General features: G+C 56.2%; 54 protein-coding genes and 1 tRNA gene (2 of these 55 only partly in view). 20 read left to right on the top strand and 35 right to left on the bottom strand.

The features are described from left to right. Both ACH518_RS11305 and ACH518_RS11310 read right to left on the bottom strand, forming a co-directional pair. On the bottom strand, positions 1-1343 hold the 5' portion of the coding sequence (locus ACH518_RS11305) for a type I restriction-modification system subunit M (RefSeq protein WP_445370138.1). 1111 nt of this gene lie to the left of the window's left edge; only the first 1343 of its 2454 coding nucleotides appear in the window; it begins with the start codon at positions 1341-1343; the stop codon falls past the left edge of the window. 392 nt (positions 1344-1735) lie between these two features. Then, on the bottom strand, positions 1736-2065 hold the full coding sequence (locus ACH518_RS11310; protein WP_445370139.1) for a hypothetical protein: 330 nt from the start codon (positions 2063-2065) through the stop codon (positions 1736-1738). 205 nt (positions 2066-2270) lie between these two features. Between ACH518_RS11310 and ACH518_RS11315 the strand changes: the two genes are divergently transcribed. Further along, positions 2271-3500, top strand: coding sequence for a dicarboxylate/amino acid:cation symporter (locus tag ACH518_RS11315; RefSeq protein WP_445370140.1), 1230 nt, complete (start codon positions 2271-2273; stop codon positions 3498-3500). 20 nt (positions 3501-3520) lie between these two features. Here the strand turns inward: ACH518_RS11315 and ACH518_RS11320 are convergent, their stop codons facing one another. After that, a complete protein-coding gene (locus ACH518_RS11320) occupies positions 3521-4558 on the bottom strand; it encodes a GGDEF domain-containing protein (RefSeq protein WP_445370141.1) in 1038 nt (345 codons plus the stop codon). Positions 4559-4839: 281 nt separating this feature from the next. Between ACH518_RS11320 and ACH518_RS11325 the strand changes: the two genes are divergently transcribed. Then, a tRNA-Val gene (locus ACH518_RS11325) sits at positions 4840-4915 on the top strand. 141 nt (positions 4916-5056) lie between these two features. On the opposite strand, the gene ACH518_RS11330 is transcribed toward ACH518_RS11325, so the two are convergent. Both ACH518_RS11330 and ACH518_RS11335 read right to left on the bottom strand, forming a co-directional pair. Then, on the bottom strand, positions 5057-5866 hold the full coding sequence (locus ACH518_RS11330) for an arylamine N-acetyltransferase family protein (RefSeq protein ID WP_445370142.1): 810 nt from the start codon (positions 5864-5866) through the stop codon (positions 5057-5059). 109 nt (positions 5867-5975) lie between these two features. Then, positions 5976-6437: a metallophosphoesterase family protein gene (locus tag ACH518_RS11335; protein ID WP_445370143.1), complete on the bottom strand. Its 462-nt coding sequence runs from the start codon at positions 6435-6437 to the stop codon at positions 5976-5978. Positions 6438-6971: 534 nt separating this feature from the next. Between ACH518_RS11335 and ACH518_RS11340 the strand changes: the two genes are divergently transcribed. From ACH518_RS11340 to ACH518_RS11355, 4 genes are all read left to right on the top strand, one after another. After that, complete coding sequence (locus tag ACH518_RS11340; RefSeq protein WP_445372993.1) at positions 6972-7532, top strand: PEP-CTERM sorting domain-containing protein; 561 nt, start codon at positions 6972-6974, stop codon at positions 7530-7532. Between the two features lie 91 nt (positions 7533-7623). Further along, positions 7624-7806: a hypothetical protein gene (locus ACH518_RS11345; RefSeq protein WP_445370144.1), complete on the top strand. Its 183-nt coding sequence runs from the start codon at positions 7624-7626 to the stop codon at positions 7804-7806. Between the two features lie 431 nt (positions 7807-8237). After that, complete coding sequence (locus ACH518_RS11350; protein ID WP_445370145.1) at positions 8238-8819, top strand: PEP-CTERM sorting domain-containing protein; 582 nt, start codon at positions 8238-8240, stop codon at positions 8817-8819. Positions 8820-9562: 743 nt separating this feature from the next. Beyond that, entirely contained in the window at positions 9563-10159 is a 597-nt protein-coding gene (locus tag ACH518_RS11355; protein ID WP_445370146.1) for a PEP-CTERM sorting domain-containing protein, read from the top strand. A gap of 410 nt (positions 10160-10569) precedes the next feature. Here the strand turns inward: ACH518_RS11355 and ACH518_RS11360 are convergent, their stop codons facing one another. From ACH518_RS11360 to ACH518_RS11380, 5 genes are all read right to left on the bottom strand, one after another. Further along, entirely contained in the window at positions 10570-11058 is a 489-nt protein-coding gene (locus ACH518_RS11360; protein WP_445370147.1) for a hypothetical protein, read from the bottom strand. A gap of 565 nt (positions 11059-11623) precedes the next feature. Next, entirely contained in the window at positions 11624-12085 is a 462-nt protein-coding gene (locus ACH518_RS11365; protein ID WP_445370148.1) for a Uma2 family endonuclease, read from the bottom strand. A 72-nt stretch (positions 12086-12157) separates the two neighbouring features. Continuing rightward, positions 12158-14974 carry an excinuclease ABC subunit UvrA gene (gene uvrA / locus ACH518_RS11370; RefSeq protein WP_445370149.1) on the bottom strand — a complete coding sequence of 939 codons (2817 nt, stop codon included), beginning with the start codon at positions 14972-14974 and terminating at the stop codon, positions 12158-12160. 167 nt (positions 14975-15141) lie between these two features. Further along, positions 15142-17019, bottom strand: coding sequence for a hypothetical protein (locus ACH518_RS11375; protein ID WP_445370150.1), 1878 nt, complete (start codon positions 17017-17019; stop codon positions 15142-15144). 12 nt (positions 17020-17031) lie between these two features. After that, the gene (locus tag ACH518_RS11380) at positions 17032-17472 is read right to left on the bottom strand and encodes a putative lipoprotein (protein WP_445370151.1); all 441 of its coding nucleotides are present in this window, start codon (positions 17470-17472) and stop codon (positions 17032-17034) included. 253 nt (positions 17473-17725) lie between these two features. Between ACH518_RS11380 and ACH518_RS11385 the strand changes: the two genes are divergently transcribed. Together ACH518_RS11385 and ACH518_RS11390 are read left to right on the top strand one after the other, a co-directional pair. Beyond that, positions 17726-19111 carry an MFS transporter gene (locus ACH518_RS11385; RefSeq protein ID WP_445370152.1) on the top strand — a complete coding sequence of 462 codons (1386 nt, stop codon included), beginning with the start codon at positions 17726-17728 and terminating at the stop codon, positions 19109-19111. 30 nt (positions 19112-19141) lie between these two features. Next, positions 19142-19609: a single-stranded DNA-binding protein gene (locus ACH518_RS11390; RefSeq protein ID WP_140912330.1), complete on the top strand. Its 468-nt coding sequence runs from the start codon at positions 19142-19144 to the stop codon at positions 19607-19609. Between the two features lie 103 nt (positions 19610-19712). On the opposite strand, the gene ACH518_RS11395 is transcribed toward ACH518_RS11390, so the two are convergent. After that, on the bottom strand, positions 19713-22520 hold the full coding sequence (locus ACH518_RS11395; protein WP_445370153.1) for a CHAT domain-containing protein: 2808 nt from the start codon (positions 22518-22520) through the stop codon (positions 19713-19715). A gap of 17 nt (positions 22521-22537) precedes the next feature. Beyond that, positions 22538-23488 carry a CFI-box-CTERM domain-containing protein gene (locus ACH518_RS11400; protein ID WP_445370154.1) on the bottom strand — a complete coding sequence of 317 codons (951 nt, stop codon included), beginning with the start codon at positions 23486-23488 and terminating at the stop codon, positions 22538-22540. Positions 23489-23811: 323 nt separating this feature from the next. On the opposite strand from ACH518_RS11400, the gene ACH518_RS11405 reads away from it, so the two are divergent. Beyond that, complete coding sequence (locus ACH518_RS11405) at positions 23812-24087, top strand: hypothetical protein (RefSeq protein WP_445370155.1); 276 nt, start codon at positions 23812-23814, stop codon at positions 24085-24087. A gap of 185 nt (positions 24088-24272) precedes the next feature. Here the strand turns inward: ACH518_RS11405 and ACH518_RS11410 are convergent, their stop codons facing one another. From ACH518_RS11410 to ACH518_RS11425, 4 genes are all read right to left on the bottom strand, one after another. Then, a complete protein-coding gene (locus ACH518_RS11410; protein WP_445370156.1) occupies positions 24273-24899 on the bottom strand; it encodes a hypothetical protein in 627 nt (208 codons plus the stop codon). A gap of 324 nt (positions 24900-25223) precedes the next feature. After that, positions 25224-26258 (bottom strand): IS30 family transposase, encoded by a 1035-nt coding sequence (locus tag ACH518_RS11415; protein WP_445370157.1) that lies wholly within the window; start codon positions 26256-26258, stop codon positions 25224-25226. A 9-nt stretch (positions 26259-26267) separates the two neighbouring features. Continuing rightward, positions 26268-26618: a hypothetical protein gene (locus ACH518_RS11420; protein WP_445370158.1), complete on the bottom strand. Its 351-nt coding sequence runs from the start codon at positions 26616-26618 to the stop codon at positions 26268-26270. A 21-nt stretch (positions 26619-26639) separates the two neighbouring features. Further along, positions 26640-26909, bottom strand: coding sequence for a hypothetical protein (locus ACH518_RS11425; RefSeq protein ID WP_445370159.1), 270 nt, complete (start codon positions 26907-26909; stop codon positions 26640-26642). Between the two features lie 1213 nt (positions 26910-28122). On the opposite strand from ACH518_RS11425, the gene ACH518_RS11430 reads away from it, so the two are divergent. Continuing rightward, positions 28123-28653: a YgjV family protein gene (locus tag ACH518_RS11430; RefSeq protein ID WP_445370160.1), complete on the top strand. Its 531-nt coding sequence runs from the start codon at positions 28123-28125 to the stop codon at positions 28651-28653. Here the strand turns inward: ACH518_RS11430 and ACH518_RS11435 are convergent. After that, entirely contained in the window at positions 28650-29609 is a 960-nt protein-coding gene (locus ACH518_RS11435) for an alcohol dehydrogenase catalytic domain-containing protein (protein WP_445370161.1), read from the bottom strand. The genes ACH518_RS11430 and ACH518_RS11435 overlap by 4 nt on opposite strands. Positions 29610-29839: 230 nt before the next feature. Here ACH518_RS11435 and ACH518_RS11440 point away from each other — a divergent pair, with 230 nt between their 5' ends. The 3 genes from ACH518_RS11440 (at position 29840) to ACH518_RS11450 (ending at position 33793) form a co-directional block, all read left to right on the top strand. Further along, positions 29840-31345: a phenylacetate--CoA ligase family protein gene (locus ACH518_RS11440; protein WP_445370162.1), complete on the top strand. Its 1506-nt coding sequence runs from the start codon at positions 29840-29842 to the stop codon at positions 31343-31345. Positions 31346-31490: 145 nt separating this feature from the next. Continuing rightward, positions 31491-33038 (top strand): alpha-isopropylmalate synthase regulatory domain-containing protein, encoded by a 1548-nt coding sequence (locus tag ACH518_RS11445; protein ID WP_445370163.1) that lies wholly within the window; start codon positions 31491-31493, stop codon positions 33036-33038. 32 nt (positions 33039-33070) lie between these two features. Continuing rightward, the gene (locus ACH518_RS11450) at positions 33071-33793 is read left to right on the top strand and encodes a pseudouridine synthase (protein WP_445370164.1); all 723 of its coding nucleotides are present in this window, start codon (positions 33071-33073) and stop codon (positions 33791-33793) included. Positions 33794-33813: 20 nt separating this feature from the next. Here ACH518_RS11450 and ACH518_RS11455 read toward each other — a convergent pair whose 3' ends face one another. The 8 genes from ACH518_RS11455 to ACH518_RS11490 all read right to left on the bottom strand — a co-directional run bounded on the left by ACH518_RS11455 (position 33814) and on the right by ACH518_RS11490 (position 41060). Further along, positions 33814-34410 carry a Uma2 family endonuclease gene (locus ACH518_RS11455; protein WP_445370165.1) on the bottom strand — a complete coding sequence of 199 codons (597 nt, stop codon included), beginning with the start codon at positions 34408-34410 and terminating at the stop codon, positions 33814-33816. 282 nt (positions 34411-34692) lie between these two features. Continuing rightward, on the bottom strand, positions 34693-35148 hold the full coding sequence (mscL, locus tag ACH518_RS11460; protein WP_222101894.1) for a large conductance mechanosensitive channel protein MscL: 456 nt from the start codon (positions 35146-35148) through the stop codon (positions 34693-34695). Positions 35149-35686: 538 nt separating this feature from the next. After that, positions 35687-36283: an IS630 family transposase gene (locus ACH518_RS11465; protein WP_445370166.1), complete on the bottom strand. Its 597-nt coding sequence runs from the start codon at positions 36281-36283 to the stop codon at positions 35687-35689. Next, positions 36202-36684: a helix-turn-helix domain-containing protein gene (locus ACH518_RS11470; protein WP_445370167.1), complete on the bottom strand. Its 483-nt coding sequence runs from the start codon at positions 36682-36684 to the stop codon at positions 36202-36204. The genes ACH518_RS11465 and ACH518_RS11470 overlap by 82 nt, the downstream gene beginning before the upstream one ends. Before the next feature lie 30 nt (positions 36685-36714). After that, complete coding sequence (locus tag ACH518_RS11475; protein ID WP_445370168.1) at positions 36715-37386, bottom strand: hypothetical protein; 672 nt, start codon at positions 37384-37386, stop codon at positions 36715-36717. A 2-nt stretch (positions 37387-37388) separates the two neighbouring features. Beyond that, a complete protein-coding gene (locus tag ACH518_RS11480) occupies positions 37389-37778 on the bottom strand; it encodes a response regulator (protein WP_445370169.1) in 390 nt (129 codons plus the stop codon). A 12-nt stretch (positions 37779-37790) separates the two neighbouring features. Next, complete coding sequence (locus ACH518_RS11485; protein WP_445370170.1) at positions 37791-39809, bottom strand: GAF domain-containing sensor histidine kinase; 2019 nt, start codon at positions 39807-39809, stop codon at positions 37791-37793. Positions 39810-40331: 522 nt separating this feature from the next. Then, positions 40332-41060, bottom strand: coding sequence for a glycerol kinase (locus tag ACH518_RS11490; RefSeq protein ID WP_445370171.1), 729 nt, complete (start codon positions 41058-41060; stop codon positions 40332-40334). A 188-nt stretch (positions 41061-41248) separates the two neighbouring features. Here ACH518_RS11490 and leuB point away from each other — a divergent pair, with 188 nt between their 5' ends. Continuing rightward, positions 41249-42355 carry a 3-isopropylmalate dehydrogenase gene (gene leuB, locus ACH518_RS11495; protein WP_445370172.1) on the top strand — a complete coding sequence of 369 codons (1107 nt, stop codon included), beginning with the start codon at positions 41249-41251 and terminating at the stop codon, positions 42353-42355. A 93-nt stretch (positions 42356-42448) separates the two neighbouring features. Here the strand turns inward: leuB and ACH518_RS11500 are convergent, their stop codons facing one another. After that, positions 42449-43702, bottom strand: a complete 1254-nt coding sequence (locus ACH518_RS11500) for a hypothetical protein (protein ID WP_445370173.1) — start codon at positions 43700-43702, stop codon at positions 42449-42451. 53 nt (positions 43703-43755) lie between these two features. After that, entirely contained in the window at positions 43756-44040 is a 285-nt protein-coding gene (locus ACH518_RS11505) for a type II toxin-antitoxin system HicA family toxin (protein ID WP_140912316.1), read from the bottom strand. A gap of 210 nt (positions 44041-44250) precedes the next feature. On the opposite strand from ACH518_RS11505, the gene ACH518_RS11510 reads away from it, so the two are divergent. Continuing rightward, a complete protein-coding gene (locus ACH518_RS11510; RefSeq protein WP_186289564.1) occupies positions 44251-44406 on the top strand; it encodes a hypothetical protein in 156 nt (51 codons plus the stop codon). Positions 44407-44503: 97 nt separating this feature from the next. Here the strand turns inward: ACH518_RS11510 and ACH518_RS11515 are convergent, their stop codons facing one another. Beyond that, a complete protein-coding gene (locus tag ACH518_RS11515; protein ID WP_445370174.1) occupies positions 44504-44815 on the bottom strand; it encodes a hypothetical protein in 312 nt (103 codons plus the stop codon). Next, positions 44809-45483: a glutathione S-transferase gene (locus ACH518_RS11520; protein ID WP_445370175.1), complete on the bottom strand. Its 675-nt coding sequence runs from the start codon at positions 45481-45483 to the stop codon at positions 44809-44811. The genes ACH518_RS11515 and ACH518_RS11520 overlap by 7 nt, the downstream gene beginning before the upstream one ends. Before the next feature lie 205 nt (positions 45484-45688). Here ACH518_RS11520 and ACH518_RS11525 point away from each other — a divergent pair, with 205 nt between their 5' ends. After that, positions 45689-47281 carry an ABC-F family ATPase gene (locus ACH518_RS11525; RefSeq protein WP_140912313.1) on the top strand — a complete coding sequence of 531 codons (1593 nt, stop codon included), beginning with the start codon at positions 45689-45691 and terminating at the stop codon, positions 47279-47281. Positions 47282-47288: 7 nt separating this feature from the next. Here ACH518_RS11525 and ACH518_RS11530 read toward each other — a convergent pair whose 3' ends face one another. Both ACH518_RS11530 and ACH518_RS11535 read right to left on the bottom strand, forming a co-directional pair. Continuing rightward, complete coding sequence (locus ACH518_RS11530) at positions 47289-48128, bottom strand: cupin domain-containing protein (RefSeq protein WP_445370176.1); 840 nt, start codon at positions 48126-48128, stop codon at positions 47289-47291. After that, the gene (locus tag ACH518_RS11535) at positions 48121-48759 is read right to left on the bottom strand and encodes a sigma-70 family RNA polymerase sigma factor (RefSeq protein WP_445370177.1); all 639 of its coding nucleotides are present in this window, start codon (positions 48757-48759) and stop codon (positions 48121-48123) included. The genes ACH518_RS11530 and ACH518_RS11535 overlap by 8 nt, the downstream gene beginning before the upstream one ends. 428 nt (positions 48760-49187) lie before the next feature. Here ACH518_RS11535 and ACH518_RS11540 point away from each other — a divergent pair, with 428 nt between their 5' ends. The 4 genes from ACH518_RS11540 to ACH518_RS11555 are packed head-to-tail and all read left to right on the top strand — an operon-like array spanning position 49188 to position 53950. Further along, complete coding sequence (locus ACH518_RS11540; protein ID WP_445370178.1) at positions 49188-49919, top strand: DVUA0089 family protein; 732 nt, start codon at positions 49188-49190, stop codon at positions 49917-49919. A 43-nt stretch (positions 49920-49962) separates the two neighbouring features. After that, a complete protein-coding gene (locus ACH518_RS11545; protein WP_445370179.1) occupies positions 49963-51594 on the top strand; it encodes a DUF4331 domain-containing protein in 1632 nt (543 codons plus the stop codon). A 59-nt stretch (positions 51595-51653) separates the two neighbouring features. Beyond that, positions 51654-52838 (top strand): hypothetical protein, encoded by a 1185-nt coding sequence (locus ACH518_RS11550; RefSeq protein ID WP_445370180.1) that lies wholly within the window; start codon positions 51654-51656, stop codon positions 52836-52838. Further along, on the top strand, positions 52835-53950 hold the full coding sequence (locus ACH518_RS11555) for a HupE/UreJ family protein (RefSeq protein WP_445370181.1): 1116 nt from the start codon (positions 52835-52837) through the stop codon (positions 53948-53950). The genes ACH518_RS11550 and ACH518_RS11555 overlap by 4 nt, the downstream gene beginning before the upstream one ends. Before the next feature lie 83 nt (positions 53951-54033). Here the strand turns inward: ACH518_RS11555 and ACH518_RS11560 are convergent, their stop codons facing one another. The 4 genes from ACH518_RS11560 to ACH518_RS11575 form a co-directional block, all read right to left on the bottom strand. After that, on the bottom strand, positions 54034-54528 hold the full coding sequence (locus tag ACH518_RS11560) for a GFA family protein (RefSeq protein ID WP_445370182.1): 495 nt from the start codon (positions 54526-54528) through the stop codon (positions 54034-54036). Between the two features lie 317 nt (positions 54529-54845). Then, complete coding sequence (locus ACH518_RS11565) at positions 54846-55463, bottom strand: hypothetical protein (protein WP_445370183.1); 618 nt, start codon at positions 55461-55463, stop codon at positions 54846-54848. 90 nt (positions 55464-55553) lie between these two features. Beyond that, positions 55554-55898 carry a DUF4870 family protein gene (locus tag ACH518_RS11570; protein WP_140912304.1) on the bottom strand — a complete coding sequence of 115 codons (345 nt, stop codon included), beginning with the start codon at positions 55896-55898 and terminating at the stop codon, positions 55554-55556. 1514 nt (positions 55899-57412) lie between these two features. Beyond that, positions 57413-57421, bottom strand: the end of a protein-coding gene (locus ACH518_RS11575) for a DUF3144 domain-containing protein (protein ID WP_222101912.1). 285 nt of this gene lie beyond the right edge of the window; the window shows 9 of its 294 coding nt (coding positions 286-294); its start codon lies off the right edge, out of view; it ends in the stop codon at positions 57413-57415.

Below are 57421 nucleotides of genomic sequence, written 5' to 3' on the forward strand. Positions count from 1 at the left end.
TCTTGCAGGTCTTCCGGCTCCTGGCTGTCGATGTAGCGCGGCAGGTTCAGGTTGTAATCGTTTTTCTCGATTTCCTCGAAACCGACCATGCGCGCGTATTTGGGCAGTTCCAGACCTTTATTGAAGACGTCGACGATCTTGTGAATGTCCATCGCCCGCAGCCGGTTTTTGTTGCCGTCTTTCATATAGCCGGCGCTGGCGTCGAGCATGAAAATGCCTTTGCGCGTGTGGGCGTCCTGCTTGTCGATGACGATGATGCAGGCCGGAATGCCGGTGCCGTAAAACAGGTTGGCCGGCAGGCCGATGATGCCTTTGATGTAACCTTTTTTGATCAGATTGCGGCGGATGTCGGCTTCGGCATTGCCGCGAAACAACACGCCGTGCGGCAGAATGCAGGCGCCTTTGCCGGTACTTTTTAGCGAGCGGACGATGTGCAGCAGGTAGGCGTAATCGCCTTGTTTGTCCGGCGGCGTGCCGAAGTGCTTGAAGCGCTCGAACGGGTCGTGTTCGGTATCGACGCCGTGGGTCCAGCGTTTGTCGCTGAACGGCGGATTGGCGACGACGAAGTCAAAGGTTTTCAGATTGCCGCCGTCGGTGAATTTGGGATCGGCCAGGGTGTTGCCTTGCACGATCATCGCGGTGGCGTGGTCGTGCAGAATCATGTTCATCCGCGCCAGGCCGCTGGTAGCCGAGTCTTTTTCCTGGCCGTATAAATTGACCTTGGTTTTGGCTTCGTCGCCGACTTTCAACAGCAACGAACCGGAACCGCAGGTGGGGTCGTAGACGGTGGTTTCGCTGCTGGTGTTGGCCTCGCGAATGCCGATGATTTGGGCGATGACGCGGCTAACTTCGGCCGGCGTGTAAAACTGGCCTTTGCTCTTGCCGCTGTCGATGGCAAAGTGCTGCATCAGATATTCGTAGGCGTCGCCGAGAATATCGTCGTGTTCGCCGCGGTTTTTGGAAAAATCCAGGGCCGGGTTTTCAAAAATGCCGATCAGGCTGGTGAGCTTGTCCACCATTTCCTTGCCGCTGCCGAGTTTGCCGGCGTCATTGAAATCCGGCATGTCGGTGAGTTTATTGGCGGCTTTTAGCGGGGCGATGATTTTCTTGTTGATCTGGTCGCCGATGTCCGGCTTGCCTTTTAAGGCCACCATGTCTTTAAAGCTGGCGCCTTCCGGAATGATCACCGGCGCATAGGGTTGGCCGGCAAATTTGTCGCTGATGTATTTGATGAACAGCATGACCAGCACATAGTCTTTGTACTGCGATGCATCCATGCCGCCGCGTAGTTCGTCGCAGCTGCTCCAGAGTGAGCTGTACAGCTCGGATTTTTTGATGGCCATTGAGCGGGAAGGGTTAGGTTTTGTTGTTGATTAAAGCGGGCTCATAGATACAGCAACTTTTCAATTTCGGCAAATCGGGCGTCGACCTTTTTCAGGGTTATTAGCATGCCGGCATAAGCTTGATTGGCGTAAGCCAGTTGTTTGTGCATTAAGCGGTGATAAGTCCGCCAGTGCATGCCTTTGGGTTTGTGCTGTCGTTATTGCCGGCAACCGGTACGCTGCCGTTCAGCTTGGATGTCATGCTTGTTCTGGAGCGCGGCGGTTTGGTTGTTCGGTACGGTTTTGGTCGGCGGCATCGGTTGGGCTAAACGCCGCGGCTAAGCCAAGCCGCAGGCAAACTCCATCGCGCCGAGCCGTCCGGCTTGGCGCTCTGCTTTGCCCGCTCGCCGCGCCTACCAAATATTCCCGGCGCCCGGGGTATAAGTCGCTGCCACGACATTATTCGCAATCAGCGTTTCGCATTGGATGATGTTGGCGGCCTTCACGTTGTTGGCATTGATGGTTACCAGACTCGCGTTGACTGCGACGTTCGCGGCAGCGCTGATCTGAAGCGATCCGTCGGACGCGATTTGAATGATTTGCTCCAGCGCCGCCAAGCGTTGTTCCAGCTCGGCGATTCGCTCCAACGCTTGGCGCAAGCGGCGCGCGTCGGCGCTAAAGCCGGTTTTGGGTTTCAGGCGCGTACCGGCTTTGCTTGCTGCGGGTTTGGGTCCGATCTTCATGGTTGTTCCTTTCGTTTTAGTGTTGTCGTTGCCGGCTGCAGCCAGCCAATCAGCCGCAACCAGTCCCCATTTTTCTGCAAAGTACTGCCGGCATCGGCCGCCGGTCAACGAATTTTGTTTTGGCAACGGGCCGAAGGCGACGTTCGATCGCTTTGTCGACGCCGGGGTTACAATCGGCATTACATGTTTGCATCAGGAGAACGCGGTGAAAATCGGATTGAACGGCCAAATTTTTCTCGGGGCGGCGCTGGGTATCGTGCTGGGCATCGGTTTCGCCGGATTGGGGCCGGAGGCGCCGCTTAGCCGGCAGGGGCTTTATCTGCTGGGTTTGGTCGGCACTTTGTTTGTCGATCTGTTGAAAATGGTACTGGTGCCGCTGGTGTTTACCTCGATCGCAGTCGGCGTTGCCAATTTGCGCTTGCACAGTCAGCTCCACCGGGTGTGGATCGCAACGCTGGGCTTTTTCGTGTTGTCGATGGCGTTGGCGATCCTGCTGGGGCTGGGCGCGGCGATTTGGTTCGAACCCGGCAAAGGTCTGAATTTGGAGCTGTTTCAGCACGCCGGCCAAGGTTTTAGTGCCAAACAGATGAGTTTCCCCGAATTTATCGCCAGTTTCCTGCACGGTCTGTTCCTCAACCCGTTTGCCGCGTTGGCGCAGGCCAACGTGCTGGCGATAGTGGTGTTTGCGCTGCTGTTGGGAATTGCGCTGGTGGTCGGCGGCGACCGTTACCGCAACATCCTGTTATTGTTGCAGGAAGGGCTTGAATTGATGTTGCGCCTGGTCGGCTGGATCATGCGGTTGGCGCCGTTCGGGATTTGCGCCTTGCTGGCGCAGTTGCTGGCGACGCAGAACATGGCTTTGTTGAGCAGTTTGGCCCAATTCGTCGCGGTCGTGATCGGTACCACCTTGCTGCACGGTTTCGTGGTGTTGCCGGGCTTATTATTCCTGGCGACCGGCGTCTCGCCGCTGAAATTTTTCCGCGGCGCGCGTGCCGCGCTGCTCACCGCCTTTGCCACCAGTTCCAGCTCGGCGACGCTGCCGGTAACCTTGCGTTGCGCCGAGCAGCAGCTACGCGTCAAGCCCAGTATTGCCGGTTTTGTAATCCCGCTTGGTGCCACCGTCAATATGGACGGCACTGCGCTGTACGAGGCGGCCGCGGCGTTGTTTGTCGCCAATCTGGCCGGGATCGAGTTGGATTTGGCGCAGCAACTGATCGTCTGTTTTACGACGATGGTGGCCGCCATCGGCGCGCCGGGCATACCCAGCGCCGGGATGGTGACCATGGTGATGGTGCTGCAAGCCGTCGGTTTGCCGGCCGAAGCGATCGCGATTTTATTGCCGCTGGATCGGGTGCTGGATACGGTCCGCACTATGGTCAATGTCGAGGGCGATATGGTGGGGTGCTTGATCGTCCAGCGCTTTGCCGAGGACTGAATCCCAGGCCGCATCCGGGCTTACGACGGCACGACCTTATTGCGGCCGCTTTGTTTGGCTTGATAGAGTGCTTTATCGGCCCTGACCAGAAAACTTTCCGAGTCGTCGCCCTGTTGCAAGCGGGCGACGCCGATCGAGAGTGTGATTTTGCCCAAGGGCTGGTTGTCGTTTTTGCGCTGCAGCTTGCTGGCTTCCATGGCGCTACGGATGTTCTCCGAGATTTGTATCGCCCGATCTGGGCTGGTATTCGGCATGATGATGGCAAGCTCTTCGCCGCCGTAGCGGGCGACGTGGTGATGGTCTTCGGCGTGTTTTTTCATCAGCGTGGCGACGTATTTGATCACGTTATCGCCGATGGTATGGCCGTAGGTATCGTTGATGCGTTTGAAATGGTCGATATCCAGCATCGACAGGCAGGCGGTTTCCGGCGCCGAGCGTTCGACGATCTCCGCCAAGGTCATATCGAAAGCGCGTCGGTTCAATAAACCGGTCAAGCCGTCGGTGGTGGCGATCTGTTTCACCTGGGCCAGCTCTTCCCGCAGTTGTTCCATTTCCCGGTTGGCTTCGGTTAACTTGGTCTGCATGGCCTGGCTGGTCAGTGCCAGCGATTTGGTTTCCTGGATGATTTCCTGCAGTACCGTTTTCAAGCCGTCGGATGCGGAAAAGTTTTCCAGAATCACCGACTTTTTCTGGAAGCTGTCGTTGGTTTCCTCCGCCTTGTTGTAAGTGTCGTTGATCGCGCTGGTAGCTTGTTCGATGACCTTGTGCAACTGGCGGTTGATCTGCTCGAACGATTCCAGCGAGGCGTTGCAGATATGGGTTTTATACAGCTCGACGCTGGTTTCGTAGTCGAACTTTTTCTGCTCGGAAATCAACGCATTGACCGCCCGGTTCAGGCTGGCATTGTTTTCGGCGACATAGTCGTACCAGATCGCGTAATTGATCGGATTGGCCGCGATATTGTGCCGAACCAGCAGCGGCAGAATCTGTTTCAGATAGTTGGCGTTTACGTTGGGAGAAAAATCGTAAATAGGCAGGAAAGGGGAGCTTTTACTCATGCGATTTTGTCGGTAAACGTAGGGTCGGGGGAAAGCTTATCAGACCGCAGGTTTTGTAGTCCATTGCTTACATCAGCCTAGGCTAAAATACGGATTTATCAAGCTCTGCGACGCGGCCGCGGTCGGTCTGCTCCGGAAGGCTTTAGAAACCGGCGCCGATCGGGACGGCGCACTGCCGGCATCGGCAGAATTTGCCGGCAAATCAGCCGGGTCGAGCGGAACCAACGACAAAAACAGTTTGCGCGCCGCGGCGATTTCGATAAAATGCGCGGCCTCGAGTCGGGTGCTTAGCTCAGCTGGGAGAGCATCGCCCTTACAAGGCGAGGGTCGGGGGTTCGAACCCCTCAGCACCCACCAGACTCGAAGTTTCAATATCGTTGCCGCCGGTTCCGGCCTGCACCTGATTCTGCTCTCGATCATTCGACTCGCAGAGTCAGCTCTCGATTTGGGTTGCCTGCCTCGGCATTTAATCGCGTCGCGACCTTGTCTTGTTCCGATTCAAGCTTCTGATAACCTCAGCCGCTCAGCCAGCCTGGCCAATTGCTCGTCTGCCAGCTCGATGTCGAAATGGCCGCCCAGCAAATCGCCTAAATGCGCCCGGCTGTTAACCGGCGTGCTGACCTGTTCTCCGGCATGGAATCGGGAAAAGTTGGTATTGAACAACTGCACCCAGCCCGAGGCGGTATTGCGGCAAATCAACAGATTTTGCGACAGCAGCGACTGATCCCAGGTCGTGCAGACCAGATTGGCCGCTTCCAGGTCGCAGCGCTGCACTCTGGAGCGGTCGAAACTGTACAGCGCAAACCATTCGCCGTCTTGCTGCCGTTCCAGCACGGTTTCCCCCGATGCCGCCTCCAAACGCAAGCGAAACCGGTTATGGTCCAGGGTTTGTTCCTGCGCGGTGCCCAGCCGCAACGGCCGGTAGTGGCTGGGGCCGCCGAAACCGACATCGACCAGCCAGGATTCGCCGTCGGCCTCGACGATAAAGGCCAAATGCAGCCGCGGCCCGCCCTCGCTGCGGCCCATCCGCACCCGCGCCATGATCGGCTGGTAGCTAAATCCCAGTTCGTTCAGCGCGTGCTCGAATAAGCCGTTCAGCTCGAAGCAATACCCGCCGCGCCGGCTGGCGACGATCTTGGCCATCAACGCCGCCGGTGCCAAATCGGGCAGCAAACCCAACAGCGGGTTGATGTTCTCGAACGGAATCGCGCCGAGTTGCGCCTGTTGCAAAGCGCTCAGGCCGGCCAGGGTGGGTTCGGGGCGGGCTATGCCGATGCGGTTAAGGTAAGCGTTGAAGTCGAAACTCATGGTCGTTGGTTTTGTCGCGGTTAAGCGGGTTGAGTAGGCGCAGTTTGCGCTTACGTGTTTAAGTTGCGGCCGCGGCGATCTTACCCGCCGGTCGTTAAAACAAAGTCTCTCAAACCTGTAGCGGGATGATTCTAGCCTGCACTCGGTCGGATATGATCAGTTCGGCGACGCTGATCGGCAATTTAAAGCGGCGCGGACCGGCGCTGCCGGGGTTTATGTGTAACACGCCGTCCCGTTCCGCAATCGCCGGCCGGTGGGAATGGCCGGAAATCACAACCCGAATCCCGGCTGCCGCCGGATCGAGGGCAAGTTCGGCCAGATCGTGGATCAGGTAAATGCCGGTTTGCGCCAGCGTCAAACGGGCGGATTCAGGTAATTCCTCGGCCCATGCGCCTTTATCGTTATTGCCGCGCACCGCCGTCACCGGCGCCAACTCCCTTAGTGCTTGCAACACCTCCGGCTTGCCGACGTCGCCGGCGTGCAAAATCCGCTCGCAACCGCCAAGCGCCGCCAGCGCTTCCGGGCGCAGCAGGCCGTGGGTGTCCGAGATGATGCCGAGGCGGTGGTTCACAGTGGGAACAGATAATCCGTTTTTTGGAGTTTTATGCAATAGAAGGGCAATCGAATCGGCATGCAAAGTCTATCGGCTGAAATATATGTTCAATGTTTTTCGACAGTTTTCGGCCGATTGCGGGCGGCCCTTTAAATTTTTGATCGTCCGGTTAAGTGTATTTAGCAGATGTAGCCTAATGCCGGTAGTCGTCGGGTTGCTGCAAAAGTTTGGATTACAGGGCGTGTTGCTGCCATTTTTAAGACTATCCGGAAGCCAATACCCAAAGCAGGTGGACTCGGGTGAGCCACAGCAGGGCTTGCAAGGTAACCTGACGGCAGATTTAGTTAGGCGGTGGCGTCATTAAGCCCCCCAACGGGTTTGCGTACAAACTTTCCACGTCGCCTGCCCGGTCATTCATTCGACTCATGATCGGTGACATAAAAGTTTCGACTGGCCCAGTTCATGCTTGCAAAATAGCCAGGCGATTTGCCTTTACTACATCCCCTTGGAGGACACATGCTACGCACCCTGACCGCAGTTTTATTTCTGTTGATGCTGCCCCTGCACAGTAGCAGCGCAGCTTCGTTCGTCACCGATGCTAACGGTATCTTGACTGGCGCACGCGGCATATTAGTCGGGGTAAACAAATACGATGTATTCTTCGGTGACGGCTCGTGCGTGGGATTGTTTAGCGGCTGTGATGAGCAGAGTGATTTCCCGTTTATAGCTACTGACGCTTATCTTGCGGTTGACGCATTGTTAGCGCTTTTAATATCCGATGCTCGTTTCGTCCAAGACCCGTCGAGGATTTCCGGTTGTGTGGCGTCTACATTCGGCAACTGTATATTACTAACCCCATACACCCCATCCATTTTCCAACGAAACGTCGTCGACATATATGGACTAGTACTCCCAACTGATAGACAACCTTTCATTGGGTATACAGAAAACATAAGCAATAGTGACACATCCCGTGCGTCCGGCCGCACGTATGCGATCTGGACAAAAAGCCAACCGGCGACCGTCCCCGAACCTAGCACCCTGATGCTGCTCGGGGTCGGTCTGTTAAGTCAACGATGGTTGCGTACTCGGGGCAAAAGGGTTCCTGTTTAACAATCTCGTCCAATCCGGCCTTACACCAGCGCCGCCAACGCTGAACGTACTGCCCCAGAACCGAAGCCAGTTCCTCGGAACTGGCTTTTTTGTGGGTCTGTTGCTCATAAAGCCGGTGCAGTGTTTCAACCTGTTTTTCGACGGTGACGGTCGCCAGTTGCAAGGCTTGCCGGGAAAAGCGGTAACCCAGAAAATCAAAACCATGCTCGATCTTGCCGATGAAGGTTTTGGCGGGGTGTTGCTGTCAGGGCAAGCGGTTGCAGGTTTGATTTAAGGCTATTCCCCTCACCCCAGCCCTCTCCCGCGAGGAGAGGGGGCTTTCACGACAGCTCGCGTAGCTCCGAATAGCGCAGCGTATTCGGAGGAATGAAGGCCTCAAATTCGTCCGATTACGTTTCACTAATCGGACCTACGGCCCTAAGGATTAAGGGGCGTTTTGCTGCCTTTTTTAAGACTATCCGGAAGCCAATACTCAAAGCAGGTTGACTCGGGTGGGCCGCCGCAGGGTTTCCAAGGGCACCTGACGGCAGATTTAGTTAGGCAGTGGCGTCATTAAGCCCCCATCGGCTTTGCGTACAAACTTTCCACGTCGCCTGCCCGGTCATTCATTCGACTAATAATCGGTGACATAAAAGTTTCGACTGGCCCAGTTCATGCTTGCAAAATAGCCAGGCGATCTGCCTTTACTACATCCTTGGAGGACACATGCTACGCATCTTAACCGCCGTTTTATTTCTGTTACTGCTGCCCATGCACAGTAGCAGCGCTGCTTCGCTCGTCACCGACAATGGTATATTGAAAGGGGCGACCGGCATTGATGTTCAGGGAACCTTGTTCGATGTATCTTTCGCTGACGGCACGTGCCCCGGCCTCTACAATGGTTGTGACCTGCGGAGTGATTTTCCTTTCGGTAACAGAGATATTGCAAACGGCGCACTTCTTAAATTATTGTTTTTAATCGAAGCAAATCCTATCTTTAATAGATCGCCAACGTTAGTTCAAGGTTGTAGTAACCCAGATGTATGTGACATTTTTACTCCCTTCTCCGTAAACTTCTTAGGCGGTGTATCGATAGCAAGTTTGAGATTAACACCTGTCGGACTCACAGTAAGGCCCGACTTAATACTTCCCAGTCGCGATACAAGTCGACGCAGTGATAATACGTATGCCGTGTGGTCGCAATCACCCCCCACCACCGTCCCCGAGCCTAGTACCCTGATGCTGCTCGGGATCGGTCTGTTAAGTCAACGATGGTTGCGTACTCGGGGCAAAAGGGTTCCTGTTTAACAATGTCGTCCAATCCGGCCTTACACCAGCGCCGCCAGCGTTGACGGTACTGTCCCAGAACCGAAGCCAGTTCCTCGGAACTGGCTTTTTTGTGGGTCTGTTGCTCATAAAGCCGGTGCAGTAGTTCAACGTGTTTTTTGACGGTGACGGCCGCCAGTTGCAAGGCTTGCCGGGAAAAGCGGTAACCCAGAAAATCAAAACCGTGCTCGATCGTGCCGAGGGTGGTTTTGGCGGGGTGTTGCTGTCAGGGCAAGCGGTTGCAGGTTTGATTCAGGGCTATTCCCCTCACCCCAGCCCTCTCCCGCGAGGAGAGGGGGCTTTCACGGCAGCTCGCGTAGCTCCGAATAGCGCAGCGTATTCGGAGGAATGAAGGCCTCAAATTCGTCCGATTACGTTTCACTAATCGGACCTACGGCCCTAGCCTTATGCCGGTAGTCATCGGGTTGCTGCAAAAGTTTGGATTACAGGGCGTGTTGCTGCCATTTTTAAGACTATCCGGAAGCCAATACCCAAAGCGGTAGACTCGGGTGTGCCACCAGTGCTTCCAAGGACACCTGACGGCAGATTTAGGTAGGCGATGGCCTCATTAAGACCCCCATCGGCTTTGCGTACAAACTTTCCACGTCGCCTGCCCGGTCATTCATTCGACTAAAGATCGGTGACATAAAAGTTTCGACTGGCCCAGTTCATGCTTGCAAAATAGCCAGGCGATTTGCCTTTACTACATCCCCCTTGGAGGACACATGCTACGCACCCTAACCGCTGTTTTATTTCTGTTGCTGCTGCCTCTGCACAGTAGCAGCGCTGCTTCGCTCGTCACCGATGCTAACGGTATTTTGACTGGCGCACGCGATATATTAGTCGGGGTAAACAAATACGATGTAGTCATCGGAAACGGCACCTGCGCGGGATTGTTTAGCGGCTGTGATGAGCAGAGTGATTTCCCGTTTATAGCTGCTGACGTTTATGGTGCGAGTGACGCATTGTTAGCGCTGTTACAATACGATACTCGTTTCGTCCAAGCCCCGACGAGGATCTCCGGTTGTGAGGCGTCTGGATTCGGCAACTGTATATTATTAACACCTTACCGTTTGTCCACTACCTACCCTGATTACGTGGATATTATAGGATCACTACTCCCAACTAGTGGACAACCCTATAGCGTAGAAACCATGTCCACGATCAATCATTACAATGCAGGGTCGTCCGGCCGCACGTATGCGGTCTGGACAAAAAGCCAACCGGCGACCGTCCCCGAGCCTAGTACCCTGATGCTGCTCGGGATCGGTCTGTTAAGTCAACGATGGTTGCGTACTCGGGGTAAAAGGGTTCCTGTTTAACAATGTCGCCCAATCCGGCAGTACACCAGCGCCGCCAGCGTTGACGGTACTGCCCCAGAACCGTGGTCAGCTCCACTGAGTTGGCTTTTTTCCGGGTCTGTTGCTCATAAAGCCGGTGCAGTAGTTCAACGTGTTTTTCGACCGTGACGGTCGCCAGTTGCAAGGGTTGCCGGGAAAAGCGGTAACCGAGAAAATCAAAACCATGCTCGATCTTGCCGATGAAGGTTTTGTCGGGGGTGTTGCTGTCAGGGCAAGCGGTTGCAGGTTTGGTTTAAGGCTATTCCCCTCACCCCAGCCCTCTCCCGCGAGGAGAGGGGATTTTCAAGACAGTCTGTTTAGGTCTGTAGGATGTGCTGAACAAGGTGAAGCGCATCGTTCGCGGACGGTGCGGTTCGTAAACTCACCACACCCTACATCGGCTTTAGGGTCGCGTAGCAGTTTTGATTGAGCTGCGTGTCTGGGCTGATGGCTGGGTAGTAGCCCTTGACATCGGTTTTGCAGACAAAGCGGTAGTCGCCCAGCTTGGCCTGGATCTGGGTCACGGCGCGCTTGAGGCCGCCATGGCCTTTGACATGCACGCAGGCCGGCGACACGGACAGCCTGTCCTGCAGCCAAGCGCTCAACAGCTTGATGACCACCGCGTCTTCAGCCGACCATAGATGCACGATCTGTCCATCGGTTTTGCACAGCCGATGCTGCGGGGAAAATCGATAGTCACCGCTATGAATCTTCGCCAATAGCCCGCTCTTGCGCGCCGGCCAATGCCGTCGCCAGTGCCGGATATCGGCATCCGCCGGAAACTGCCGGCGTTGTTGGCAGACGGCCAAGAACGCCTGCTGCAAGTGCGCAGGCGTGAGGGGTAAAGCTCTGGCGTTAGCGGGTTTTTGCGGTTTCGACATCGTCGAATCCGTGGGTGTCAGCTTTTTATGCACATCAATCGACGGCAGTGGCCGATTTTAAATAGTGGAGTGTCAAGTTAAAAATCATAGTTTTGTTTGATTTCAATCAATTAAAACCGATTTTCACATCCATCAGGGTGACTGAGCCTCTGTCAGTTTTTTTTACAATCGGCCGTTTTTGGTATGATGCATTTCACATTTTTTGGCAATCTGCCCGATAGAGCAGTGGCTTTTGCTGCGGCTTTTGTGATTGCTTTCGGCGATGAAATCAACCGCCAAGGCATTAGGGCTTCGAAGCTGAGGCATTGACGGGCGTTTGGCGCACCACGATTTCGTCGCCGCGGCGCAAAATTGCCATGCAGGTGGCATCAGCACGAACGTCCTCGGCTAAACGGCAGGTTTGGCTGTGCAGGCCTAGATGACGCCGCTGTATCCTTCAATAATCCTTGGGCAAGCGCGCGACCAACTCGTCCCAACGGATCACGATCTCCGGCAGAATGCCGACCTGAGTTTCGCCTTCCAGCGGGTACAGCTCGGGTTTGCCGTATTCGCCTTTGTGCAGCTTTTAGACGAACAGCAGGCGGTCGATGGGATGCACCAGCCAGTATTCGCGCACACCATGGCGTTGGTATAAATCGCGTTTTTTGATCTGGTCGTGACTGGCAGTGGACGGCGACAACACTTCCACGACCCAGTCCGGCGCACCGCGCACGCCGCGTCTGTCCAGTTTGTTGGCGTCGCAGACGACTAACACATCGGGTTGTACGACGCTGGTTATCAGTTCGTCTGCTTCGTCGTGGCTCGGTAGGCGTACGTCCAGCGGCGCGATGAAGGCGCGGCTGGAACTGCCTTGCAATGCGTTGGCGGTTTGACAATAAATTTCCCCGGCAACGTCTTGATGGGCCAAATCGGGTGTCGGCGACATCAGATAGGCGGCACCGTCGATCAATTCGTAGCGCACGTCGTCCAGCCATTGTCGATATTCGCCGTAGGTGTATTGTTGCCGGTCTTTTAGCGCTAGGGCCATGGCTCGTCTCCTTCGTCTACCCTTTATGGGACTGATTCTAATCAGCAGTCCATCGCGCGGCGGCAAGTTGCATTAACTGAAAAACCGCTTCAAATAAGCTCCAGTATGCGAAGTCTTATGCTTGGCAATCTGCTTCGGCGTGCCTTCCGCGACTAGCGTGCCGCCGCCGCTGCCGCCTTCCGGGCCCATGTCCACGATCCAGTCGGCGGTCTTGATCACGTCCAGGTTGTGTTCGATCACGATCAGGGTGTTGCCGTGGTCGCGCAGGGTGTGCAGTACGCTCAGCAATTGTTTGATGTCGTGGAAGTGCAGGCCGGTGGTCGGTTCGTCGAGGATGTACAGCGTGGTGCCGGTGTCGCGTTTCGACAGTTCCTTCGCCAGCTTGACTCGCTGCGCTTCGCCGCCGGACAGGGTTACCGCGTTCTGGCCCAGCGTGATGTAGCTCAGGCCCACGTCGATCAGGGTTTGCAGTTTGCGCGCCAGGCTGGGGATGGCCGAGAAAAACGCCGCGGCGTCTTCGACCGTCATTTCCAGCACTTCGTGGATGGTCTTGCCTTTGTAGCGGATTTCCAGGGTTTCGCGGTTGTAGCGCTTGCCGTGGCAGATGTCGCAGGGCACGAAGATGTCGGGCAGAAAATGCATTTCCACCTTGATCACGCCGTCGCCGGCACAGGCCTCGCAGCGGCCGCCCTTGACGTTGAAGCTGAAGCGGCCGGGGTTGTAGCCGCGTGAGCGGGCTTCCGGCACTGCCGCAAACAATTCGCGGATCGGCGTGAAAATGCCGGTGTAGGTGGCGGGGTTCGATCTTGGGGTCCGGCCGATCGGGCTTTGGTCGATGTCGACCACCTTGTCGAACTGCTCCAGGCCTTCGATGGCCGCGCACGGCGCCGGTATGCAACTGGCGCCGTTGATGACGCGAGCGGCATGGCTATAAAGCGTATCGTTGATCAAGGTCGATTTGCCGGAACCGGACACGCCGGTCACGCACGTCAAAAGCCCCACCGGAAAACTGGCCGTGACGTTTTTCAGGTTGTTGCCGCTGGCGCCTTTGATGGTTAATTGCCGGGCCGGGTCGTTGGCGATGGTTTTCTTCGGTACCGCAATGGTTTCGGCGCCGGACAGGTATTGGCCGGTCAGCGAGTTGGCGTCGGCCAAAATTTGCGCCGGCGTACCTTGCGCAACGATCTGGCCGCCGTGGACGCCGGCGCCGGGGCCGATGTCGACGATGTGGTCGGCGGCGCGGATCGCATCTTCGTCGTGTTCGACCACGATCACGGTATTGCCGAGGTCGCGCAGTCTGAACAGTGTGTTCAACAGGCGTTCGTTATCGCGCTGATGTAAACCGATGGAAGGTTCGTCCAGCACATACATCACGCCGACCAGGCCGGCGCCGATCTGCGAGGCGAGGCGGATGCGCTGGGCTTCGCCGCCGGACAGCGTGTCGGCGCTACGGTCCAGCGTCAGATAATCCAGGCCGACGTTGACTAAAAACTCCAGCCGCTCCTGAATCTCTTTATTGATTTTGGCGGCGATCTCGCCGCGATGGCCGGCGATGGTCAAGGCCTGGAAAAAATGCAAGGCGTCGCGGATCGGCAGCCGGGTCAAATGGTGTAAGGGCTGGTCCTCGACGAACACATTGCGGGCGCCGATGTTCAGCCGGGCGCCGTCGCAGACCGAGCAGGTCTGTTGCGCCAGATATTTCGCCAGTTCGTCGCGCACCATTTGCGAGTCGCTCTCCCGGTAGCGGCGCTCCATGTTGGGAATGATGCCTTCGAACGGATGGCGCGACACCTTGGGTTTGGCGTTGCCCATCTGGAACTGAAACTCGATGTTTTGGTTGCCGCTGCCGTAAAGAATGATGGCTTGCACGTCGCGCGGAATCTTGGCGAACGGCGCTTCCGGGTCGAAGTTGTAATGCGCCGCCAGCGCGCAAATGATCTGGTAGTAATAGGCGTTGCGCCGGTCCCAGCCGCGCACCGCGCCGCCGGCCAGACTGATGTCCGGGTTGTGCACCACCAATTGCGGATCGAAATGTTGGCGTACGCCCAGGCCGTCGCAACTGGGGCAGGCGCCTTTCGGGTTGTTGAACGAGAAGATGCGCGGTTCCAGCTCGCTGAGGCTGTAGCCGCAATGCGGGCAGGCGTAACGCTCGGAGAACAGCAATTGCTGATCGTTTTCCATCGACGCGGCAATCGCCAGGCCTTCGGATAACCGTAGCGCGGTCTCGAACGATTCGGCCAAACGCAATTGAATGTCGTCCCTGATTTTGAAGCGGTCGACGATGACTTCGATGGTGTGCTTTTTCTTTAAATCCAGGGCAGGGGGCTCGTCCAGTTCGTAGACTTCGCCGTCGATGCGGGCGCGCAAAAAGCCTTGCGCCTTCAAGTCTTCCAGCAATAAGACGTGTTCGCCCTTGCGATCGTTGATCACCGGTGCCAGCAACATCCAGCGCTCGCCTTCCGGCTGCGCCAGCACCTGATCGACCATCTGGCTGACGGTCTGCGCCTGCAGCGACACGCCATGCTCCGGGCAGCGCGGAATGCCGACCCGGGCGTACAGCAGCCGCAGATAATCGTAAATCTCGGTGATGGTGCCGACTGTGGAACGCGGATTGTGCGAGGTGGATTTTTGCTCGATCGAAATCGCCGGCGACAGGCCTTCGATATGGTCGACGTCCGGCTTTTCCATCATCGACAAGAACTGGCGGGCGTAGGCTGACAACGACTCGACGTAGCGGCGCTGACCCTCGGCATAAATGGTATCGAAGGCCAGCGACGACTTGCCGGAACCGGACAGGCCGGTGATGACGATCAACTTGTCGCGCGGCAAGTCCAGATCGATGTTTTTCAGATTATGGGTGCGGGCGCCGCGTATGCTGATGGTGTCCACTGCGGTAAAGTCCTGGGATTTTTAACAGCCGGATACTATACGGGGAATGCCGGGGCTTGGGCAAAGGGGGATTGATGACGAGGTAAAGATTTTCGTCACCCCCAAAGGCGAACCGGAACCGGGTATCGATGATGCGACAAGTACCGTTTTAACCAGCAGATACCGATTCAGTTGTTGGGTGCGGTTACGTCCGGCAACAAATGCGGAAACGAGCCCTTGCGAATGTTGAAAAACACCAACTCCGGCAGACTGACCGCCCAGCCTTTCATGCCTTTTGTGACGTGTTGCCCCGCGTCCCACGGCCAGCTCAGTAGGCCGAATCCGGTTTCCAGCGCCGCTGCGGCCAGATTGACGCCGCCTTGCAGCGGCCGCGGCCAGACCGCGTCCTGGGTGAAAAACACGAAGGCGGCGTCGCTGCCTTGCCAGCGGTATAAGGACGAGGTCAAGCTGTTCGATTCCTGTAGATCCACCCACCAATCCGGCGCGGTCCGGTAACGCTCTCGAATCTGCCGGTCGCGGTAGGCGGGCAGTTGGTAACTGGCAACGGTGCGGTAGCGTTCGCCGACCCGGTCGAAGGCGACGAACGGAATCGGATTCGGAAAATGGCCGTCCAGATAAGCGCCCAGCGCCTGCTCGGATAGCGTCGCCAGGTCGGATGCATCGACTGTGGCCGACGCTTGGGCGGCGGTTGCATTCAGCAACTGAAAGATTTCGGTCACGCAATTGCGCTGCACTAGATGGTAAGCGTAGCGCTCGAACAATTGCCGGCGGTAATCGGCCAAACGGGCGGCTGCACCGGCGCGGTAAGCCTCGGCTGTCGCCGCCGGCAGCGGTGGGCGGGGCCAGTCCGCCGACGCGGATTTGTCCGGCGTATTGCTGAAGCGGGGTAGGGCGGCGGCTGGTTGTTCCGATAGGGCGCGTTCCAAGGCGAATACCGCATTCGCGCCGTGTTCGATCGTGGCATAGCCGCGTTCGTCGAGCGCTTGCGCCGCAGCCAATTGGGCGTTGGCGGCGCTCAATAATTGCCGGGAATACTGCAGCGCGGTCGGCAGGTCGACGGCCGGCGCATACGGGTCGGCGTCGGCGGCGCGCCGATCCAGCACCGTCAGATAGCCGCCGGCCAAGGATTGCTGCAGGGCGTGCAGTCGGGCCATGCCCACCAACAACGGATAACCCCAGTCCGGCCGCTCGCTGTGCAGCAGCCGGAGCAGATCGGCGCGGGTTTGGTCCCGATATTGGATGAGTGTGTTTTGCTGCGCTTCGCTCAGCCGGTAATGCGCGCCGCTCAGGGTCAATAACGCATCGGCGCGCGGCGACTTGCCGGCCAGCAGCAGGTCGAGCGCGGCCAGGTTCAGCAAGCGGTTTTTGTATTGCTGGGCGAAAGTCAAACGACCGGCCGGCTGGACCGAAGCGCTCGCTTGCGCCAAATCGTCCGGTGTCAGCGTCAACAACTCCTGCCATAGGGCCCGGCGCTTTTGCGCCAGAAAATCCGGGCCGTACTTTTGCAGCGCCGCCGCGCGCAATGCCGCCAGTTCCGGACTGTCGCCGCCTGCGGCCGCAGCCGGAATCGGTGCGGCCCGATACTCTTCCAGAAAATAGCCTAGCGCCCGCAGACGCAGTTGCGGAACCTGCTCCGAATCCTGCAGATCGCGGCTCAGATCGGCGTCTTCCTGTAACGCGCGCAACACGCTGAGTTCGCGATTTTGTTGCGCCAGCCGGCTATCGAAAGTCTCCTGCAAGGCATGGTAGTAGGCGTCGGCGACTTCGATGCGGTGGCCGTGCAGGGTGCGGTTCTGCTGGTCGGCATAAGCGAAGCGGAACGCGGCGAAGTCGTCGCGGTACAGCCGTAACAAGCCAGGCTCGACGTGCTGGAAATGGTAAACCCGGTCGCCGAAACGGAGCGCGGCGTGGCCGCCGCTGGCGTTGCCTTCGTTGGCTTCGATGTACAAAAAGTCGAAACTGGCGGCGGCGACCGATCCGGCCGCGGCCGCCAGTAGCGCGCCAACCAGCCAGCGGCCGAAAACCAAGCGCGCACGCTGCAGCATGGCGGGGTCCGGTTATTTTTTCAGGCCGTCTTCGATGGCTTGTTTTTTCATCGGATCGTTACGGCTCAGGCTTTCCGTGAATGCCGAGATTTGCGGCTTGCCGAGCTTCACTTTGCGCAGGCCGCGGCCGATGCCGAGGTAGGTGTAGCGGTCGTTCTCCCAATCGGTGATGCCGTGGTTTTCCGCCAGTTCGCTCAAGCGGGTGCGAAAGCTGTCCAGCGTGCCGCTGGAACTGACCACGAAATCGGCCGTGTAATCGGCGACGTCTGTCTCGTATTTTTCCTTGGCGTCGCCCGAGGAATCGGAACTGGACGTAAACGGGCTGGAAGCACTGTTGAACAAGGCTTTCGAGCTGTCGAACGCGCTTTCCGAACTGGTGGAAAACGAGCAGGCGCCGAGCAGGCTGCCGCCGAGCAGCAAGGCGGTCAAATGCAGCAGGGTGAAACGGTTCATGGCGTCCCTCCGGGAGGCGAGTTTGAAATTCGGGGTTAACGGACCCGACCGGGTCCGAAGCAAAGTCAGAGTATATCGCGAGCCTGCATCGTCGGTAAGCGGGCCGTGGCTTGGGGTGGGCGCGCAACCGGCGCAGGCCGGCAATCCGCGCCCGGCGCCCGGCCGATTTCGCCGGTTCGCGCTGGAGGAAGCCGGCGAGAAACTGGTACTATAAGCGGCTTAAATCGTACCGAGGCAAAGAGGAGTTACAGGTTTGACACAGGTTCAGGATATTACCAGTCCGATGACGGCCATGGAGAAGCGGGCGACCGTGTCGCTGGCCAGTATCTATGCGCTCAGAATGCTGGGTTTGTTCATGCTGCTGCCGGTGTTGTCGCTGTTTACCGAGCAAATGCCCGGTTCCACGCCGAAACTGGTCGGTTTGACCATGGGTATTTACGGCTTGACCCAAGCCATTTTGCAAATTCCGTTCGGCCTGCTGTCCGACCGCTTCAGCCGCAAGACCGTGATCGTGATCGGTCTGGTGTTATTCGTGGCCGGCAGCATTTGGGCGGCATTGGCCACCGACATTTACGGCGTGCTGATCGGCCGGGCCTTGCAGGGTTGCGGGGCGATTTCGGCGGCGGTCATGGCGCTGCTCGCCGATTTGACTCAGGAAGTACATCGCACCAAAGCCATGGCGACGATAGGTGCCAGCATCGGCGTATCGTTCGGCGTCGCCATCACGCTGGGGCCGATCATCGCCCACCAGTTCGGCATTGCCGGCATTTTCTGGATGATCGCGTTACTGGCCGCGCTGGCGATTCTGGTGATTCTGTTCGTCGTACCCAATCCGGAAAAAATCAGCACTCACCGCGACGCCGAATACATCCCGTCGGAATTGAGCAGCGTCATTACCAACCCCGACCTGCTGCGCCTGAATTACGGCATTTTTGCCTTGCATTTGATCCTGATGGCCAGCTTCGTCGTGGTGCCCTTGCTGATGCGCGATGCCGGTCTGGACGGTGGTAGCCACTGGATGGTGTACTTGCCGGTGTTGGTGACCTCGATGGCCGGCATCATTCCGTTCGTCATCATTGCCGAGAAGAAACGCAAGATGAAGCCGGTGTTTCTTGGCGCAATTGCGACCCTGGTCGTCGCCAATCTCGGCTTCGTGGTATTGCACGGCCAGCTGATCGGCCTGATCGCCTGTCTGTGGATTTTCTTCTGCGGTTTTAATTTGTTGGAAGCGACCTTGCCGTCGTTGATCTCGAAGACCGCGCCGGGCGATTTGAAAGGCACCGCGATGGGGATTTACTCCAGCGGCCAGTTCCTCGGTGCGTTTCTGGGCGGGGCGGCCGGCGGTTGGCTGTACGGCGAATTCGGCGCCGTTGCCGTGTTCCTGTTCTCGGCCGGGGTGGCCGCCAGTTGGGCGCTGATCGCGCTGTTCATGTCGCCGCCGCGCTATTGGGCCAATCTGCTGCTGCCGTTGCAAGGCGTTGCCGCCGAACGGGGTAGCGACTTTTCCAAACAATTGCTGGCGATTGCCGGCGTCGAGGAAGTCCGGCTGCATTTCGAAGAACGCGCCGCTTATCTAAAGGTCGACAGCCAGCGCCTGGACAAAGACCAACTCAACCAATTTTTACAGCAATGGCGTTAGGCTGCTGCTGAACAACACACGGAGACTACCATGCTGAACAAAGTCATGCTGATCGGCCGCCTTGGCGCCGATCCGGAAGTACGTTACATGCCGAGCGGCGACGCCATCACCACGATCCGGCTGGCGACTACCCGCCGCTGGCGCGACCGCAATACCAACGAGCGCAAGGAAGAAACCGAGTGGCATCGGGTGGTGTTTTTCAGCGGCTTGGCCAAAATCGCCGGCGAGTACTTGAAAAAGGGCAGCCAGGTCTACGTCGATGGCCGTATCCGTACCCAGAAATGGCAGGGCCAGGACGGCCAGGACCGCTACACCACTGAAATCGTCGCCGAAAACATGAACATGCTCGACAGCCGTAGCGGCGGCACTACCAGCTACGCCGACAGCAATACGCCGCCGCCGAGTGCCTACGACAACCGCCCGGCAGGCGCTGGCGGCAGCCCGGCGCCTGCCGGCCCGGCCGCGTATGACGATTTCGACGACGACATTCCGTTCTAAAGTACGCCGCCACCGTATCTATAAAAAGCCCCTGCTCAGGGGCTTTTTTGGTGTACCCGTCGGTTAAAGGGCGGCGGTCGGTCTGGTGCCGCCGCCGATTGGCTCAAAGGCCGTTACCGATCAATATGAAGGGAGCCCAGTAGTAGGGGTGGCTAAAAGAAACGCCGCCGTCGCCGTCGCTGGTCTGCACGCCGCGGCCTTCGTCGGAACCGGAGCCGGAAGCGCCGGTTATCATGGATAGCTGGGCTTGGCGGAGGGCATCGCCCTTGGTGTTGCCGGGTTGTTGCAGGGCGCGATAAAAAGCGTTCATCAAGGCTTGGGTGCCGCCGTCGTCCACCGACCATAGCGATGCCAGCGTAGCGCGGGCTCCGGCGTTTTCCATCAGAAAGCCCAGCCCCAAAATCTCCTCACCCTTGCCCAGCGACGCCCCCAAAGCGGTTTCGCAGGCGCTGAGCGCAATCAAGTCGACGTTTTCCAGCGACCACTCGTACTTGACCTGATCGACCGTAACCCGTTCGCCGTTGCCGAACAGGATAAACGATTCGTCCGGCTTGCCTGACACCAGCGCCGCGTGGGTGGCGAAGTGAATGATATTGAACCGGTTCAGTTCCGGAAGTACCGCAGCGGGACTGAAGTTGCGGTCGACCAGCTTTAGCGCCCCCGGATACAAAGCGGCCAGATCATTCACTTCCAGGCCGGCAAACGGCAGTCCTTTGAAGTCGAAATGCCGGTCGCCCAAGGTGAAATCGTAATCGCCGCTGGCGAAGGCCGCCGCCAGCAATTTAGGCTCGCGCAGCGGCCGGGTCTCGAGTTCGGTCAGAGATAGAGCGGTTATGTTGACGGTGTTAAAGCGTTGCGCCAGCCATTGCCGGCCGTCGTGCAAGGCTGCCAGCGGAATGTAGCGCAGGACGCCGTCGGGGGCGTAGAGAATGGTTTTGGCACCGAGCTGGTGCAGATGGGGTTCTATCGGCTGTACCAGCCAGCGGTAAAGTGTCTGCGCCCTTTGTTCGACGTCGTTGTGCCGCCGGGTCAGGGCGGTTCTCAGTTCCACAATCGCCTGATTCAATGTTGCGCGGTCCACCGGCACCGGAATATGCAATGGCGGACTCAGCGTCCCGATCAGGACGATCTCCAAGCGGTCGTCCAACACCAACGGATAGAGCAACACCGTCTGTGTCCCCAAGCGCGCCAGATTGTCCTTGAGCGAGCGCAGTTGTTCCAGGGCCGGCAATGCGGTTCGGGCTTCCCGGCTCAGATTGCCGATCAGAGCCTGAATCTCGCGGCTTTCGATGAAGGTTGCGAAGGCTCGTTGCAGGCTGCGTTGCTGCCGGTCCAATTCCTGCCAGTGTTTTTGCTGCTCCGGGCTCCGCTGGGAGCGGTCCAGTTTGTCCAAGGCCGCCAGTGCCTGGCCGGTGCTGATGGCTTGTCGCTCCAAAGCGGCGTAGTTTTTTAAGATGTCTTGCTCCGCCGGCAATTCGGCGACACCCTGGCCGGTCGTTTCGTTGCCGCGTACCGGGCCGAGGAAGTCGGCGGCTTCCTGCACTTTTAACAGATCCAGTACTTGTTGGGCCTCGATCACCCGGTCCTGGCGCAGCAATAGATCGGCGAGACTACGGTAAAAACCCTGCACTCTGGCCAGATAGGCTTTTTGATCCTGTTCCGGCAGGGATTTCAAGTCCTTGCGTATCCGTTCGCTGAGGTTGACGGACTGCTTGTAGAAGGCGATAGCTAAGGTCTGTTGACCTTGCCGCTCGAACAGGGCGCCGATGTTCCCCAGGGTGATTCTGGCATTGTCGCGGTCTCCAATGTCGCGCCAGATTGCCAACGCTTGCAAGTAGGCGCTAAATGCCGGTTCGAGTTGGCCGAGGCGGGCGTAAACGCTGCCGATGCTATCGTAAGTGGCCGCGGTCGGCTTACGGGTGCCGAGCTGTTGCAACACGTCGAGTGCGCTCGATAACACGGCCAGCGCTGGCGTGTGCTGCTGTTGCTCGCTTAGCGTCAGCCCGAGATTATTTTGGGTTTCCGCGACGCCGAAACGGTCGTTGAGCTGCTTGCGAATCGCAATGGCGTGTTCGAAGGCTTTGGTTGCGGCCTGGTGATCTTTTTGTTCGGCGTAGATATAACCGAGATTGTGGTAAGCCGAAGCGATATCGGCCTGGACGTCGATATCCTCGGCAGCCTCGAAAATGGCCAGCGCTTGGCGTTGCTGGGCCAGGGCCGTGTCGTATCGGCCCATTTCGGCATAAACCGCGCTGATATTGCTGAGGATGGTGCCTTTGTCGCGAACTGACGCCTCCGGCAATCCGGAGAACCGTTGTTGGGCTTGATCGTAGATCTCCAGCGCTTTGGCGTAGCGGCCCTGCGCCAGATAAGTCAATCCCAGATTGCCCAGCGTCCTCGCTTCGCCCAAGCCGTCGGCCAGTTTACGCCGCAAGCTTAGAGCCTGCTCCAAATGCGCCCCGGCTTTGTCGATCGCGCCCAATTTTCGATAGGTGGTGCCCAACATGTTGTGCAATATCGCCAGCTCATTCTCGTGCTCGGCGTCGAATTGCAGCAGGCCGTTTTCAAAGGCGGTCGTGGCCTGTTGGTATTGCTGGAGTTTTAGATGGCTACGGCCGATTTTGTAAAATAAATCGCCGCTGAATTCAGGCGGCTCGGTGTTGTGCGCCAATGCCAGGGCTTGCCGATAATGGCTTAACGCCAGATCGTAGCGTTGTTGTTTAAACTCGCGCAAACCGAGTTCCCGCAAGCGCTGCGCTTGGCTGGGCCAGTTACCGGTCATGATGGCGCCAGACTCGGCATCGTCCGGAAAATCCAAATTCTCCGCGCTGTGCAGCAAATTACAGCCGGCAGCGACCCAGCTCAGCACGCCGGCCAATAGGGCGTGGCGCAAAGGGGGCAATCCACTCATGGCCGTCATCTCGGCCTTTACAATTTGACGCCGGTAACCGGTTTACGCTGGCGCTTAACGGCTATACCCAGCCCGAACAACAGGCTTAACCAAAACAGGGCAGGGTGTTTCAATGCCGCCACCAGCGGCCAGAGCAGCATCCGCGTCGCAATCCGGGCAGCTTGGTGTTGGGCGACATAGTCGGCGACCGGCGGCGAATATCGGTAGTAAACGTCGACGAAGGCGCGGCCCAGCGAGTATGGCAGCAAATGTCGGTCCCTGAAGCGTTTCAAGGCCACCACTTCCTGCGCCAGCGGACTGCCGTAAGCAGCCGTGGCGATAAAACAATAATTCTGACGGCCATCGGGGTTCCAGCGGCCGGGGCCTTCGGAACCGGTCTGACCGGCAGGCGTCAACTCCTCGGTATCGTCTTGATAATCGCTGCTATCGGTGATGTGCATCATCAAGGTTTGCCGCTGTTGGTCAACGTTTTGCAGGTTCTGTTGCAGACTACCCAGTTGCGAGTTGATCTGATTGATCTCCAACTGCAGTCTTTGTTTTAACAAGGGTTGGCTGGTTTGATTCAACTGCGCCTGTTTCTGATCGAGCTGACTCCTGGCATTCGCCGCCTCTTGTTCCAACTGTTTTTTCTGCCGGTTTAGCGCGTGCAGTTCTTTTTTCAGCCGGATCTGATCTTGCGACAGCAGTGACGGTTTGACCGTCATTCGGTCCGGCAAGCGCTGAACCGCGGGTGTGGACACCTTGTCGTCAACCCGCTGGGCCGGCTGGGTGCTGGCCGGTTGTTCAGCCTCGCTTGATGCGGGCTGTACTCGCGGAATCAATACCGGGTAGGTTAACGCCCGTTGCCTCAGGTTCGGCTCGTCCGCCGCCGCCCAGCCCGAGCCAAGCCAAGCCACCAGGAAAAAAATGACTGCGTTAGACCGCATCGGGAACATCGGCCCGCGCCGATCGTGTTGGTGACCGTTCATACCTACCCCCTGCACTCATGCCGTTAAACCCAAACCGCGATGCCGCAAATTGCTGCGGTTAAAGTTAGGGCGAAAAACATTACGAAACCTTCGCCGTGGTCTGCCACGACAAAGGTGCGACCGCGGCTTTCTGCGGCGTTATCGCCGGAGCCCGCTAAACCGGCCGAATCGCGACGAGCCCGCACGCCGGTGCCAAGCGGGTTTCGGCTTCGTCCGACTGCAGCTTATTTGGCTTTGCTCGTCATTGCAAATTCAGCCCCGACTTTTGGTAGGCGCGGCTTTAAAACCGTTCGGATTTGGGGGGGGGCGGAGCGGCAAATGCTTTGCCAGGATCAAATCCGCGCCCGCCGGACCCGGCCGAGGTGGCCGCACAAAGCCGGGAGCGAGAGCTGGCCGCCGCCTTGCTCGCCGGCACCGACCTGGTATTGACGGTCGCTTCCCGCGCCGACGTCGGATCGGCTCTACCGGCCAATCTGATCATGCTGGAACCGCCGCTACCCATCTCGCCGTCCGATTCCGCAGCAATTTGGCGGACGGGTTTAGAAGCCAATCCGGAGTTGGCGTGGTTGCGTGGGGAGATTCGGGCGGTTGGGCGGTGAGGTGGCATTTGTTGGCTACTTGCCGAGTAGCTCAATGAAGGATACTTAGGATTGCAGAAGCGCGTGTCAGTATATTTTGGCTGAGTTCGGCCAAAACCCGACCGATGAAAAAAAGCGTAAATGGCAAATCTTCATCCAAAAGCAGCTGTAGGGTGTGGTGAGTTTACGAACCGCACCAATCGCGACTATATCCATGTTCGCCTATTGGTATAGATTAAGCCTATTAATCCGATCATGAATGACATGGCTGTAGCTGGTAAAGGCACTGATACTGGCGTTAAAAGATAAGCGTAAAATTCTGTTCCGGCTTGGTTTGACGATAAAGCGATAATCTGGCCAGCATCATTGATTCCATAGGCATACGTTAGAAAATCTCCCGTCTGCAGAGCAACAAATGTGTTTAAATCGATAGGAGTTGTTGATCCAGTATCCCAAAAAGTAGCCACCCTGCGGCCATCGTCCAACATCATGCTACCAACAATCTGAGCATCGCCATTGATTCCATAGGCAAAACTTCCATCACCACCACCAAGATCGACAGGTCTCTCGGTGTTTGGTAACCAAAGCGCAGCCTTACTATGGGCTGTAGGACTATTATCAGCAACTCCAACCACCAGCCCGGCGTCATTAATTGCATAACCCATTGCGCCCACACCACTAGTAAAAGGGTGCAATAGTCTTATATTGGAGCCATATTGCCAAACTGCGCCATACAATTGGCCTGTTCCGGCGGTGGGCACAACAAAGCCAACAACTTGACCCTCAGAATTGATACCTAAAACATCACTGAAGTAAACGCTTGGATTATCCAAATAAACGGGATCAGAGTTATAAGATTCCCAAAAACAGGACGTTGCACAAAAATTCCGGCAATTTGGCCATTATTATTAATTACTTTAGGAATGTATCGATCATCTGTTTGAGTTCCCAGTTTTTCAGGGGTCGTCGATCCTGGTTGCCAAATAGCCGCCTGACTACTCAACTCATAAATATTAGAGCTTTGGTAACTCCTTACTACATTTGCCATCCCTACAATCTGACCAGAGTCGTTAATAGCGTAAGAATATGCTTGCGCAGGAGCGCGATCTGGACTTTATGCATAGGCGGATTCAAAAGTGAAGTGCAACACCTCGATATTAATGAATGAGAGTTGACTGTTGCGAGCTGTTCAGCAGCAATTCCCTGTAAACAGCGAGCGGACAGCGTACCCCAAGACCTTTCCGGGGTCGAGAGTTGATTTGATCGGCAATGGCATCGAGTTGTTGTTGCGTGTAACCGGACAGATCAGTGCCCTTGGGCAAATACTGACGAACCAGGCCGTTCATATTTTCGTTGGAGCCGCGCTGCCAGGGGCTATGAGGATCGCAGAAGTACACGGCAATGCCGGTATTGGCCGAAAGCTGCTTGTGTAAAGCCATCTCGCGGCCTTGGTCATAAGTCATGCTCACCCGCATCGGTTGGGCAATGCTGTTGAGTTTGTCGGTAAAGGCTTGCAGTACGTTAGCGGCACTGGCGGGCTGCGGATGGGGTAGTTTGATCAACATCAGCAAGCGACTGGTACGTTCCACCAAGGTACCCACCGCGCTGGCATTACCCGCGCCTTTGATGAGATCGCCTTCCCAATGCCCTGGAAACTGGCGGTCTTCGATTTCAGGAGGCCGCAGGTGGATGCTGAGCATGTCCGGTATCTGACCTCGACGGTCTTGGCCCTTGCTGCGCGGCACCCGTTTGTTTTTGGCCTGGCGCAGACAGGCAATCAGGTCGCGCTTTAATTCGCCGACCGGTTGGGCATAGATGCAGTTGTAGATGGTTTCGTGTGACACGCGATACTCATGACCTTTGGGATAGAGAGCCGCCTGCGCCAGAGCAATCTGCTCCGGTGACCAGCCTTGCTGAAGGAAATATTTGACGACACCAAACAACACGCCATCGACATGCAGTTTCTGCCGAGGTCTGGATTGTCGCCGCCGACGTTGACAGGCCTGATGCGCTTGGACGCTGCCGTAATGACCGGATGCGCTATTACGACCCAGTTCTCGGCTGATGCAGCTGGCGGGACGTTTCAGCACCCGTGCTATGGCACGAACACCGTAGTTTTGTTGCTTCAGACTGCTGATCGTGACTCGCTCTTCAGGCTGAAGCTGTTGATAGCGCTTTGAGGTAATTTCCATGTGCATACCTTACTGGTGTTTTGGGTGTTGCACTTCACTTTTGAATCCGCCATACGTTAAGGTGGGATCAGCGAAGCTGTTCAAGGTAATTGGATTTGCAGAGCCTGATTGCCAAAGATTACCTAGTGCACTACGACCAACCCCACCCAATACCAAACCAGAGTTTCCCACGACCTGCCCATTATTGTTTAAATCAGATGGCCAAGAATAATTGAGTTGCGGCTGTTCAATCCAAGGGCTTTCACCAGTGGCGAGCCGAATGGCGGAATAACCAGTAGCAATCACAGAAGAAGAGTAAAGTATCGCTCCAATACTTATAGTTAAAAAATAAATATTTAATGTCCAAAATTTAGAGTGCATTCTGATTTCCTTTTCTAAGATTTATTCATATTTGGCGATTGAGTTATAAACTTGCTCAACTGTTTCTTTCGCAAAAAGAAAAATACCTGACCGGCCTTCTACCTTCATAAGCGGTCCCTTTTCACCCTTTGAAATTAGTTGCCAACGAGCTTCTAAATCACGATATGGCTCAACGCTGATTCTTTTTTTGTCATACCAGTAATAAAGTTCTGCATCCGTTATATGCGCGCATCCATGCAAATAAACATCCTCAAGGCGTGAGGTTATCGAATCAATGTGACGTTGTTCCATTTTTGCTCCAAAACCTATTAATCAAAATAAATGACCGTCTGTTGATCAGCCGGGTAGGGTGGGCACGGTTTTTGTGCCCACGCGGAATTTAAAACTTGTATGAATATTGTTTCGCTACCGCGAAGCTCAATTTAACGCCGGTTCGCGGACCGGCAACCGCGATACTTTCTTTTGTTTGGCCAAAAGAAAGTATCCAAAGAAAAGGCCACCCCGATGCCGCTTATATCCTGCGCGCCGAAGGGTTTGAGCGGGGGTTTTCGGAAGGGCTGTCCTAGCCCTCCGAAAACGCGCTGCATCCCTGCCGCGCCCCCTGCCGGGCTGAACCGCCCAAACCCTCCGGTGCTCGGCGCGGCATAGGGGATTTGATATGCGCTTCGCGCGAAAAGGTGTGGCCTGTAGGTCCGTAGGCTGGGTAGAGCAACCCGAAACCCAGCAGATGCGTTGAAGTAACCAATTTTTGTTTCATTCAAATATGTTTTGCATTTCAAAACTGATCGGCTTCGAAGCTGGGTTTGATTGTCATTCAACCCAGCCTACCTGTGCAAACCTGCGTTTACTCCCAGTTTTGTTCGGTGATGTCGGTTAAAGCGGCCCAGTTTTCGGCGCAGATTCCTAATTTAATCCAGCGTTGGATCGAGGAATAAGGTCAATCCGCCGCTTTGGCGACATAACCGGGTTTGACCCTAGCCGTTTACACATCTTTGTTTGTAACCTTCATTCCGGCAGGGATTGCCGGAATCCAGGCCGCAAGGATAGCTTGAAGTTACAGTCCATGGCACTGGATGCACGCGTCGTGCGGGCATGACGGCACTTGTGTATAACAATGAGGGTTTGACCGGCTTGTAATGAATAAATCAACATGCCGCTGAAAATCCATTTCGTCACGGTTTTGGTGTTCCCGATATCGCCGTTGCCATATTCCTCGTTCGTCTTCCGTAACCGGCTGTCAGAAACTAACTCGTTTTTTGAATCCGTCCTGAGTTCCACACTGTTTAATCCTGCCCGCAACATAGCATTCCGTAGTTGTCGGACTGGGTATTCCATCAATGAGGTCCAGACTTTGGTGGTTTGGGTTCCTAAGATTGGCTTGGGCCGACGGTATGCCCGATCCGGATTAGCGTATATCATCCTGGTCGGACTGTAGCCGCTACCGTATTGAACATTAACGGTACGGCCGACCGCCTTTAATTCTACGACAAGGAATCCGCCACCTTTGGCCGCACTGATCGACACCCTGGATTTGCACAGCCTGGCCTATGCGGTGGGCAGTATCGGCATCGTGCTGGAGTGGCGCGCTTACTGGTTGCCGGGCGGCCGGGCGTTTCGGCGCTGGTCGGCGACTGGGGCCTTGTTTTGGGCTGGTCAGTATTTTTTATTGAACGCCTGGACCGCCGGCTTGAACATGGCCGGCACCGCGTTGCGCACCTTGTTGTCCGCTTATGTGACCCACGGGGCCGGCAAACATTGGACGGCGGCCGGATTTACCTTGGCTTTCGCCGCGTTCACCGCATGCTCCTGGCAGGGGCCGATATCGCTGGCGCCGGGCTTTGCGACGATCAATACCACCGTCGCGTTGTTTTATCTGGACAACCGGCGGATGCGCATCGCCTTGCTGGCCTCCAGCCTGGCCTGGATCGGCAACGACCTGTATTGGCAGGCTTGGCCGGCGTTGTTGGCCGAGAGTGTGGCCATGCTGGTCAATATCCGGACCATCGTCGGTTTGTATCGGCAAGATTCGGTTTAGCGCCGCAGCAGGATTTTGCGCACGCCGGGCTGGGCGGCATGGGCGAACGCGGCGACGCCGTCGCGCAACGGATATTCGCCGTCTATCAATGTCTCCACCGGTACGGCGCCTTTCGCCAATAACGTCAACGCCTCAGCGAACGGTCCGCAGCGCGAGCCGAGCAGCGTAATTTCGGCGACGACGATTTTGCTTAAATCCAGCGCCGCGCCGGCGGCAAAAGTGCTTTTCAATACCAGCGTGCCGCGCGGTCGGGTCAGGCGTAGCGCTGCCGTAAAGCCGGCGGCGTTGCCGCTGGCATCGACCACGCAATCGAAACGGTTGTCCGGGCAATCGGCGGCCAGACCGGTCTGCAAGCCCCAACTTGACGGCAAAGCCAGCGAAGCCGGCGTCCGGCCCAGCATCACGACGTCGTGGCCGGCCAGGGCCAGCACTTTGCCGATCAACAGGCCGAGCCGGCCCGGACCGACCACGGCGATTTCGCCGGCCGGCCGCTGTGCCAGTTGCTCGGCCACGCGCAAGGCCGCCGCCAGCGGTTCGGTAAATACCGCCGCCTTGTCCGGCACCGAGTCGGGGATGCGCTGCAGGTTGCGAATCGGCAGGGTCAGATAGTCGGCGAAGGCGCCGTTTTGGCCGCGGATGCCTAGCACGCGCCGGTTCGGGCAATGTTCCGGGCCGTGTTGCAGGCATTCCGGGCAGGTTTGGCAACCGATGTTGATGCTGCCGACCACCCTTTGTTGCAGCCAAGCGTCGTGTTGCGGGTCGCCGACCGCCACCACCCTGCCGACGAATTCGTGACCGGGAATGCCGCGGAAGCCGGCATAACCTTGCGCCAGTTCCAGATCGGTGGCGCAGATGCCGGCCAGGCAAAGTTCGATCAAGGCTGCGTCCGCTGCCGGCACCGGCTCGGCAAAGTCGGTACGGTAGGCCAAGGTGTCGGATAAAACCAGTGCTTGCATGATCGGTACGTCGGACGAGGAAAAGCCGATTATCGCGCAAATGCCGGTTGGGGAGAGCTCAATGTCGTTGAGTTAAGGATGGTAGGAGCGGGCCCTGCCCGTGATCATAAGCCTTCGGTTGCAGGCTGTTCCCGCTCCTGCAGGATGTGAAAAGGCCTTAACTTAACGAGATTGGGGGTGAGCCGGGATGGCGCTACAATCTGGCTTCGACTTTTTTCGTGGGGATTGCCATGTCCGATTTTCCGTTGCCGCCGGCCGCCGAAGCGTTCGATCGGTTCGTCAATACGCCGCTGGATCGTTTGCTGGCCGAGAATGCCGCGCTGGATGCCCGCCACAAGTTTTTGCAGCTGTTCAAACGCTGCGCCGTCGAGGTGCCGGCCTATCGCGATTTTCTGGCCGCGCGGCAGGTCGACCCGGCACAGGTCAAAGATTATGCCGCGTTCAACAATCTGCCGTTGATGGGCAAGGCCGATTACATGCAGGCCTATCCGCTGCCGGAACGCTGCTTCGGTGGCAGCTTGCACGGCGCGGACCGGGTGGCGGTGTCGTCCGGTTCCACCGGCAAGCCGACCTTCTGGCCGCGCGCCGCCGCCGACGAATTGGAAGTGGCGCTGCGTTTCGAGCAAGTGTTTGCCGACAGCTTTCAAGCGGATCGGCGTAGTACTTTGGCGGTGGTGTGCTTTGCCTTGGGCAATTGGGTCGGCGGTATCTTTAGCACCTCCTGCTGCTGGCAGCTGGCGCGCAAGGGCTATCCGCTGATGGTGGCGACGCCGGGCAACAACAAGGCCGAGATTCTGCGGGTGGTGCGCGAATTGGCGCCACACTTCGCACAAACCGTGTTGCTGGGTTATCCGCCGTTCGTCAAGGACGTGATCGACGCCGGCATCGCTGAAGGTATCGATTGGGCAAAGTACCGGCCCAAGCTGGTATTCGCCGGCGAAGTGTTCAGCGAGGAATGGCGCAGCTTGCTGGCCCGGCGCACCGGCTCTGCAGATATTTGCTTCGATAGCGCGTCGTTGTACGGCACCGCCGACGGCGGCGTGCTGGGTAACGAAACCCCTTACAGCGTCGCGATCCGGCGTTGGCTGGCCGACCGGCCGGATGCGGCCCGGGCCTTGTTCGGCGAGTCGCGCCTCCCGACCCTGGTGCAATACGATCCGGCCAGCCGCTTTTTCGAATTGCACGACGGTACCCTGGTGGTATCCGGCGCATCCAGCGTACCGCTGCTGCGCTACCACATCGCCGACAAGGGCGGCTTGGTCGCGTTCGCCGAGATGCGGGATTTTTTAAGCCGATACGGCGTAACATCGCATATCGATCTGGGCTTGCCGGCCGAATTCCGGCCGCGGGCATTGCCGTTCGTGTTCGTGTTCGGCCGGGCCGATTTCACGGTGTCGTATTACGGCGCCAATATTTATCCGGAGAACGTCACGGTCGGTTTGGAGCAGCCGCAGATTGCGGCCTGGGCCACCGGCAAGTTCGTATTGCAGACCCGGGAAACCGCCGACGGCGACAAGGAACTGCAGATTGCGGTGGAACTGTTGCCCGGCGTCGAGCCGACGGCGGAGATGGTGCCGGCCATCGCCGAATCGGTCAAAGCTCAATTGCTGCGCTTGAACAGCGAGTTCGCCCATTACACGCCAATCGAACGCCAGTTGCCGCAGATCACGCTGCACACCTTCGGCGATGCCGAGTATTTTCCGGTCGGCGTCAAGCATCGTTATACCCGGCGTTGACGGCCTGGTGCAGGCGGCGAATCCGGCCGCAAATTGCAAAGCGGGTGCCGGTTGAGGGACAATAACCGGTCAAGCCCGGCGGCGATAGGCGCGCAATTGCGTTTCGCTGCCGGGCGCAATACCTCGACCAACACCGACGAAAACCATGTCTACATCGGCCAGACACATTCAATTGATGGATACGACGCTGCGCGACGGCGAGCAAACCCAGGGCGTGGCCTTCACGCCGATGGAGAAAGTCAGCATTGCCAAAGCCTTGTTGCAAAACCTGCGCGTCGACCGGATCGAGGTGGCGTCGGCCAGGGTGTCGGAAGGCGAGAAGGAAGCGGTGACGCTGATCAACCAATGGGCGCGGCAGGAAGGTTTTGCCGAGCGCGTCGAAGTGCTGGGTTTCGTCGACCACACCCGCAGCGTGGATTGGATCAAATCCACCGGCGGCCACGTCATCAATCTGCTGGCCAAGGGCAGCGAGAAACATTGCCGCGAGCAACTCGGCAAGACCCTGGACCAACACAGCGCCGACGTGTTGCAAACCATCGGCTATGCCCATGAGCAAGGTTTGAAGGTCAACGTCTATCTGGAGGATTGGTCCAACGGCTACAAGGACAGCCCGGAATATGTCTATGGTCTGATGGACCGGCTGCGGCAAAGCCCGGTCAGCCATTTCATGCTGCCGGATACCTTGGGCGTGATGGCGCCGGACGAGGTGTTCGCCAGCTTCAGCGATATGTGCCGGCGTTATCCGGAAGTGCAATTCGATTTCCATCCGCACAACGATTACGGCTTGGCGACCGCCAACGTGATGGCGGCGGTTCGGGCCGGGATCAGCGCGGTGCACTGCACTGTCAATTGTCTGGGAGAACGGGCCGGTAACGCTTCGCTGGCGGAAGTGGCCGTGGTGTTGCGCGACAAGATGGGACTGGAGTTGGCTATCGACGAAAGCCATCTGGTGCGGATCAGCGACATGGTGGAAAACTTTTCCGGCAAACGGGTCGCGGCCAACGCACCCATCGTCGGCGCCGACGTGTTTACCCAGACCGCGGGCATCCACGCCGACGGCGACCAGAAGGGCGGTTTGTACAAAACCAAACTCGGTCCGGAACGCTTTTCCCGCATCCGCAGTTACGCGCTGGGCAAGATGAGCGGCAAGGCTTCGTTGAAGAAAAATCTGGAACAGCTCGAACTGGATTTATCCGAAGAAGACCAGAAAAAAGTGCTGGCGCGCATCGTCAGCATCGGCGATTCCAAGCAGACCATCACCACCGACGATCTGCCGTTCATCATCGCCGACGTGCTGGAAAGCAAGAGTTACCAACACATCAAATTACTGGCGTGCGCGATCAATAGCGGCTTGGACTTGCCGTCTACCGTCAGCTTGCGGGTGGACGTCAAAGGCGAAAAACACCAGGCTACCGGCGCCGGTAGCGGCGGCTTCGACGCCTTTATCGATGCCATCGGCAAAGTGCTGGAACATTACGATTACCGGCTGCCGACACTGGCCGATTACGAAATCCGCATTCCGAAAGGCGGCCATACCAGCGCGCTGACCGAGTGCGTAATCACCTGGGATTGCGGCAGCGAGTTGCGCAAGACCCGCGGCGTCCACGTCAACCAAGTGTTTGCCGGCATTTTGGCGACGATCAAATTGATCAACATTCAATTGCACGAGATGGCTGCCAGCCCAAAGGCGTAGGCTTCGCTTCGCGTATCCGGCCGGCTCGTTCCGTGCGGTTAAACAATCCTCTCATCGAAATTTACCGCGACGCGTGGTTGCTGGCGGTGCACAAGCCGGCCGGCTTGCTGGTGCACCGCAGCCCGATCGACAAGCACGAAACCGAATTTGCCCTGCAATACGCCCGGGCCTTGAACGGCGGCGAACACGTCTACCCGGTGCACCGGCTGGACCGACCCACTTCCGGCCTGCTGGTGTTCGCCCGCGACCCGCAAACCGCCAGTAGCCTGGGCAAGGCGCTGATGGCCGGCGACGTGTGCAAAACCTACCAGGCCATGGTCCGCGGCTGGACGCCGGAACAAGGCCTGATCGACCATCCGTTACGCGACGAACCCGAAGACCGCCGCCGGAGAGGCGAACCGCAAGCCGAACGCGAGGCCCGCACCCGCTACCGGCGGCTGGCGACAACGGAAATCCCGGTCGCTATCGAAGGCCACGCCACCAGCCGCTACAGCCTGGTCGAGCTCTACCCGGAAACCGGCCGCAAACACCAACTGCGCCGGCACATGAAGCACATCAACCACCCCATCATCGGCGACGCCAATCACGGCCGCGGCCGGCACAACCGTTATTTTGCGGAACGTTTCGGCCAGGGCCGTTTGATGCTGGCCGCGACCGAGATGGTTTTTACGCATCCGGCGACCGGCGAGAGATTGCATTTGCGGGCGGAATTGGAGGACAGTTTTTTGCGGGTGTTGTCGGTGTTTGCGGGGTAGGGCGGGCTTGGCTTAGCGGCTTAACCGAGGGTTGCCGTCAGCGGCGGCTCGGAATCCAGCGCGACGTCGGCGTATATTTCGGCAAAATCCAGTTCCAAATTCAGCTCCGGAATTGCCAGTTGATCGCCAGGTCCGGTATGGCTGTGCAACAGCCAGGCGTTGTCTGCGGTGCGCCTGAAGCAATCGATGGCCTGAGTCCGGCTGTCGATCAACCAATAGCTCTGCAGGCTGTCGAGTTGGCGGTAAGCGGCAAACTTGGCGCCGCGGTCGAAAGCTTCGGTGGAGGGCGACAATACCTCGGCGATGAATACCGGGTGTTGTTTGAACAAACGGTTGTCCCGGTCTTTGGGATTGCAACTCACCAGTACGTCCGGGTAAAAGAAGGCGTTGGCCGCAGCGACGTTGACTTTCATGTCGGAAATATAAGTCCGGCAAGGCGACTGTTTCAGCGCTTGTTTCAGTAGAAAGGCCAGGTTCATAGCAATGGAAACATGCGCATCGCTGGCGCCAACCATGGCCCAGACCTCGCCGTCCAAATATTCGTGTTTTACCGTCGCGGCCTCTTCGCCTTGCAGATACTCGGCGCAGCTCAACTTCAACTTTTCGGCAACTGCCATGGTTCTATCCTCCGTTGCTGGTCGGCCTAATTCTACTCCTCCCGGCCGCGATGTGAACTGCGCAAACCTTTTCCGCCAAGGTTCGGTCGGTTAAATCGTCGGTAAGATCGGTTTGAACCCGGAAACGGTTCAGAGGGGCGAGGCAACCGTATGCCTTGAGTTGATGGTCGGCGGGTGTGACCAGACTGGGTGCGGAGCGTCGTCGGATTACGCTAGGCTACCCGACCTACAAGGTTTAGATGGGAAGGGGTTGCGTCGTTAACCCCTTCCGTAGGGCAGGGTTTATTTTTTCAGCAAATCGCGGATTTCGGTCAGCAATTTAACGTCTTCGGGAATGACCGGTTCCGGAGTTGGTTCTGCTGGCGCGTTGCGGTTGGACATTTCCACCAACTTGTTCATCGGTTTAACGATCACGAAAAACACCACTGCCGCGGTGATCAGGAAACTGACCACAGCGCCGATAATCCCGCCCAGGTCCAACTCGATCAATTTGTTGACCATATGGGTGACACTTTCCCCGGCGGCATTTTTTTCGGTCACTTCCACCATTTTTTCCATAATCGGAATCGTCAATTTCGGTTGCGGGCCGCCGCCGGCCAATGCCAGGATAGGTTCGACGATACCTTTGGTAAACGCCGTTACGATGCCGGTAAATGCGGCGCCGATAATCACACCGGTCGATAAATCAACCACGTTGCCTTTCAAGATAAATTTTTTGAATTCTTCTAATGTTTTCACGATAAGCCTCGGTTTTTGACGGATGATTCTGGATTCGTGGCGTGCAATGGTCGCCGCCACGTTATGGTTATGTGAAAGCGCTGCGGCTAACCGATTTGACTGGGGCGCTTGTAGGCTTTCGCCGACAACCATACCAGATAAATTGGTTTGATGACTAGGCGGACTTTATTCAATGCGTAAATCATGGGAAGAAGTCGCTACCTTACCAGCTAAGCCGACAAACCCCATTTCATGAGTTGTGCCGCCGTGGAATGGGGGGGCGCGTTTATCTCCCCGGAAATCGTCCAAAGCGGCGTAGCCCAGAAAGGTACGCAATGCTCACCCTACGGTACTACGGATTGATTTACAGATGCTCAGTGTGGCGCGTTACCTCACCGCATGCGACGAGCTTACTTTATGAGGCGTAAGTTAATGGCACTGGGACTTAACCTACATAAGCTGATTGAGGTAAGTCATTAGTTGCCGCTATATTTAAACCATTCCGAACAACTTTTACTATATCAGGACTATTTGGAAACTTTTCTAGGCACATAAGCGCCTAGCAAAAAGTTAACGTGTATTGCGAGCCAAACCCGTGACCAATTTCGTCAATGGCTTGCTCAAGTTCATCCGGCGTAAATGTCTTGAATGGCAGCCATTCATATTTCATTTTATGCCACAGCAATTCAATCCGGTTCAGCTCGGGACTGTAGGGTGGCAGGAAATAAAATCGCATCCCTTTTTCTTCCAACAAATCCCAATAAGGTTTCAGTTTCTTGGCAGTATGAATGGATGCATTATCCAAAATCACTACCAAGGGTTTGCTGACGCGGTCGATCAACGCCATCAGAAAGCCAAAGAACCATAGACCATTTACGCTTTGCCACAGTTTAGCCAGTATTAATCGGCCGGATGACAGCATGGCACCGATCACATTCAAGCGTAGTGCACGCTTAGCAGTAATGGCATGGACTTCTCCGCTTTTTGTCCAAGCTGAACGATTCGGTGGTTGTGGCGCAAACCCCGCTTCGTCCACATAGGCCAATTCAATTTCACCAGCTTGAGCTTGCTTAATCAGTTCAGCGATGTCTTGTCGGGCCTGCTCGAAGCGCTCGGGATCGCGCTTTTTTTTAAACTGTAACGAGTGCGTTTCCACACATAGCCCATGCGTTTTAACTCGTTCCGCAAGGTGCCAGCACTAATCGTTACTCCGCACTCCGTCGTTAGACGACTAACCAATACCCGGCAGTTCAAAGGTTCCGCATCGATCCATTCCTTGAGTTGGCTTCGATGCGCGTCAGTCAACTTGCTCGGCGCACCACTACGCGGTTGATCCGGTAAGCTGTTTAGTCCGTTTCTCCACCACTTTCGTCGCCGCTCGCGGACTGCTTCCGGCTTCACCCCCTGATGCTCTGCAATAGCAACGACTGTTTGACCCTCGGATAACATCAAAATGGTTTCCGCACGCTCCCGTTCTCGCCAATCACTCCCTTTCTTGATGATTAGCTGTAGTTGCTCTCGTTCGCTTTCTCTCAATTCTATGGGCCTTACCCGCATTCCGTCGCCACCACCGTATCTAAAACCCTGCTATTTTACTGCATGCCTATTTGTTGTTAAGCGCTTAGAGTATATTTTCAGCAAGTTTTCATCACAGTACCTAATGCAGTCTGTTAGGCGTATGTAGATATAGTTTTCATCTGGATTATCTTTTTCCAATTCAGATAATAACTCGTTTTTGTAATTTGATATATGTGTTATTTCATAGTGTTTTTTAACAACAGATTCTATATATGAAGCTGATTCATTTCTTATTCTATCCAGTGCATCTGCAACTATTTGATCTGCTGTCTTGTTAATGCCTTCAATGCTTTGGTCATACTTTTTCCTCGCTTCCTTAATATTTAACAGTTCTTCATGCAAGTCTTTTAGATCTTTTTTTGCATCGGTGATAATTGTGTTTCCTTGATAAACGTTGATCCCGACAATACCACCAAATAGAACAGTGATTATTGGAATGAACCAAGAAAGCAATTGGAACACACTCGAATAGAATGAGACTTCATCTCTTGATATAGTTACACCCTCATGAGCTTTGGTTTCAACCTGATTGACTATGTTTTTCGGCGGGTTTATTTGGCCAGAAACAGATTGAGTTGGAGAGCCTTGGTTATTTTGTGCAAGTAAGTTCCCAGTGGTAGATATTAAACCAATAGCTATAAATAGTAATGATCGGGCCAAGTTTTTGACGCAAGACGACATTGTTATCTCCCTTCCACGATATCCAAAAACTTTTTTGTATCGCTTGGTATTGGTTTTCCGAAATACGTTACATTATTGTCTGTCTCAAAATGACGCCAAATATCTTTCTTTGACAAAGCGGTCAGAACCAATACACGGATTGACTTATTTCTCTTTCGCAATCTCTTATAAATCGCAATTCCGGTTTCTGGGGCTTCGTTTTCATTAATTATTGTTCCAAGCATCATCATTATATCTAAAATAACAAGATCAAAATTCGAGGTATCATTCTCTACAGCTTTTACCGCATCATCTGCATTATTAATTTCGACTACTTTATGCTTCTCATCTCGTAATAAAGCGGAAACGATAGATAAAAAATCAGGATTATCCTCTATAAACAGTATTCGCATAAATTCTCCTGGTCAGTTAGCGCGTTTTATGGATAGAACAAAAGATGTTGGGGAAGATATTCTCTTCAATATCAAACTTCCATTGTTTATATTCATTATCTCAGAACCCAAGTACAATCCAATACCAGACCCCTCAGTCTTCTGTTTTTCCGCTTGGCGCCCCCTATAGTATTTCTTAAAAATATATTCTTTTTCATCTTCCATTATGGCTAAACCGTAGCTTTCAATCGTTACAAAACAATATTCCTTTGATGTTGTGCCAAATACGTTTATAGTTGTTCCTGGATTCGAGTATTTAATCGCATTATCGAGAAGCATGTGAAATACCATTGATGCCGCTTTTGGATCACAGTTTACATCATAAAGTAAACTGGATTTATCTACTTTAATATTTTTTTTTCTTCGCTTTGCGTATTCGGTGGAGAAGGCCAATACTGGAGCGATAATATCTTGAAAAAACTTAGCTGTTTCAAATTCTTTAACCATTTCTTGTGCATCAAATGTCAGCACGCTCGTTACAAAGACTAATCTACTTCCAACCATATCTAAATCTGACAGTACATCAACTATTTTTCGCGGCATATTATCTTCACCACAAAAATTGTTAGAAATTAAAGATCTCTTTATGGTATTAGAAGCTTGAGTTACGATTGTTAATGGGGATTTTAATTCATGTCTAAAGGTCTTTAGAAATTCATTTAATTGCTTATTCTCTTCCTCTTGATTTATTAAGTCTCGTTGAATCTGTTCTTCTCTTTGGCGAAACGAAATTTCTATTCTGAATATATAGGCAATTACAGAAGCGATGTTCTTAAGAATTTCTATGTCAAATGCATTGAATATGGTTGTTTGACCATTGCGGTCTTTTTTATTTAGGGCTCTTAATACACCAACTGGCGATTCAGGAAATCTTGATATGGGTAGGCCTAACCAATTCTGAGGAGGTGTTTCAGATGGCTCGTCAAAAACATGTGAGTTTCTAGGGTCGTTTTGAATGTCATAAGAGAATGCTAATTTTGACGAATTAAATACACTAGCTGTAAGAGATGGGGTAGTAGTATCATATTCAGCATATTCTAGTGGTATTGATTTCCCGTTTAATGCAAGCGCAGTTAGCTTTAGAATTTCAGGTCTTTCTTGGTCAGAAAGAAAAACAGAAATTGACTCCCAGCCTATGCGTGTCGTTAATTCTGAAATTGCTGTATTAAGAAAGTTAAGAAAATTTCCCGGAGAATACTGGTCCCATAAACATCTTATTTTTTGATGCTTTTCAAGATAATGCGAAGACTCTGTTATTAAGCTGGCTTTTATTATTTCTGGAATAATAGCAATAGCATGCTTACTTAAAAAATAATTTTCATATTTCGAGTAAAACGACGCAATGCCAACATGCTCTGAATCGGTTTTTATTAAAAATCTATTTAACCATCGCATTTCTTTTAAACAAATTGAATTGATTTTGTCATCATGTATACTTCTGCTTATGTGATTGCTGTTTGAATTATGTATGTCGCCAAAAGTGCAGTTATTGTCACTAGCTGATATAAAGTTCTTGCTAGTATCAAAGGATGAGCAATGGAGATGATAGTGTTGAGTATGTGAATTGTATAGCCAAAGTGAATAATGATGCGTAAAACTATATTCAAGCAACTGATTCAGAACATCTTTAATGCTATTCTCTGCTGAATAAATTTTTGATACCAAATTATTTTGCAAAGTACTTTTGAATGATTTAACAACACTTATTACCCTGCTTTCAAACTCCTTTAAATAAAGGCTTTTGTTTAGCAGTATTGATTGTTCCTGTCTTTCATAAGCTATCAGCTCCTCATTAACTATTAGCTTATATCCTCCGTCTCTCTGAGGTTCCGGGAAACCGAGAGCTATTATCGATTTTTTATCAACTATACTTCTTATCTCCCGTGTCTCACAATTATTTATCTCTAAAATATCACCGATTTTTCTGTCTGCAAAAATTGATGCGTAGTGATTTCCAGCGCCTATTCTGTAATATACTATAAAATCTTTCATGTTAGAGTCCAGATCGAATCTAATTATATATTTTTATTACTGAAAATTTTTCATATAAAAAGCTTAACTTATTGTTGTCGCCATTCTCAGGTTGTGGTGGTTTTAAATTAAGATCACTTCCTGTTTTATAAATTCATGGCTTCGTCATAAATTAAAAATATTAACAGGTTGTTGATTTTTGCAAAATTCGATTTGTAGACACTGGATAAAGTGTTTTGCGTCGATAAACAACACTGCATGCTGCTATTGTCTAACAGGTTGGTGAAAAACTCTTTTTTGGCTTTGAATGACTCTATATTTAGTGGTGATGAAGCCGCTTTCTTACTAAATGCTGGCTCGATTGAGCAAAATTAGCGTCTCAAATTTGGTTTTTCACCAACCTGTTAACGGACAAATTTATTTATTCAACCGCCTGTTAATACGCCTTCCCCCCCAAAAAAGCCTCAACAACAATCTCGGCAAAATATCGCCCAGGTCCAGCATATCCTTATCGGTTAATTCAATCAGATTGAAATTATATTTCTAGTAAATGGAGAGTTTTTCCTGTTTGCGGGCCTGGTATTTGGCGTCGTTTTCGTAGCCCCGGAATTTGATATAGACCTTACCGGTGGGAATGTAAAAGTCGCAGTACATTTCTTCCTCGATCGGCAGTTTGCGGTCGTAGGCGTGGACGATTTCCGCCATGTCCAGCCAGTTGTCGATCAGCATTTCCGCCTTGGAGCGGACGAAATGGCCGTCGGTGGTACGGTGGGTGGCTTTGAACTTGTGGCGGAAGCTATCCATTTTATCGGCGTCGGTTTTGGGTTTGTCGACGCCCTTGATGTTATCGACGTTGTCTTTCAACGCATGGTTGCGAACGATTTTTTCCGGCCAGCGCACGTTAGGAATGCTGGAGCGGCTGTCTTCGCCTTGCTCGGCGCCCATCGCCAAGCCTTGCTCGGTGATCAGCCAGCCTTTCAAGCCTTTTTTGATCCAGCCCAGTTCCGACAGGATGTAATTCATTTTATTGGCCGGGAGTTCGAATTGTTGCCCCAGCACGGTGGCGGTCAGCAATTTTGGCGCGTCCGGCTTGCTCGGTATGTTGGTTAACTGAAATTCTTCCGGCCAGGCCACGTATTGGCCATATTTCCCGGTCAGATAAACGCCACCGGCGGCAACCCCGGCTTTGGTCAGTTGCCCGAACATTTGCTCCTGCGTTATCGCTCGCACCTTGGCTAATTGGGTGTTAGGTATGTGTTTGTCGTCACTCATCAGGTCAGTTTTCACGTTAAGACGAGCACAGTGTAGCTTATCGGAAAAGAAATGGCTTATTGACTTCGCACGGAAGAAAAGCCGTTTTTCGGGGGGGAAGCGGCGCGGTCGATCTGATAAAATCCGACGTTTATTGACCGATCGAAAATTCCCGTTTTAAAGCTTTAACCACTCACACTCACCATCCCATGAAAAACTACAAAATCGCAGTCCTGGCCGGCGACGGTATCGGCCCTGAAATCACCGCGGAAGCCATCAAAGTATTGAAAGTCATCGAAGAGCGCAACGACGTTCAATTCGAATTGCTGCCGGCCCTGTTCGGCGCCTGCGCTTACTTCGCAACCGGCGACGCCTTCCCGCAAGCCACCATCGACATCTGCGATCAGGCCGACGCGATCCTGAAAGGTCCGATTGGCTTGAGCCACGAGGAATCCAAGAAAATCCCGGTCGAAAAACAACCGGAACGTGGCGCGCTGCTGCCGATGCGTCGCCGTTACAACACTTACGCCAACTTCCGCCCGGTGTCCTTGCCCAAATCGCTGGCGCATTTCTCGCCGTTGAAGCCGGAAGTGATCGGCGAAGGCATCGATTTGATCATGGTGCGTGAACTGGTCGGCGGTTTGTACTTCGGTAACAAGGAGCGCGGCGTCAACGAGCAAGGCCAGCGCTATGTCCGCGAAACCCTGGAATACGACGAAGAACAAATCCGCCGCATCATGCATCAGGCGTTCAAGCTGGCGCAAAAACGCCGCAAATTGCTGCACAACATCCATAAAAGCAACGTGCTGATGTCCAGCGTGTTGTGGAACGAGGTGATGGAAGAAGTGGCGAAAGACTATCCGGACGTGCAGGTCGTCAACTACCTGGTCGACGCCGCCGCCACCGCGTTGTGCCTGAAACCGACCCAGTTCGACGTGATGGTGATGGAAAACATGTTCGGCGACATTTTGAGCGACCAGGGCGGCGGTATTTTGGGCTCATTGGGCTTGATGCCATCTGCGTGCATTGGCCCGGACAAAGCTTACTATGAGCCGTCGCACGGCTCGGCGCCGGACATCGCCGGCAAGAACATCGCCAACCCGTACTCGATGATCGGCTCGGTGGCGATGATGCTGGAAAATAGCTTCGATATGGAAGACGAAGCCAAAAACGTCTGGGCGGCGATGCAGGGCGTGTTCGGCGACGGTTATTCCACCGCCGATTTGTCGAAGCCGGGTAGCGGCGTGACCATGATCAGCACCCAGGAATTCGGCGACAAAGTGGTCGAAAAACTGCGGGCTATGCCTAAGGTTTAAGTCCGGGCGGCAAAGCCGCATCGGCTTAAAACCTCCATTAAAAAGGCGGGCGCCGTAAGGGCCCGCCTTTTTTGTTGCCCGAATTTTTCCAATTCAATCCCGGAATAGCGCCAGTTCGGCGATGCGGCGTTCGATGGTTGCCAGGGTTTGCCGGTAGGCGGCGCAGTCGAAGCCGCCGAAGCGCTGGATGAACTCGGCTTCGGTCATCGATTCGACCAAGTCGGCGGTGGCCGGCATCAGCTCGGTTTCGTCGGATTGGGTTAGACGTTGCTGCAGGCGCAGGGCTTGGCTGCGATCGGCCACGGCGGTTTCGCCCATTCGGGTGCCGGCGCGGTCGGCGGCCAGGTCGGGAAACGAAAAACCGCTGCCGCCGCGCGAGTCCTGAATTTCTTTGTACAACCCCACCGCATCGGCCAACGGTGTGCCGGAGTAGGCCGCCAGCATCGCCGACACCAAATAATGCTTGGTCAAATCGTCGCGGCCGTTCAGCAGTAGCGTGTGTCGGACCGGGCGCGGCCAAAGTGCTGCCTGAGGTACCGCTTTGGCTAACGGAATGCCGTTGACATACAGGGTCAGCACCAAAATCGCCGCGCGGTTTTCGGCGATAGGGTCGCCGGCCCGGCTTTGACGTTGCGCCAGTTGAAACAGCGGCTGGGTCAATGCTGTCAGGCTGGCGCGGTCCGGCGTGTTGCGGCTGAGTTCGGCCAGTCGGCGTTGGTACGGCTCCAGGATTTGGGCTTCGGCGTCGGCCAGCAAGGCGCGGCGCAATTTGCCCGGCAAATCGGCTTGCCAGCGGTAATACACGCTGGCGCGTTGCGGCAGGAACTGCACATGTTGAACGACGCCGGCGACGAGTTTCAGGTCGATCGGCAACGGCAGGCCGGCGACTGCGGCTTTGACGGCCAGTTCGGCGAGCGGGCCGGGTATCCGTAGCGAGCCGAGGCGAGCCGATTCGATCTGCGGCAAGCCGATTTTCTGCCGCAGTTGCAGCCGCAGATTCAAGTAGCCGCCGAGCGGATTGGCCGGCAATGGCCAGGTGGCGTCGATCCGGGCCCGATTTTGTTCCAGCTGCAAGGCGGCACTGGCGCCGGCAAACTGGTTGGCCCAATAGTTCAAAGCCAAGTCCAGATCGGCTTGCTCCAGGCTGAGGCGGGCGGTCGTGCCGGAGCGCAGCCGGCGCGGGTCGTTTTGGTGGAACAATTGCCGGGCGCGGCCGATTTGCTCCGGGGTCAATTCAGCCTGGGTTTGCAACAAAGGTTTGGCGTCCAGCCCAGCGTAAATCGCCAGCGCGATTAACACCGGCGTCAGCATGAACGCCAGCCGGCACAACGTTCCGAATAGTCTCATCGCTTACGCGCTGGTAGTGGAGTCATCCTTGAAATGAACGCGGCAACCGACGCTTAACCGGATTTGTGCCGGTCCGCTTCGTATTGCGCCACGCTGATGCCGGCGTGGCTGAGGTATTCGCGGATGTGTTTAATCTCTTGTTTACTGCAAACCCCGCTGTGGTGCGGGTGGTGCAGAAAACCTTCGACGTTGTTCAACACCACATGAAAGCGCGCGCCGTGGCTGGGTTGGACGTTGGCGCCCAAGTGGCGCAACAAAGATTCGATGTCGCGCCAGTGCAAGTTGCCGCTGACCGGGTCCTGAAATATCGCGCGGAGCAGGTTTAGATGGTGGCTCATGGCGGCGTACTCCTGAATAGTGTGGCTAAAGGATTGCCTGAAAAATGCTCAGTCATTTTCCGTCCGATGTCGTGGCGGGCGGGTCGGTGTCGATTTTTGTTTCTCATAAAGAAACAAATCATCTATAAACAGGCTTATTGTAAATAAAAATTAAAGGTTTATAGTTAACCCAACTTCAACGATTCGACTTAATTCAGTCAAGGCGGAAAAATGAACCAGTCAAAATTCAAAGACATCGTTACCGGCCTGTTTTTCACCACCGGTATTTTCAGCTTCATGTCGGGCGAGTTCGTGCTGTCGACATTGCTGTTCGGCGCGGCCTCGTTGGCCAGCAACCTGAGCGTTGCCAAACCGGTCCGGATTTAAGCGTTTCCCGATTTTCGTAGTACCTCCTCGTTGTAAATGCTCTGCATCTTACGTGGCCTCTTCCCGCAAGGTTAGAGGCCTTTTTTTTGCGGGGCGGTTAGCGACCGGGGCGGTTCTCGTCGCGCTCGCTGGAGATGACGGTGTACTCGGCGTCCAGGGTTTGCTCGGCCTGCTGGCGTTGGGCATTGCGCCAGGCGCGCCAGAGTTTGAAACCGACGATCGACAACGGAATCAGCAGAATGGCAAACAGCGCCGAAAAGACCAAGGTGCCGACGATGGCGCCGGCTACCATGGCCGGAATCGCCAATAAGCCGGACAGGCGCTGCGATAAGGACCTGGGCGGCGGCGGTAGTCGCGGATCGGCCGGATTCGAATCGATGACGACGACTTTTCTATAGATTTTCAGCATAAGCTGCTCCTGTCGGGATGGGCTCCGAAAAAGTTGGCCGCATCCGTTGCTTGCCAGACCGGGTATTTTTCCATGGCCTTGCCGAATAGCTCGGATTCGACCAATTGTTGTAAGGCTGCGCGCAAAGCCGGGTAGGGCGACGCGGCGAACCAGGCGGCGTCCACCGCGGCGAACTGTCTGATAAACGGCAGAATCGCGGCGTCGGCCAAGCCGAAACCCTCGCCGCAGAAACCGGCGTTGCGTTGCAGGCGCTGCTCCAGTTCGGCCAGGAAACGTTCGCCCTGTTGCCGATAGTAGTCGGCCGAGTGTTCGGGATAGCGGTCGGCGTATTTGTAGCGGTCCACCCAGTATTTGAAATCGCCGTCGTTGCTTGCGATCAACCGCTCGGCGTCGGCCTTATCCGAATCAGACAACCAGCCTAGCGGATCGTGCTGCGCCAAGGCCCAATGCATGATGTCCAGGCTTTCGTCGATGACCCGGCCGTCCGGCAGCAGCAACACCGGTACCGTGCCCTTGGCCGAGATTGCCAGCATTTCCGCCGGCTTGGCCCGCAGTTCGATTTCGCGGATCACAACGCAAATGCCGGCTGCGGCAATCGTCAAGCGGGCGCGCATCGCATACGGGCAACGGCGAAAACTGTACAGAATGGGGTTGCTCGATGCGGTCATGGCCTCGCCGGTTTGGGCAGTTGCAGGTTGTTGAAGCGAATGTTGGGCGCCGATTGTAACAGGCGCCGGGCTGTTGTTTTACGGCCATTGCAAATCGGCCCCGGCCAAACTCTGGTAAAATCGCCGCTTTGTTTTGCCGCTGCCGATGCGAAATCGCGCCTCAGGTACTCTGTCGCCATTCTGTTGACCATTTACGGACATTCCCTTGATCTCTACAGCCAATATCACCATGCAATTCGGGGCCAAGCCCCTGTTCGAAAACGTTTCCGTCAAGTTCGGCAACGGCAACCGCTACGGCCTGATCGGCGCCAACGGCTGCGGCAAGTCTACATTCATGAAAATCCTGAGCGGCGATCTGGAGCCGTCGTCCGGCAATGTCAGCCTCGATGCCAACGAGCGCCTCGGCATCCTGCGCCAGAACCAGTTCGCCTACGAAGACCAGCGGGTGCTGGACGTGGTGATGATGGGCCACGCCGAAATGTGGGCGGCGATGTCCGAGCGCGACGCGATTTACGCCAATATGGAAGCCAGCGAAGACGATTACATGCGCGCCGCCGATCTGGAAACGGTATTTGCAGAATTCGGCGGCTATACCGCCGAAGCCAGGGCCGGCGAGTTACTGCTGGGCCTGGATATTCCCCTGGAACAGCATAACGGCCCGATGAGCGCGGTGGCGCCGGGTTGGAAATTGCGGGTGTTGCTGGCACAAGCCTTGTTCTCCAATCCCGACATCATGCTGTTGGACGAGCCGACCAACAACCTGGACATCAACACCATCCGCTGGCTGGAAAACGTGCTGAACGAACGCAACTCGACGATGGTGATCATCTCGCATGACCGCCACTTTTTGAACAGCGTCTGCACCCACATGGCCGATATGGATTACGGCGAACTGCGGGTTTATCCGGGTAATTACGACGATTACATGACTGCCGTCACCCAGGTGCGCGAGCAATTGCTGGCCAGCAATGCCAAGAAAAAGGCGCAGATTGCCGAGTTGCAAACCTTCGTCGCCCGCTTTTCGGCCAATGCCTCCAAGGCCAAGCAGGCCACCTCAAGGGCTCGGCAATTGGAGAAAATCAAGCTCGACGAAGTCAAGCCGTCCAGCCGGGTGAATCCGTTTATTCGCTTCGATCAGGCCAAAAAATTGTACCGATTGGCATTGGAAGCCAAGGATTTGGCCAAGGGTTATGGCGAAGAGCCATTGTTCAAAAATCTGAACATGATGATCGCGGTCGGCGAACGGGTGGCGGTGATCGGGCCCAACGGTATCGGTAAATCTACTTTATTGAAGACCTTGGTCGGCGATTTGACGCCGGATAGCGGCGAAGTGAAGTGGGCGGAGAACGCTGACGTCGGTTATTTCGCCCAGGATCACGCCGAGGATTTTGCCGAGGACATGTCGCTGATCGAATGGATGGGCCAGTGGCGCAAGGAATCCGACGACGACCAAACGATTCGCGGCACGCTGGGGCGCTTGTTGTTTTCCAATGATGAGATCAACAAATCCGTGAAAGTGATTTCCGGCGGCGAGCAGGGCCGGATGCTGTTCGGCAAATTGATCCTGCAAAAAAACAATGTGATGGTGTTGGACGAGCCGACCAACCATTTGGATATGGAATCGATCGAATCCTTGAACGCGGCTTTGGAAAACTATCCCGGCACCTTGATTTTCGTCAGCCACGACCGCGAATTCGTCTCGTCGCTGGCCACCCGGATCATCGAGTTAACCCCGAACGGCATCGTCGATTTCAGCGGCAGTTACGAAGATTATCTGAACAGCCAGAATATTGGCTAAACCCCGATCAATCGCTGCGGCCGCCGCGCACGAACAAGGTGGCGCCGACATCGGTGTAGACCTCGCGGTGGACGCTGCCGGCCGGCGCCAGTTGGTAGTCGCCGGCGCGAAGTAGCAGGTCGTCGATGAACAAATCGCCGGCCAGCATCATGCATTCCTCTTCGGTTTCATGGCCGTGCTCCGGACAGCGGGCGCCGGCCTCTAGCCGGTAAAAACACGACTCGCGCCCGCCTTCGATCCACAAGGTTTTCTTGCGGACGCCGGGCAGGATTTCCGGCCAATCGTTCATATCAGAGGCATGGGCCGTCAGCGACGGACCGGCGCCGAACGGCAGCAAACCGTTCAACACTTCTTTCAACACCTCGCGGCTATCGCCTAGCGAAGTGCCGCGCAGATAGGCCAGCGCGCCGCGCTCGGAGCGGATCGCGCCGTGGCGGCTGCCGGCCGCGGCGGCATGGTAATCCAGCGGTCCCAGCCGCAAATCGCCCATCGCCAAATCGCCGCGCAGCACGATGCCTTCCTCCAGACTGTTATGCCGGTGCGGGATCAGACTGGCGCCGGCGGCGAACTCGATCAACACCGAGCGGCCCAGGCTGCCGCCGTCCCACAACGGTTTGACCCGGATGCCGGTTTTCAAAGTTTGCCAGACGCCGTCCTTGGCCCGCACCGTGGTCAGACCGGCCTGTTTGGCGACGGCCGTCGCCACTTGCGCCAGCAGCCCGCGCCGCATCGCGTTGCGGCGTTCGCCGGCCGGCGCAATCGGCGTGATGTGTTCCGCCAACAGGTTTCGTAGCGGTGTCAGCTCGTCGTCTTCCGAGCCGGGTAGAGGCGGTTGCTGTTCAATCATCGGTTCGATCAACCTCGCCGAAATCGGCTGTCAGTAAATGCTGCATACTCTGCAATCCGCGCCGGATATGCGATTTGACCGTGCCCAACGGCAAACCGCAGTTCTCGGCGATTTCGTCGTGGCTCAGCCCTCTGAAAAAGGCCAGCGCCAGCAACTGTCGCGGTACCGGTTCCAACTGCGCCAAGGCCGCGTGCAACTGGTGTCCTTGTTGCACCGCACCGAGCAGATCGGTCGGCATCTGTCCTGCCGGCGCGGCGACGGCGGCCAGGGCATCGTCTGCCAATTCGGTCTGCTGGGTATCGCGTTGTCGTAACGCATCCAGCGCCCGGCTGCGGGCCATGGTCATGACCCAGGCCTTGACCGAACCGCGCGCCGGGTCGAAACGCGGCGCCTGCCGCCAGACCTGCCAGAACGTATCCTGCGCCACTTCCTCCGCGCATTGCACCCGCCCGGTTATCCGCAACGCCAATCCGTAGACCTGGTCGACCAGGCAATCGTAGAGTCGTTCCAACGCCGCTTGGTCTTGATCGACGATGGCGGCAATCCAGCTTTGCAATTGCGCTTCGTCGACCGCAGTCGTTCGGCCCGGCGCCTGCACTTCGTCATCATTGTTCCAATCGCTGTCCGTCATTGCCGTTGCTCCGTTACGGTAAATACGCGGTCAACGCCGGCTTGGATGCAGGGCGGGAGTGGATTGGCGCTGAAATGTGCGAGCTGGTGAGCATATTCAACCGATGCGGTCGGCAACCGGGCGTGATACGGCACAAGGCTATGGGGAGCGGTCGGGTTTTGCCGGCCACTATAAAGCAGGTTCCGTTCGCCTGGCAAACCCGCTGCAGAGTGCCGCCGGCTCAAGTCATTGAAAGGCAACAGCTTCCAAAAATAGTCGCCGCGCGGAACCGGCCGCTGCCGGATTTGGGCCGAAGTTTTTTTCGCCGAGCTGCATCCGCGACCGGATTTGGCGCGTATTGGTGATTGCAAGCCATGCGAACGGCCGGCGCACGCCGCGCCGCAGTTGGCGCTTGCGTTTGCCAACCACTAATTTTGGAGTGCCAAATCATGAAAACCATTCTTCGCGCGGCGGTGATCGCCGCGAGTCTGAGCGCCGGGCCTGCCGCTGCCGCCGACTTCGACTTCAGCGGCAGTTTCGTCAACGACAACGACGTGTTGCGCTTCAATTTCACGGTCGGCGCGCCTAGCGTCGTCACTTTATTTACCTCGTCCTGGCTCGGCGGCGGCTTCGATCCGATCCTGAGCCTGTGGGACAGCGCCGGCAACCAATTGGCGGAACAGGACGACGGCTTCCCCGGTGGCAGTCAGGTTTCCAACGGCACGCTTTTCAACTACGGCGAGTTCGACAGTTACCTGGCCTTGAATCTGGCGGCCGGTGATTATCTCGCGACCTTGACCCAATACGACAATTTCTCGGCCAGCACGGCGTTGGCCGACGGTTTCTTGCGCGACGCCGACCCGAACTTTACCGCCGCCTTCGGCTGCTCCAACGGCCGGTTCTGCGCAGGCATCCTGCTCGACAGCAACAACGATCCGGTCGAAGCCAACCGCACTGCTGCCTGGGAATTCCATATTCTCAACGTCGATTCCGCGCAGGCGGCCACGGTCCCGGAACCGCCGACCCTGATGCTGCTCGGGTTGTCCGGCCTGTTTTTGCTGGGCGGCCGCTACGCCAAACCGAAACGCGGGCCGGGCTACCTGTGCGGCCAGCCGGACACCGGCGCCGAAAAAATTTCCGCCGCGTTGCATCCGAACGGCATGCCGGCGCGTATTGCCTGATGCGAAGTTTGTATCCGCTTACTTATCCGACAGGAGACCGATTATGAAACAGCCTATCCAACCGATAACCCCCAGCAAGCGCTGGCCGCTGGCCTTGCTCGCCGGTGCCATTCTCACTCTGGCCGGATTGCCGGCTGCCGAAAGCGCCAACCACCGCGAGGCGCCGTTAACGGCGCTGGACGGCAAGGCCGACATTACCGACTGGTACGCCTTCGTCAGCTACGACGATCCGAGTAAAGTGACGATGATACTCAACGTCGATCCGTTGCTGGAGCCCGGCAACGGCCCGAATTATTTTCCGTTCGATCCGGAAATACTCTACGAGATGAAAGTCGACAACAACTTCGATGCCGAAGAAGACGTCACGCTGCAATTTCGTTTTAAAACCGAAAACCGTTTGCCCGGCGTGTTCACCGGCTTCGTCGGTGCCGGCAACGGCATTTTCGCGCCGGCCAATTCGCCGGCACCGGTGGCGCCGGGCAGTCCAGTGGTGCCGCCGGCGATCACCGCATTGGACGGTCCCGGTTCCGAGGGCCTGGGCTTGCGCCAAAGCTACAGCGTCACCTTGATCAAAGGCAAGGGCGCCAACCGCCAGGTCATCGATCTGAGCCGGCAGCAGAAACTGTTTGCGGTGCCGTCCAACGTTGGGCCGCGGACGATGCCGAATTACACCGACCTCGCCCGGCAGGGCATCTACGATTTGGGCGGCGGCGTCCGGGTGTTTGCCGGCACGGTGGACGATCCGTTTTACATCGATCTGGGCGCGGCCTTCGATACCTTCAATTTTCGCGGCGACGCCTTCGGCTCCGGCATTCCCGGCGTGTTTTCCGATGCGCAGGCGGCCGACAACGGCAAGAATTACGCCCCGGACGACGTGGCCGGCTTCAACGTCAACTCGATTGCGATCGAACTGCCGATTGCACTGTTGACCCAGGACGGCAAGCTGCATGCCGCCGGCGATGCGCTGGCCGTGATCGGTACCTATGCCACCACATCGCGGCCGCGTACCAAGGCTTATGCCGACAGGCCGGGCGGCAAACCCAAGTTGGCGAACGCCTTTACCCAGATCCAGCGCATGGGTAACCCGCTGATCAACGAATTGTTGATCGGCACCGGCGACAAAGACAAATTCAGCATGAGCGATCCGAAAAACGACGCGGCATTCGCCAACTACCTGCTCGATCCGCTGTTGGCGCGGGTGCTGAACGCCGCCTATGCCGGCGCGGTACCGATTCCGGCGCCGCCGCGGCTGGATCTGGCGCCGCTGGTGTTCTATGCCGCGCCGATTTGCCCCGGCTGTGCGGCCGGGCAGAGCGGACCTTTGGCCGACCTGTTGCGACTGAACACCGGCATCGGCCCGACCGTCGCCGCGGCACGGCAACGCATGGGCTTTCTGGCCGGCGACAATGCCGGTTTCCCCAACGGCCGCCGGGTCTCCGACGACGTCACCGACATCGCCGCCCAGGCCGTCGCCGGAGTATTGAATCCGTCCTTCAACAGCTTTCCCAACAACCGCATCGCCGACGGCGTCAACGGCAACGACCGCATCTACCAGGAAACCTTTCCTTACGTCGCCTTCGCCAACAGCGGCCGCCAAAGCCGGCACGTCGATCCGGGCGAGACCGGCTGCTTCAATGCCTTGACTGACTTACCTGGCAATTGCCCGGGCAACTGAGCCTTAGCTGCAACAGCGGTGGCGGCTTGGCCGCCGCCGCATCGATCCGGAGATCAATCATGGCGAATCGTTGGAGATGGCTCATTTTGTTTATTGGTTTGGCGTCGGCACTTCCGGCCGCTTGGGCTGAAGCCTACCTGCCGGCCGACGCCGGCCAGGTGATCGAGACCTTGCCGGCGCGCGGCAGTCACTGGCTGGAACTGCGCACCTTGCGCCAGCAAGTTGCCGCCGCGCCGCAGGCCTTGTCGCCGGTGTTGCAACTGGTCAGGCGTTATATCGAGTTGGGCCGGGCCGAGGCCGATCCGCGCTATTTCGGCTACGCCGAAGCGGCGCTGCAGCCTTGGCTGATGGGTCCAGCGGCCGATCCCGAAGTGTTGACGCTGCAAGCCACCTTGTTGCAAAACCGGCACGACTTCGCGCCGGCGCTGGCGTTGTTGGAGCGGGCCTTGGCGATCCGGCCGCGCTTGGCGCAGGCCTGGTTGACCCGGGCGGCGATTCTGGAAGTGCAGGGCGACTATGCCACGGCCGCCGGCAGTTGTCTGCCGTTGGCGAAAACCGCCGCAGCGCTGGTCGGCGCCGTCTGCATCAATTCGGTGTTGAGCCTGGCCGGGCAGAGCGAGACGGCCTACCGGCAGTTGCAGCAGGCGCTCGAGCATGCTTCCGGGGCTGCCACAACCGACCGACAATGGGCTTTGGTAACGTTGGCTGAAATCGCCGAACGCCGCGGCGATGTTGCCGCCGCCGAGCGCCATTACCGGCAAGCGCTGTCTGCAGCCGAGGCTGACGGCTATCTGTTGGCCGCTTATGCCGATTTTCTGTTGGACCGGCATCGTTATGCCGAGGTGGTCGACTTATTGGCCGACCGCACCCGCGCCGACCCGTTGCTGTTACGGCTGGCGTTGGCCGAACGCCATTTGCCGCAGCGGGATAGCAATGCCCATACCGAAGCGTTGCAGGCCCGGTTTGCCGCGTTGCGGCTGCGCGGCGACAACCGCCACCAAGCCGACGAAGCCCGCTTCCGATTGCAGTTGTGCAATGACGCCGAGCCGGCGTTCGCATTGGCCCAAGCCAATTGGATGGTTCAACGCGAGCCGCGCGACGCCAGGATCTTGCTGGAAGCGGCGCTGGCCGCCGGCAAAAGCCGGACCGAGTTGCGGCCGGTGTTGGATTTCCTGGCCGTCAGCGGTGTGCAGGACAGCCGCTTGCAACCGTTGATCGCCCGTTTCGGCGAGGAGGGAGTATGAAAAACTGGGCCGTATTCTGCTTATGCTTGTGTTGCTGCGCCCCGGCCATGGCGCATAAAGCCAGCGACAGTTATTTGAGTCTGGACAGTGCGCATCGGCAAGGCCGCTGGGACATTGCCTTGCGCGACCTGGACTATGCCTTGGGCCTGGATGCGAACGGCGACGGCGCCATCACCTGGGGCGAATTGCGCGAGCTGGGCGATGCCGTGTTCGCTTATGCCTTGCAGCGTCTGACCGTGGTTAGCGCTGGCCAGCCCTGCGCGTTGCAGCCGGGGGCATTGCAGGTCGATAGCCATAGCGACGGCAACTATGCCGTGCTGAATTTTGCGCTGGCCTGCCCGGACCCGGCCGGGCCCTGGTCGGTGGATTACCGCTTGTTTTTCGATCTGGACGCTCAGCACCGCGGCCTGTTCAGTTGGGCCGGCAGCGATCAGCCGGCCGTGTTCGGGCCGGACGCGCACCGCATCGATTTCGATATGGCTAGCCAAACCGGTATTTGGCCGGTGTTGGCCAGTTTTGCCGGCGAGGGGATGCGGCACATCCTGATCGGCTACGACCATCTGTTGTTTCTGTTGAGCTTGTTGCTGCCGGCCGGACTGGCCTGGGATCGCACCGGCTGGCGCGCCGTCGGCAGTTGGCGCACGGCGGCCTGGGACGCCGCCGCCGTGGTGACCGCGTTTACGCTGGCGCATTCTCTGACCTTGAGCCTGACCGCATTGCACGTCATCGCCTTGCCGGCGCGTTGGGTGGAATCCGCAATTGCCGCATCGGTGGCGTTGGCGGCACTGAACAATATCTATCCGCTGCTGTCTCGGCGCCGGGCCTGGCTGGCATTCGGCTTCGGTTTGATTCACGGCATGGGTATCGCCAGCGTGCTGTTGGATATGGGTAGCGCACGCGGCTCGCAACTGGTCGCGCTGTTGGGTTTCAACCTCGGCGTCGAAGCCGGGCAGTTGGCGGCGGTGGCGGCGGTTTTGCCGCTGGTGGTTTATGCCGGCCGGTTTGCGGTCTATTCGCAGTCGGCGCTGCGCTGGGGTTCGGCGGCGATAGCGGCGCTGGCCTGCGTCTGGCTGGCCGAGCGTAGTCTGGAGATCAGTCTGCCGATTTTCTGAGCGGATTCCGATTCGGTGCTGAGGTGCCTCGCGGAAAGGGCGCCTCGTGCATCCGAATTGGAGGTCAGCACAGACACTTCGATTTAGACCGGATAGCGTTCGAACTCTGGCAGCTCATGAATATGTTTCATCCATACGAGCCGCTCCGCCACCTGTATTTGCATTGTAGGTGCAAGGGCGTCAGGGTCGTCGAGAGTCGATGTCTGTACATCGACTAGCCCCGGAAGGATCGCGGTGTTGCGGTAAAACAGGCCGCTCCCACACTCGGCGCAAAAACTGCGCATCGCGGTACCTGACGAATTGATCGTCTTTGGTTGCCCTTCTGTTACAGTCAGGGCTGACTCAGGAAACATCGCCCATGCCACCATAGGCGCCCCGGCGCTTCTCCGGCAGTCCTTGCAATGACACAAGGCGACTAGCTTGGGATCGCCTGCAAGCTGATAGCGGATCGCGCCGCATAAGCATTGGCCGTAATATTTCACAAGGACCTCCTCAATCCAGTTCTCTGTGCTGTCGGGCAAAAGTATTGCACGAGTTTTAGCCGCCCAAGGTTTTATAGGCGCGAGCGGGTTGGTCATCACCGCTTTCCCCGGACGATTATTAACCCGGCCCATTTATTACCGGTATTCAGAGCGTAGGTTGGGGTGACGACAGGAACCCCAACACGACAGCCGTTCTGCCACCAACCGAGCGTGATAGCGAGACATCGCGACCAATAAAACCATCAATAACCAATAAAGGCCAAACCGGTTAAAAATGTTGGGGTTCGTACCTCGCCCCAACCTACGCAAGCCCAACTTACCGAGTTTTGGCTTGCATGAAATAATCTCTTCCATTGATTTGGGCGTTTTCGCGATAGCAAAACGCCGGGTGGTTTTGAGCTGCCCGCAGATGCCTAAATCTGCGGCCTCCCGACGACGAGCAAACCCTTGCCCCGCTGCGCTGCCTCGGTTAGCGCGACCGGCAATAACTCTATTACCTCTCTGATCTGCTCTAGGCTGTTGCTATCCGCTATCCAAGCATGGGCACGTGCCGTCGCCTGATCCAAGTCAAGTCCGGCATAGCTTTCTTTAACAACCCTGAGGGCGGTTGCCACATCACTTGCCGGTATGAACAGGTTCCCGTAAATGCCGGGAAGACGACTAGCTCTCTCGTATCCCAAGGCCTGCCACAAAACTGCGGCGGGGCTACAGCGGCGAATTGAAATGAAGCGACAGCAGTTGTCTTCGGTTAACTGACTTGCTACCTCTTCACCAAAAACTTGAAATCCCGGCAGATTGAAAGCCCAAATGAAATCCTTATACCAACCACCAAAAGCCTGCTTAACACTTGGCGGCAAACTCATGTAGCTCTGCGCTGCGGTGCATGGTTCGTTCTGAATCCACCGCCGAATTGCCACCAGACCCGCCGCCGATGGCCCTCCGGCCGCCATTGCCGTTGCAAACGAGATTGAGACCGAGCCGACCTCATCTTCGTCTACGAAACGCGCCAGCCACCAAAAATCGAAAGACATGACGGCTAGTTTAATGTCTGCCACAACCGGCAGTAAAACAGCGGGGCAACGAAGTCGCGCCGCTTTTTACTGTCCGAGTAGACGACAGGGTCAGACGCTATACATTGGTTTTCCTTCATTGAGGCGTAGCCATCCTTTAACAATACGGTAGATAAACCAGACAAGATCGGCAATCAGCACAAACCAGCCAACGACAATAAAGAATGTAACGAAGCCAATGATGCCCCACAACAAGCTGAACCAGAAGGTACGTATTTGCCAACGAAAATGGCTTTCCAGATATGTGCCCGCAACATCATCTTTTTTGACGTAATTCATGACGATGGCGACGATGCTCGTAATGCCAAGCAACAGCGATGCGGCGTACAGAGCGTAGATAACAGTAGTGACTGTTTTATTGGATTTATCTTTTTCAGTCTCGACTAAAGTGGGCATGCTCCCTCCTCAAGGTATTGTTATGGCAGGTTAAAAGAAGGCGCTGCCATATCGCCTAACGTAAAGCTAACCGGGCGCGGTACCGAAAACTGAAAAATAAAACCGCGCTCCGGTCAAGCGCGACAGACACCTAGCACTGATGATCGCATTGCCAACACTGACCGCTACCCATTGGATAGTGCATGGCGCCACACCTTGGGCATGGTTCCGCCTCGCCTTCGGGTGCATACGGCTCCCAACCGCATCTAAGATTTCTAATCGCCAATGCTTCTTCAAGAGACCCAACTTCTGTAGTCCAGAGGCGCACCTGGCAATCAGGATCAATCTCCCCGTTTTTGAATCGCGGCGGGTCAAGGCCTTCTGCCAGACAGTTTGGCAGCGACGAGCCGTGTTTCGCCCAAGCTGAATAAATACGTTTCATGATGTCCAACCCAGAGCTAACCGGCGCGGCGCGACTTGATGGCGTAGCGTCCAGCGACCGAAAGGAGCGACGTTGGGCGCCGGGTTAGCGATCACGACGGCTTCACCATGCGCGGTCGAGTCTGTGCGGCCTTGGCCGGCTGTGCTTGCTCGCTTGAAAACGATTCGAATCTCTATGCCAAACATTTTTTGCGGCTTCCGTCGCCGATCAACTACCCAACAAGAAGGCAGTGGCTTTAACGCTAGCAAAACACATAATCCTTCGCCAGGACTGTAGGGCGTTTTCGTGATAGCAAAACGCCGGGTGGTTTCGGTTTTGGCGGATTGTCGCTAGCGCTGCGAATCCGCCTTACGGCCTTGCCAGCCGATTGGGGCATCGCCTCCCTCGAAAACGACAAACCATTTGGGGAGCGTAGGTTGGGGTGACGACAGGAACCCCAACACGACAGCCGTTCCGCCACCAACCGAGCGTGATAGCGAGACATCACGACCAATAAAAACATCAATAACCAATAAAGGCCAAACCGGTTAAAAATGTTGGGGTTCGTACCTCACCCCAACCTACGCGAGCTGTCATTTTGCCAGCGCCTGATGAGCGCAGCACCCACTACGATGCCTAGGGGGCCATGCAGCGCGTAGATGAAATTGCGAACGATCGATGTGTCGAGTGGGAATTGCGCGAAGAATAGGCTGACAAGGCTTACCGTAACGAGCACAGTCAGCGCAAATGGCGATTTCGGTTGTGACCAATATGCGGCCGCGCCACCTTCCGCCATTGAGGCACAGAAGCCGAGTGTTTGCATAAAGAGCCATTCTCCACTACTAGGTAGAAGAGGCCCCGGCGGCGAGCGATACGGCTCCATGTAAATCGCTGCCCAGACAAACGGTCGAAGTACCCAATAGACTACAAGTAGCGCAACCGTTGCCAATGCATATGCAATCACGGCACCCAGAATAGCGCGCCAAAGAGACTGGCGAGCCGGAACGCGCGCAAAGGCGAAAAGTCTCATGACGCCCAACGAAAAGGGTAACTTGCCGGCGAAAGCGTAGCGACGATAGGAGCGTAGCTTTTGCCGGTCAAGTTTACCCGCTGGTTATGCATT

Source organism: Methylomonas sp. HW2-6, from assembly GCF_052474525.1.

Bases quoted from the DNA above. Each gene is read 5' to 3' on its own strand.
- ACH518_RS11310 (WP_445370139.1), bottom strand. From the start codon at position 2,065: ATGAAGATCGGACCCAAACCCGCAGCAAGCAAAGCCGGTACGCGCCTG.
- ACH518_RS11320 (WP_445370141.1), bottom strand. From the start codon at position 4,558: ATGAGTAAAAGCTCCCCTTTCCTGCCTATTTACGATTTTTCTCCCAAC.
- ACH518_RS11330 (WP_445370142.1), bottom strand. From the start codon at position 5,866: ATGAGTTTCGACTTCAACGCTTACCTTAACCGCATCGGCATAGCCCGC.
- ACH518_RS11340 (WP_445372993.1), top strand. From the start codon at position 6,972: ATGCTGCCCCTGCACAGTAGCAGCGCAGCTTCGTTCGTCACCGATGCT.
- ACH518_RS11350 (WP_445370145.1), top strand. From the start codon at position 8,238: ATGCTACGCATCTTAACCGCCGTTTTATTTCTGTTACTGCTGCCCATG.
- ACH518_RS11355 (WP_445370146.1), top strand. From the start codon at position 9,563: ATGCTACGCACCCTAACCGCTGTTTTATTTCTGTTGCTGCTGCCTCTG.
- ACH518_RS11360 (WP_445370147.1), bottom strand. From the start codon at position 11,058: ATGTCGAAACCGCAAAAACCCGCTAACGCCAGAGCTTTACCCCTCACG.
- ACH518_RS11365 (WP_445370148.1), bottom strand. From the start codon at position 12,085: ATGGCCCTAGCGCTAAAAGACCGGCAACAATACACCTACGGCGAATAT.
- ACH518_RS11375 (WP_445370150.1), bottom strand. From the start codon at position 17,019: ATGCTGCAGCGTGCGCGCTTGGTTTTCGGCCGCTGGCTGGTTGGCGCG.
- ACH518_RS11380 (WP_445370151.1), bottom strand. From the start codon at position 17,472: ATGAACCGTTTCACCCTGCTGCATTTGACCGCCTTGCTGCTCGGCGGC.
- ACH518_RS11390 (WP_140912330.1), top strand. From the start codon at position 19,142: ATGCTGAACAAAGTCATGCTGATCGGCCGCCTTGGCGCCGATCCGGAA.
- ACH518_RS11395 (WP_445370153.1), bottom strand. From the start codon at position 22,520: ATGAGTGGATTGCCCCCTTTGCGCCACGCCCTATTGGCCGGCGTGCTG.
- ACH518_RS11400 (WP_445370154.1), bottom strand. From the start codon at position 23,488: ATGAACGGTCACCAACACGATCGGCGCGGGCCGATGTTCCCGATGCGG.
- ACH518_RS11415 (WP_445370157.1), bottom strand. From the start codon at position 26,258: ATGGAAATTACCTCAAAGCGCTATCAACAGCTTCAGCCTGAAGAGCGA.
- ACH518_RS11420 (WP_445370158.1), bottom strand. From the start codon at position 26,618: ATGCACTCTAAATTTTGGACATTAAATATTTATTTTTTAACTATAAGT.
- ACH518_RS11425 (WP_445370159.1), bottom strand. From the start codon at position 26,909: ATGGAACAACGTCACATTGATTCGATAACCTCACGCCTTGAGGATGTT.
- ACH518_RS11435 (WP_445370161.1), bottom strand. From the start codon at position 29,609: ATGCAAGCACTGGTTTTATCCGACACCTTGGCCTACCGTACCGACTTT.
- ACH518_RS11440 (WP_445370162.1), top strand. From the start codon at position 29,840: ATGTCCGATTTTCCGTTGCCGCCGGCCGCCGAAGCGTTCGATCGGTTC.
- ACH518_RS11445 (WP_445370163.1), top strand. From the start codon at position 31,491: ATGTCTACATCGGCCAGACACATTCAATTGATGGATACGACGCTGCGC.
- ACH518_RS11455 (WP_445370165.1), bottom strand. From the start codon at position 34,410: ATGGCAGTTGCCGAAAAGTTGAAGTTGAGCTGCGCCGAGTATCTGCAA.
- ACH518_RS11470 (WP_445370167.1), bottom strand. From the start codon at position 36,684: ATGCGGGTAAGGCCCATAGAATTGAGAGAAAGCGAACGAGAGCAACTA.
- ACH518_RS11475 (WP_445370168.1), bottom strand. From the start codon at position 37,386: ATGTCGTCTTGCGTCAAAAACTTGGCCCGATCATTACTATTTATAGCT.
- ACH518_RS11480 (WP_445370169.1), bottom strand. From the start codon at position 37,778: ATGCGAATACTGTTTATAGAGGATAATCCTGATTTTTTATCTATCGTT.
- ACH518_RS11485 (WP_445370170.1), bottom strand. From the start codon at position 39,809: ATGAAAGATTTTATAGTATATTACAGAATAGGCGCTGGAAATCACTAC.
- ACH518_RS11490 (WP_445370171.1), bottom strand. From the start codon at position 41,060: ATGAGTGACGACAAACACATACCTAACACCCAATTAGCCAAGGTGCGA.
- leuB (WP_445370172.1), top strand. From the start codon at position 41,249: ATGAAAAACTACAAAATCGCAGTCCTGGCCGGCGACGGTATCGGCCCT.
- ACH518_RS11500 (WP_445370173.1), bottom strand. From the start codon at position 43,702: ATGAGACTATTCGGAACGTTGTGCCGGCTGGCGTTCATGCTGACGCCG.
- ACH518_RS11505 (WP_140912316.1), bottom strand. From the start codon at position 44,040: ATGAGCCACCATCTAAACCTGCTCCGCGCGATATTTCAGGACCCGGTC.
- ACH518_RS11510 (WP_186289564.1), top strand. From the start codon at position 44,251: ATGAACCAGTCAAAATTCAAAGACATCGTTACCGGCCTGTTTTTCACC.
- ACH518_RS11515 (WP_445370174.1), bottom strand. From the start codon at position 44,815: ATGCTGAAAATCTATAGAAAAGTCGTCGTCATCGATTCGAATCCGGCC.
- ACH518_RS11520 (WP_445370175.1), bottom strand. From the start codon at position 45,483: ATGACCGCATCGAGCAACCCCATTCTGTACAGTTTTCGCCGTTGCCCG.
- ACH518_RS11530 (WP_445370176.1), bottom strand. From the start codon at position 48,128: ATGATTGAACAGCAACCGCCTCTACCCGGCTCGGAAGACGACGAGCTG.
- ACH518_RS11535 (WP_445370177.1), bottom strand. From the start codon at position 48,759: ATGACGGACAGCGATTGGAACAATGATGACGAAGTGCAGGCGCCGGGC.
- ACH518_RS11540 (WP_445370178.1), top strand. From the start codon at position 49,188: ATGAAAACCATTCTTCGCGCGGCGGTGATCGCCGCGAGTCTGAGCGCC.
- ACH518_RS11545 (WP_445370179.1), top strand. From the start codon at position 49,963: ATGAAACAGCCTATCCAACCGATAACCCCCAGCAAGCGCTGGCCGCTG.
- ACH518_RS11550 (WP_445370180.1), top strand. From the start codon at position 51,654: ATGGCGAATCGTTGGAGATGGCTCATTTTGTTTATTGGTTTGGCGTCG.
- ACH518_RS11555 (WP_445370181.1), top strand. From the start codon at position 52,835: ATGAAAAACTGGGCCGTATTCTGCTTATGCTTGTGTTGCTGCGCCCCG.
- ACH518_RS11560 (WP_445370182.1), bottom strand. From the start codon at position 54,528: ATGACCAACCCGCTCGCGCCTATAAAACCTTGGGCGGCTAAAACTCGT.
- ACH518_RS11565 (WP_445370183.1), bottom strand. From the start codon at position 55,463: ATGTCTTTCGATTTTTGGTGGCTGGCGCGTTTCGTAGACGAAGATGAG.
- ACH518_RS11570 (WP_140912304.1), bottom strand. From the start codon at position 55,898: ATGCCCACTTTAGTCGAGACTGAAAAAGATAAATCCAATAAAACAGTC.